Source organism: Pseudanabaena minima str. Chao 2107 (assembly GCF_051131155.1).
Taxonomy (GTDB): Bacteria; Cyanobacteriota; Cyanobacteriia; order Pseudanabaenales; family Pseudanabaenaceae; genus Pseudanabaena; species Pseudanabaena minima.
Window position 1 is genome coordinate 1,268,176 of the sequence record NZ_CP159508.1, and the last position, 57,671, is coordinate 1,325,846.

Below are 57,671 nucleotides of genomic sequence, written 5' to 3' on the forward strand. Positions count from 1 at the left end.
TCTGATAAATGATGGATATGATTAAACATCAAAAACACTTACATACAGTACGGATGGTGTAAAACGTGGGTTGGCGTGTACGTGGCGTTCGTGGTGCAACAACAGTTGAGGCAAATACATACGAAGCCCTAGAGAGGGCTGTGCTAGAGCTTATGGAGGAGATCGAGGCACAAAATGATATTGATCCGCGCGAAATAGTAAGTGCTACTTTTTCGGCAACAACAGATATTGATGTGGTCTTTCCTGCCAAAATCGCCCGATCGCGATCACAATGGGAAAATGTTCCACTTTTAGACGTGCAGCAAATGTATGTTGAGGGTAGTTTAGAGCGCTGTATCAGAGTATTAATTCACGTAAATACACCGCTTGAGCAACACCAAATTAAACATATTTATTTAAATGGCGCACGTGATTTGCGTCCCGATCTCGTTTACGCTCAAATTTGAGAAAATAGAGGGAGTGCCAAGCACTCCCTCTATTTTCTAGATACAATCAGTTCAAACGTAAGATAATAGCCCTATGGTCACAAGAATTTTTCTGTGTAACGAACAGACTGAACCAGAGATTCGCGATTTTATTCGTGAAGCGATCGCCGATATCTCTGAGGGGGAGCAGTATATCGTTACGTGGAACTGCGGCAACATTCAAACACTTAAGGTGGGCGATCGTGCTTACTTTAAGCGAATCGGTAGTGCCAATCAGGGCTATTTTGCTTCAGGAACTGTAGTTCCTGCGGATCGTGAATATCAACTCAAACTGCGATCGGCTCGTTATCGGGAACTGAGCGAAGCCTACGACATTGACTCACAAGCTAATAATTTTCGGGTATGGGTGGCTTGGGATGCCTGTGTTAGCTTTGACGAGCCTCTCAGGACAGATTATTTAAAGCAGTTGCCACATTTTCAGGGAATGCCTCTCGAACCACAGAGTGATGCAGGTGTATTTCGTGAGGAATATGTACGAATGCTCGATCGCGAGTGGGAACGTCAGACCCAAAAGGCTTTTCGGGCGGGCAAGGGCATTAGTCTGATTGATGTTTATTACCGTTGGGGATTAGAGGATATTCAGCAGGGTTTCCCTCAAGATGCGTTGGAGTCATTTCGGCAAGCGCTGAAACTCAACCCTAATTTTATCAAGGCATATTTGGGGCTAGGTGATGCCCATGTAAGTTTGCGGGAATATGCCAAAGCGGTGGGAGACTATGGCAAGGCTATTTCTATGCGTCCTGATAAGGCGAGGCTAGCCTATTACAAGCGGGGTGAAATTAATTTCTTGCTAGGACAGTTTCAGCAGGCGATGGCAGATTTTCAGGCGGCGATCGCCATTGATCCAAATTATGCCGATGCTCATTTTTCTTTAGGTAATACCTATTTCAAGCTTAAGAGCTACGAACAGGCGATCGCTGCCTATAGCAAAACCCTTGAGATTAGTCCTGAGCGAGATTTGGCAGTATTTCGACGAGGACGCTCTCATTATATTCTTAAGGAATTTCCTGAATCGATTCGGGACTTTAGCCATGCGATCGAGTTACAGCCTAGCAATGTTGATGCCTATTACTATCGTGGTTTAGCTTATTCTCAGCCTGACACTGCCGATGAAACCCTTGCTGGTGATGATTTCCGCAAAGCGATCGTCCTCTATCAAACTCAGGGTAAACCTGAAAAGGCAAAAAAAGCGAAAGAGTTGTTGGAAACCCTTGCAATTGACTCTTTGCCTAAGGCTAGACCAAGAAGCAGCTATGCGATCAGTGCTGCTGAACCTGACACCAATGCTGTTGTAGATACTCCGCCCGAAATTATTGCTGAAGTGCCACTAGCTATGTCTACGAGTACCGATAGTAATGACGATCATGATGAAGAGACTAGCAGACTCATTATGGCGACGGAACCAATCTCCAATGAAGTCGCTATCTCTAACGCTGAAACTGCCATATCTAATTTGACTGAAGCGATCGAAAAGATTGTGGAAGTTGAGAAGATTGTGGAAAAGGTTGTGGAAGTGGAAAAGATTGTTGAGGTTGAGAAGATTGTAGAAGTAGAAAAAATAGTTGAGGTGGAGAAATTAGTTGAAGTCGAGAAGGTCGTTGATCGCGTAGTTGAGAAATTTGTAGATCGTGTTGTTGAGAAAGTTGTCGAAAAGCCAATACCTTTCTCCATCGAAGATCCTAGCACTGCCGAAAAACTGGCGATGATTTCGGTGATGGCTCAGTATATGCGTGAAGGTTGGATGGTGCGATCGGTAGATAAGTCACAAGTCGGTTACGATCTGGAATGTACTAAAGATGATCTTTGCGAAGCAGTGGTGATTAAAAGCTTTACCAGCGATCGCGAGTCCTTTGCAATTTCGGCGATCGAGATTGAAAATGCTCGTAGCAACAAGGATTTTGTCTTGTGGGTAGTCAGTGGTGCTGCTGAAAATCCTGAATTACGCTGTCTACGAGGACGTGAGCTATTCGAGCAATTCGACCTCGATCCGCTCGCCTTCGCCGCCAAAGTCCGACAAGCCACAGTTCAACTAGAATTTACGCCAGTTGCCCTAGAAATACCACAATTTGAGCAATAAATAGTCTGTATTAAAATGCATACTCAATTTGTTTTGCTTGATTGAAATAAATTTTTTTGCTGTTGAGTAATTGTTGGTAAATCTCATCAACCGTGGGTGTTAATTCCTTCAAACACAGAATAGATTTAATATGATTTTTTAATTTAGCCTCAGATTTAGGTCTACTTTTTTTATCAATAGATGTAAGCTTCTGAAATACTATTTTTAAATGTTCTTCTGAAATACTATTTTTTGATTGAGTTGTGGGGGGCGTGGAGTTTGATTCCATAATCAAAGGTATATCCTCACTGCGCTTACAAAGTATTTTTTGGCTTTTGAGATAAGCAATTAGTGGATCGAATCCCGTATCTTTAGAAATAATATGAAAGAAAGCATCTGCATCTTTTTGAGTTAGTCTTCCCAAGACAAATGTGATATGAAAATCAAGAGCATTTTTGCCACTACCATTTATTTGAATCCATTCAACTTGACTTCCTAATTCTTGAGATTTTAGGACTAATTCAACAGGTATTTTAGTTTGGTTTGTACCAACAAATATTTTGATATAAAAGTTCTTGCCTTTAATAGAATTCAAATCAATATTTTGTACGTTTTCATAGTCAACTAAAATATAATTATTCTTCATAAAAAGGCATTTACTAATATCGTTTATAAAAATGAATTTCTTTGTTTTTAGTGAAGTTTGATATTAGGCGCATTCTTCCCCAACTAATTATTCGTATTTTATAGTTTACACACAGTTAAGTATTTATACTACTGAATTTTTAGTTGCTTTCAAGTCTATCTCTCCCAACTTTTTTGAGATTGCTATACTATGGTGAAATCAAGGCAAGTATTAGAGATCGAGTTTTATGACCCGCAAATCTTGGGATAGCTATTTAGAATTAGCCTCAGAATTAGGATTTTGGGATGGCGATAGTGACAAATCGAAAAAACATAAGTCTTTTCATCTACCAGGAGCAAAGCCACATTACAACCCCGATCGCCCAGGACAGGTGGAGCATATTGCCCTAGATTTGGTGCTTGATATTCCACAACAAGCGATCGCGGGTACTTGCAAGATTCGTCTGCGACCTGTACGCGATGGGATTACTGATTTGACTTTGGATGCAGTGAACTTGCGGATTGATCATGTCGCCATTACCGATCAAATAGAAGCAAAGCCCGATCCAGACAAGACTAAATGCAAATTTGACTATGATGGTGAATTCCTAAAAATTTATCTAAATCAGCCAACTAAGGCAAATGTGCCAATTGAAATTGCGATCGCCTATGCTGCCGAGCAACCTCAACGCGGGATTTACTTTGTCCAACCGACAGAACATCAACCCAATAAACCTACGCAAGTGTGGACACAGGGCGAAGATGAAGACTCGCGCTATTGGTTCCCTTGCTTTGATTACCCTGGACAACTAGCGACTTCCGAGATTCGGATTAAGGTCCCTAAGGACTTGATGGTGATTTCTAATGGAGAATTGATTGAAGTTAAGGATCTCAAAAAAGAGAAGATTTATCATTGGTCACAAAAAGAAGTTCATCCTAGCTATTTGATGACTCTTGCGATCGGTGATTTTATTGAAGTAAAGGATGAATGGAAAGGGAAGCCCGTCACTTACTATGTCGATAAGTCACGCACTGCTGAGGAAGCAATCCTGACGATGGGTAAAACCCCAAAGATGATCGAGTTCTTCAGTGAGAAGTATGGCTATGACTATGCGTTCCCTAAATATGCACAGGTCTGTGTTGCTGACTTCATTTTCGGTGGCATGGAAAACACTTCCACAACTTTACTAACCGATCGCTGTGTTTTGGATCAGAGGGCTGCGATCGACAATCGCTCTAGTGAAAGCTTAGTAGCTCATGAGCTTGCCCACCAATGGTTTGGCGATCTATTAGTGATTAAGCATTGGTCTCATGCATGGGTGAAGGAAGGCGCAGCAACCTACGCCGAAGTACTATGGACAGATCATGAATATGGAGCCGAAGAAGCTGCTTATTACTTGCTGGGTGAAGCACGTCGCTATATTTCTGAAGATAAAGAGCGCTATCGTCGTCCGATGGTAACCCATGTATATCGGGAAGCGATCGAACTATATGATCGCCATATCTACGAGAAGGGTGGCTGTGTTTACCACATGCTTCGCACCGAGTTAGGTGATGATTTGTTCTGGAAAGCAATCCATCATTTTGTGCGGACTAATGCCCATAAAACCGTGGAGACGATTGATTTGCTGAGAGCGATCGAAGAAGCGACAGGCAAAAACTGTATGTTCCTTTTCGATCAATATGTATTTCGTGGTGGGCATCCAGAATATAAGATTGGCTACAGTTGGGATGGGGATAATAACTTGGCGAAGGTCACAGTTACCCAAACTCAAGATGAATTGTTTGATTTGAAGATTCCCATTGGCTTTGGCTTTGAAGAAGTATCCGAGAATCAAGCTTTCACAGTGCGTCTATTTGAGAAGGATCAAGCTTTTTACTTCCCTTTAAAACAGAAGCCCAAATACATCAGTTTTGATCGTGGTAATAACTATCTCAAGCAAGTTAGCCTTGAATATGGGATTGCGGAACTAAAAGCTGGCTTGCAGTTCGATCCCGATCCGATCGCCAGAATTCAATGTGCCGAAGCCTTGGCAAAAAAAGGTGGCTTGGAAGCGGTAAAAGCGCTCGGACAAGCCCTTATCGATGAGAAATTCTGGGGTGTGCGGGTGGAGATTGCCGAAAATCTTGCGGCGATCAAACTCGATCAAGCTTTTGAGGCTTTGGCTAAGGGATTGGAAGATCCAGATGCCAAGGTGAGAATGGCGGTAATTAATGGTTTAGCCCAAAACAAGGTGCAGAAGAGTTTAGATCTGATCAAGCCCTTCATCAAAAAAGGCGATCCTAGCTACAACGTAGAAGCAACCGCCGCAAGGCTAACGGGTGACTTGGCAGCAGCTTTAAGTTCAGAGCGAGAACCTTCTAAGGTAGTGAAGCTCTTACAAACAGTTCTCAAAGAGAGGGCTGGATGGAATGAAGTGGTGAGATCGGGTGCGATCGCAGGTTTAGCTAAACTCAAAGATTCCGATGAGGCGCTGGAAACGGTTCTCAAATACACGGAACCTGATGTTCCACAACCATTGCGTTTAGCCTCAATCCGAGCTTTAGGTGCAATGGGTAAATCGCAATCGAAGCCAAAGACTGAGCAGATTCTCAATCGTTTAAAAGTAATTGCTCAAGAAACTTTCTTCTTAACACAGATGGCTGTTGTGGGCGCTCTTGGGCAAGTCGATAGTGCCGCAGCTATTGGCGTATTGCGATCGCTGTCTGATTCTACCCCCGATGGAAGGGTACGTCGTGTTGCCGACGAAGCAATTCAACGGGTTCAAAAGGCGATCGGTAAGGATGCAGGACTAAAGCAATTGCGAGAAGAACTGGATCAACTGCGTAAGGACAATCAAGATCTCAAGAGTCGTTTGGAAGCGATCGAGGCAAAAGCCAAACCATAAAAGAAGAAGCACCCAAAGGGTGCCTCTTCTCTTAGAACTGTGGTTTAGCGGGTGGTGGGGTGATGAAAATGGCGATCGCATTATGTACAGGAGCAATTTCTGTTATAGGACGATTGAGAATTTCACCACCTAAAAACAAGCTCGAAGAACTACCACCATCAAGATTAAGCGCATCAACCGCTCCCATTTTTTTGAGAACCTCCGCAGTTTGCAAGAGATTAGGAGCAACGCCTTCAGGTGCAGCTTGAACAGTAGCAAGGATTAGTTTACCTTTCTCTTTCGTAGTAGCGATCGCACTGCGATTAGCTGCTTGAGTATCAAATCCTGCTTGAAATTGTTCTACTTTACCATCTAAGGACAGACTTCCATTTTTCAGTAGTAAGGGACCCGCACCAATTAAGTTAGGGAAATTTGCAAACTTGTCAGGAATAAAAGCCTGACGACCACGGACAGTCATGCCAATAGGTAATTGTTTAGCCGCTTCAGGAGTTTGTCTTGCGACTAAAACATAGCCGTCATTAGGAATAGTGATTTGCCCCACACCCACTGCACCGCCTTGATATTGAGCCACGACGCGATCGCCACGAACTACAATTAACAGTTCATTTTCGGTAAGTGGTGAATATACACTGCCCCAATTAGGCGTATAACGAGCTATGCCTCTCTGGACATAGCCACTATTGAGATTAGTCAGCGCAATCGTAATTTGATTTGCAGTACTGATTTCTTCTTTGAAATTTAGGCGATCAATCAGTGTTTCCCCCTTCTCATTCCAAGCGATCGCTCCTCTTACTAGCGCCGTTCCTGCTAACCAACGATTGCCTTCACGAATCGCCCCAACAGGTAACTTCCTAATCCGATTAAAAAATCCGCCATTAATCGCCCCTACCGCTTGCGCCTGTTGCACCATTTGCGGCAGAGGCATTAAGCCTAAGATTCCGTTAGGAGAACTATCGGGATTACTCCAGATAGCACGTAATTTTAATTGTGGAGATTTCAAATCAACTTCTAGAGCCGTTACTGCAAACTTAATTGTTTTTGGTTCTTTATCCGTCTTCGGTTTGTTGGGAATTTCCACTACCCGTTCAATTCTTCGCAATCCATCCGCCCATTGCACAGTTAAACTTGGTGGTACATAATCACGCCGTAAATCGATCACAATCTTAGGTGTCGGACTACTCAGCATCTCGATCACAGGATTAATCGATTCATTCGTTTGAATTTGAATTTGGGTTAATTTACCCTGTGGCTGCACATTAACCGACTTAACGAAATTACCTGCGATCGTATTTGTCCCAATAGGCAAGTCAGCCGCCACCTCAGCCGATACAGCTACGGTAATCACATTGCCCTGCTGACTAACTCGCCAAGGAGTACGGCGATTCAGATCGATCACAAGGCGATCTCCCCAAGGTTGTTTGCTGCGACGCACAGCTTGCATGGTCGCATCGGGGGTGTAAATATTCAGGGCATTTCCTGCTATTTCTGTCCGCCATTGTTCAGCGAAAGGCGCAAGATCAAGATAGCGAAATCGACCTGTATTATCAAAGGCAACTCGCGAAAATGTAGGGCTCGAAAACCATCGCAATCTTTGGCGATCGGCTTTTTCCGAATCCAGCATCTGCACACCTAAACCACCCGTTAGCCAATCTTCCTGCACGTATAAGCTTTGTTGCCCTTGTTCCACCCTTCTGATCCAACGTCCTGACCAAGGCTGCCCATTTAATTGAATTACATTTCCACTATCGGGGATGGTTGCCGAAGGTGCGCTATCAGCTATCAGGATTTGGCAGCTAACAACAGCAAGAAAGGGAATTAGCGTTTTATGATATGTCATTTTCATGATGTGCTTAAGGCGCAGGATTGAAATAGCGAGCATGAATTTGGTCAATTTCAGTCAAAATCTCCGCACTTAACTGAATCTTAGCACTGTCGATATTTTCCTTGAGTTGTTCCATTGTGGTTGCGCCAATGATCGTGCTTGCCACAAACCAACGACTTCGTACAAATGCTAGCGCTAAATGGGTTGGTGATAAATCATATTTCTGAGCGATCGCCACATATTCTGCGGTTGCTGCCTTGACATTAACTTTGCTATATCGTTGCCCAAAGTTTGGGAATAGCGTGATACGAGTATTAGATGTTGCCTCTTGGACATACTTTCCAGATAAATGCCCAAAAGCAAGTGGACTATAGGCAAGCAAACTTACCTGTTCACGGTAGCAAGCTTCAGCAAGGTGACTATCAAAGGTACGGTTTAGCAAATTATAGGCATTTTGGACTGAGACAATCTTGGGTAAACTTAGCTGCTTTGCAATGTGACTAAATTCACAGATACCCCATGCAGTCTCATTGCTAACTCCCAAATGGCGAATCTTCCCAGATTGAATTAATTCGGCAAAGGTTTGTAGTTGTTCAGCAATACTAACCATTTCTCGCTCTTGCATAGGCTCAAAACTCACTTGCCCAAACATCGGTACATTGCGATCAGGCCAGTGAATTTGATAGAGATCGATATAGTCAGTTTGTAAGCGTTTGAGGCTATCATCAACGGCTTGCAAAATATTTTTGCGACTGAGAGCTGCGATCGAGTCATCCCGTAGCCAACTGTAGTTACGCCCTGTACCAATAATTTTAGTAGCAATAATTAGTTGATCGCGTTTTTGCTTAACCTGTGGTTTTGCCAACCATTCTCCAATATATTGCTCAGTTCTACCCTGTGTTGCTGCATTTGGCGGTACTGGATACATCTCAGCAGTATCAATAAAATTGATCCCCTGTGCGATCGCATAGTCTAGTTGCTCATGGGCTTCAGCGATCGTGTTTTGTTGCCCATAGGTCATTGTTCCTAGGCAAATTTCGGACACCAAGAGTTCACTTGTACCTAGTCTCTTATATTCCATGTTTAATGCACATATACCGCAAACATAACAATAACATCGCATTAATAAGAAAGGCTCGCTTAGCGAGCCTTTCTTATTGATTAAATTAAGCGTTCTTTTTCAGGATTTCTACTTTATCTAGACGTTCCCAAGGTAGGTCTAGATCATTGCGTCCCATGTGACCATAGGCTGCTACATCTTGATAAAAACGTCCCTTGCGATCGCTTGGTAAATTTTGCAAATCAAAATTCTTAATAATCGCCGCAGGGCGCAGATCAAAATGATCCTTAACTAAGCGGAGTAAAGTTTCCTCGTCAACTTTGCCAGTGCCGAAGGTATCAATGTGCATACTGGTAGGACGCGCCACACCGATCGCATAGCTGATTTGTAACTCGCACTTACTTGCAAGCCCTGCCGCCACAATATTTTTAGCAGCATGACGGGCTGCATAGGCGGCACTGCGATCAACTTTTGTAGGATCTTTGCCTGAGAAAGCACCGCCACCATGACGTGCATAGCCGCCGTAGGTATCAACGATAATTTTGCGTCCTGTTAGCCCAGAATCGCCTTGTGGTCCACCAATTACAAACTTACCAGTAGGGTTAACTAGGTAGCGAGTTTGGTCATTGGGCTTGATCGATGTATCAGCAAAACTAGGCAAAACTACATGTGTCCAGAGATCGGCTTTAATCCGTTCTTGTACTTTGGCTTCTTCGCTAATGCCATCGATCGCCGCATCATGCTGAGTCGAGATCAGGATCGTATCGATCTCCACAGGCTTATCACCTTCATAAACCACGGTGACTTGAGTTTTACCATCGGGGCGCAAATAAGCCAAAGTGCCATTTTTGCGAACCACTGATAACTGACGGGCTAAGCGGTGGGCGATCGCGATCGGCATGGGCATAAACTCAGGCGTTTCGTCGCAAGCAAAACCAAACATAATTCCTTGGTCACCAGCGCCAACTGCTTCGAGGGCAGCATCTTCTTCTTCACCAGTGCGGGCTTCAAGCGCTACATTCACCCCTTGAGCAATGTCGGGAGACTGTTCGTCAAGCGCGACCATTACCGCACAGCTATTTGCAGAAAAGCCATTATCAGCATCTATATAACCAATTTCCGCAATTTTTTTCCGAGCAATATCGACGTAGTTGACATGCGCTTTAGTTGTGATTTCCCCTGTGATCAAGACTAGACCCGTGTTAACTACAACCTCGGCAGCGACACGCGATCGCGGATCTTGAGCCAATAAGGTATCGAGAATCGTATCGGAAATTTGATCACAAATTTTATCAGGGTGACCTTCCGTAACTGATTCAGATGTAAATAAGAAGCGACTAGCCAACTATGTTTCCTCCTAAACGCAAGAAGTAATAAGGCAAATTTTTTGTATCTCTTAAGATTTATCCATCATAGTACAAGGCGTTATTTGGGCGTTATTTGTTTTGGCTGGTTTAATTGCCGCCAAGTGACCGCAAATTATTTCAAAATTATTTCAAAAATCCTATGACAATGTAGCTGTGTATAGGTATAGTCTGATTAATCTAATTACTACTTATTGATTGTCACAATCATAAAGTGTTCTCAAACCATGGAGGCTAATAACTTGAAATTTCAAACTACTGCTCAAGAAGCCTGTTATGAAAAAGTAGTAACATGGATGCAAGAGATATTTGGCAAATGTCCCTGTGCTCGCCAAGATATCCCAGGATTAGGCATATTTATGGGATCGGCGCTAGTGGAGGTGCTAGTCTTTCCTTGGGACGAAGATGATGCGGTGATTAATACTCGCTCTTATGTAGTAGTTGGAGCAGAGTTAAAGCCAGACTTAATGCGATACTTACTTGAAGAAAATGCCAAGATGATTTTTGGAGCCTTTGGGATATCGCCAGATAGTGAAATTCTCTTTGAGCATTCGATAGTCGGCTCTACCTGCGATATGAAAGAGCTAGAAGCCTCAGTTAAAGCTGTAATGGAAATCGCTGACGAATACGACGATAAAATTGTCGATCGCTGGGGTGGTAAACGTGCGTTAGATCGCATTCATGCTGGTACGTTATCCAATAATGGCTGGTCATTATAAAAAAACAAAATAAAAAACAAAGGGGACGTTTAGCGTCCCCTTTGTTTTTTATGAGAGCGCAAAGCGCTATATTCTAGGTAACTGCCATTTAGCAAAGTCCTATGCCTCAAACGATCGCCGATATTAATGCCAAAATCAAAGCTGGTAAGGCTAAAGTCCTCACGGCTACCGAACTGAAAGCCCTTGTCGCTGATGTCGGTGTCACCCAAGCTGCTAAACAAGTTGATGTGATCGTTACAGGCACATTTGAGCCGATGGAATCATCGGGAGCAATTCTAAACTTAGGACATACCGATCCACCAATTAAAATTCGGACTTGTTGGATTGATGGTGTGCCAGCCTATGCAGGATTTGGGGCTGTTGATATTTATTTAGGTGCGACCCAAGAGGCTGATCCTACGGATGAAGCACCGCAATATCGTGGGGGTGGGCATGTAATTGCAGATTTGATCGCAGGGAAGACGGTGAACTTTAAAGCGATCGGGCATCCTAATGATTGCTATCCTCGCGCCAACTTTGAAACAACGATTACGAAAGAATCTATTAATCAGTTCTATCTATTTAACCCACGCAATTTATATCAAAATTTTATTGTCGGTGTGAATGGTGGTGAAGAAACTCTCTATACTTATTTAGGTCCATTGCAACCCCGTTTAGGTAATGCTGTTTACTCCAATCCTGGGGCAATTTCACCATTATGGAATGATCCTGATTTGCAGTTAATTGGTATTGGTACGCGCATTTTTATGGGTGGAGGGATTGGCTATGTGGCTTGGGAAGGAACACAGCACTTTCCGTTGCAAAAGCGGTTGGAAAATCGCACACCGATTGGACCTGCGGCAACGCTTGCTCTAATTGGTGATGCGAAGCAAATGACTTCTGAATGGGTTCGTGGCTGCTATTTCCGCAATTATGGTGCATCTTTGATGATGGGAGTTGCAGTTCCACTTCCTGCGATTAACGAGGAAGTTGTCGCAAGAGCTGCTGTACTGGATGAAGAACTAGTTGCACCTGTGATAGACTTCTCAATCCCGCGCCGAGTACGTCCGATTTTTGGTTCTGTTTCCTATGCTCAACTCAAGTCTGGCAAAATCACGATCGCTGGTTCAACAGTGCGTACAGCACCTCTAGCAAGTCTTCATTTATCGGAAGAAGCTGCTAAATCTCTGAAGGATTGGATTGTAAAAGGAGAATTTACGCTGACAGAACCTGTGGCTATGTTGCCAAGCGATCGCGCGTTTTTACCGCAAGATGTGCGTGGGTTTTAGCTTTTAATTTTACGCGATCGCGGATCTGACTAGCATTGTTCTCACTGAACTGCAAGTCCCTGAGATTGACTCGGCGTTGATCAATAAGAGCGTGTTTGAGAAGTTTTCGGGGGTAAAAAAGGTATAAAAAAGCTCCCAAAGGTATAGCCTGTCAATATAGAAAAACAAAGACAGACCTATGGAAGCAACAAAGAAATCATACCCCACAGACTTAACTGATAGTCAGTGGGAAGTGGTAAAAGACTTGATACCCGCCGCAGGAACAGGAGGCAGAAAGAGAACCGTAGATATTAGAGCAGTACTCAATGGTATTTTCTACATTAACGCCGCAGGCTGTGCATGGCGAATGCTGCCCCATGACTTTCCCGTATGGCAAACTGTCTATCATTACTTTCGACATTGGCGAATTACCAACACATGGCAAGAGATAAATGCTAAATTGCAACAATGGTATCGAGTCAGTGAAGGAAGAGAAGCAACGCCCAGTGCGGGTTGTATTGACAGCCAATCAACCAAAATCGCTAGTCGATTAGCATCACCTGAAGCAGTTGGTATTGATGGTAACAAGCTGGTCAATGGGAGAAAACGACATATTTTGGTGGACACATTGGGTTTGCTATTGATGGTGGTAGTTAGTGCGGCGAATCTCGATGATCGCAAGGGGGCAGTTATGCTTTTAGAAAAAATCAACCATCGTGACCATTTTCCCCGTCTGTCAACGATTTGGGTGGATCGTGGCTATAGGGGGCAAGCTTTCATTATGGCTATTCTGCATACTTTTTACTGGTGTTTACAAGTGGTTGTTCCTGCTGTTGGGCAAAAGGGGTTTGTCGTCCAACAGAAGCGTTGGGTGGTTGAGCGTACTTTTGCTTGGTTTTCTCGGTTTCGACGCTTGAACAGAGAATACGAACTTTTACCTGAAACTTCTGAGGCTTTTTTCTATGTCGGCATGATTCATATCCTCCTTAAACGCCTCGCTTAACTTCTCAAACACGCTCTAACATGGGTAATTCAACGAGAATTGTTAGTAATAAGACTGACTATTCAGTGATCATTTTAACCTAAACAAGTCCAATCGTCTGCTTTGGTATTGCACACAAGTAGCGTTGGTGTTGGGTTTGATTCTTCTTCCCAACCTATGAAATCGAAGATCATGGCACTCTAGGGGCTGGAAATCTCATTATTCTCTGATTCAGAGCGCGTGGCATCTAGCAATGAATGAGGCACTGCAAGTTCAGGAGTAAATTCGTCTCTTAACTGGAGCACCATTGCAATATAGGTGGTTAAAGCTTTGTGATAGTTTGCTTGGTGAATAACATCAACACATCCTCGAATCACTTGATACAAGTCTTCGTAGATTGCTTCAGATCGCTCACTTTTATCGATAGCATTTACAATTCTGGGCGACTGCTCGTAATAAAATTCTACTAAATCTTGACCAGAGGGTAAGTTCAACATATATTGATCACGGAACTGCCGCAATGTTTGGAGTTCCTCACAGTCATCTGATAGACCACGGGCATTGATGCAAGCTGTTGTTATGTAACAACCTATCTTCTTTTTAGTGGTTGTTCCTTTATTCTTGCCAACCTCTTCTTTTGACGTTGGGACAACATCTTTCTTTAGAGTTTCTTCATCAATCGTCTGGGTAACTGCATCTTTATCATCAATATTGGAATCAACTAGCGATGGATCCAAACTGCGTACTAATTCTTTGAGTTTTTCATGCCCCTTTTGTTTGTTGATCCAGATCTTTTTCAAAGCTTCAAATTCTTTTGGAAAGAGGGATTTAATTGCAACTAACTTCTCGGTTGGTGAATTACCAGGAAGTATCTTAGAGCCAAGTCCTTGTTTTGCGCTCCTAGTATCTGCATCCTCTAAGACATTGGGATTACCCAAATGGAACTCTGTAATATCTTTTTTAAGCTCAATGTTTCCATAAACATGGACTTCAATGTCTTGAGCCTTATAATTTCCCTCGCAAATTAATTCAACCGACTTAGGTTCCTTGGACAATATATCATCCAAAACGAGAATAAAGCTTCTCCGTTCTGGGCAAGCAGTACCATAAGCAAATACTGAGCGATTTCGCACAGTAGGATTTAATACAAAGTGGGTATCCCCATAATAATTAGGACCTTTATTAAGCTGATAAGCATGATTTATGCAAGACATGGCTGGCAAATCTGTAAGGCTAAGAGGCGAATCAAATCCAACTTGTTGCTCATCTTTTTCTTTCCGCTCTTGACCATAATCTAAGCCACGACCCAATACATCCTCCACAATTTTGACTGTGGAATCAGTCTCAAGATTAGGCAAATAATTTTTAACACGTTTCTCTTGTTCAAAAACTGAGAAAAATGGTTTGTAAGAATCAACTACCTCACCACTACTTTTGAGCATATCTTGAGACTTAGTAGTCAAAGTGATTGGCCAATCATTTAAGTTAGATAAGCCTTTGTTCATTGTTTTTATTGCTTCTTCTTTACTCAGTTTTTTTGTTTCCGTAAAATAGGAAATTATTCTTTGCTTGGCTCCTGCTTCTTCCCCTCCTTCCTTTTCTTCCACATCACTCAGATATTCCATCTGAGAGTTATTGAGGCGCTCCCATCCTTTTTTCCCTTGCTCTTCTTTTGTAATGCTAAAAGCATCTTTGGGATCAATCGCTTTGCTTACAGAATCACGTAAACTATTAATGTCATTTGTTTTAAAAGAGCGAGCTTGATCTTTCCAAGTTCCTGGGGCTGTATTCGCTTTTAGTCCCGTATCTTTCCACTTTACTTTTCCGCCTTCATCCAAGTCCAGTAGATTTTTAAAAAAGTTTTCCGAAACTTCTCCATAAAGATCTTTGAGTGGAAAAGTATAGCCTTCAGGGGCTTTCATTTCTCCAGCTTTTACATCTTTAAGACTGAGGGAACCTATTTTACTCTCAAATTGATGGCGCAACAGTTCAAATACCTCAGATGGAGTTTTCTTTAGCCCAGAAGCCATTAATCTGATACTAGCATCAGCTTTTTTAAGAGAGGTTTTATCTTGAGCATACATACCAACTGGATCATCACCAGCCAAGACTTCAGCCATTTTCAATGCATCTTCCGCATCTTGCTGAGAAAGTGCATTAGATTCTTTAGACTCTGAAGTGTTAGTTTTCAATTCGGAGATCAATCTATCCTTCTGACTAGCCAATAGAGCTTTAGCAATTTTATGTCCTTCTTGCCCCATATGGAGCTTTCTGGCGATCACCATTCCAATCGTTTGGAAGGCAGCTAGAACTTTTTGGGCATTGTGGCTTACAGCCATTTTACTTTCATCTTTCTGGAACTGGGCTTCATAAGTACTAATAATATCCTCAATTCGTCCCTTCAATGTTTTATCACTAAACAATACCGTATCTAGCTTCAATTCACCGTTATCGGGTAGAAGTGAATTACCAGAGATGATTGCTGGAACGCCTTTTAGAATAGTGTCTGCATCTAGTGGTTTCCGTTGGAGAGTCAGTTGAGCTGTCCCAGCTGTCTTGCCACCATTCTGTTGCACCACATGAGTCAACTCATGGGCAATCAACTCCTGTCCCCCTCGACTTCCCGGCTCATAGGCTCCCTGCCGAAAGAACACATCTTGCCCGGTGGTAAAAGCTTTTGCTTGAATCGATTTATTTAATTGATCAGACTGTGAATCTGTATGTACTTTTACGCCACTAAAATCTGCCCCCATCGCTTGTCCCATCGACCGTTGCAGATTTGCATCTAGCGATTGCCCACTACCCCGTGCACTTTGAATTGCCGATTCTAAATCCGTTGAGGCTTCACCACCGCCAATATTTTCACGCCTTTGGACTATAGGCTTCATTTGCACTTCTTCATCTTCTTCCGTCCCTTGACGTTGCACTGGCTGACTTTGTGAAGTAGTTGATGCACTAGTTGATGAATTAATTTGTTGAACTACCCTAGCCGCATTAGCATCCGCTTCCTGTTCATACTTGTCATTTGGTTCACCGATCGCAAGTTTTGCTTGAATCGCCATCTTTTGTGCATTCTTTGCCCTCAATTGATTCTCAAACTTTCGCTGAACTGGCTGATCTTGCGAAGTCATTGGCGAATTAATTTGTTGAACTACCCTAGCCGCAGTAGCATCCGCTTCCTGTTCATACTTGTCATTTGGCTCACCGATCGCAAGTTTTGCTTGGATCTCCATTCTCTGAGCATTCTTTGCCCTCAATCGATTCTCAAACTTTCGCTGTACTGGTGGAGGCTCAGGATTCATTGTGAACTCTTTTGTATCTTCCTGTTCGCCTTCACTTTTCTCTTCTTCTACAGCTTCTTGTCTTTGAATTGATTGATTTTGTAAGGCTGCATTCGCTCTCTCAGCAGCGATCGCCTTCAGACGATTTCCAGATTTTCGTTGCACTGGTGTTGCTGATTCTAAACTTGGCGTATTAATTATTTTTTCAAGGAAATTTTCAGAATATCCTGACTTGCGTGCAACTGACTCTTCTTTCTCGTCAGACTTCAATGGAGCAAATAGTCTAGGTTGTAAATTTAGAGATGTAGGATTTACTAAGGATGAAGCTTTTGTGGATCTGTCATTAGTATGTCCCATATATAGTTAGCTCCTGCTATTTTCTATAATTCCTTGAAAGTTGTAAGCAAACGTTTAGTTAATGTTAAGTGTCGCATAATTATTTTTAAATACTAATAAATTTTGTATCCGCTCCGATGTGTATGTTTGAGAAATTCTATGAAGAGATCGCCATCAGCAAACCTTTAGTAGATAGATAATTGAGACGATCGCCTAGGAATCACGACTCACAGTAATAGCGATCGCCGAAGCATTGTTTGCAGAGTACATGTCATAAAATTACTAGCTACAGCCATACAAGTTTTTAATACGCCCAGCTACTTACTTTTTGGGATTAGCGTGGTCTTCCACTATATTCAGTGAAGATAATGACGTTTCCTTCACTATCGGTAGCAACTAGTTGAGCGTAACCCGCTTGTTTATCAATGCCACGATAATTGTTAATCGCTGAAATCACAGGGAAACTAGTTCCCTTTTCCTGAAGATAACTATAAATTTTTTCAACTGAGCGTACCCAAAAACTCATATAGCCATTAGTTTTACGCGGTTGTATTAGGGCACTAGCATCAGATTTCGCCTCGTATAAGCCAAATACAGCGTGATTACTCCAAAAACCATAATATTGTTCATCGGGATAGCCCTCACCAAGCCCTAATTGTTTGTCATAAAAGCGACGGGACTGGTCAGCATCTTGTACAGGATAGCCAGTGTAATCCAATTCCAAAACGGGAGTATTTGAGTGGTTGTTCTCAACAATTAAAGTATGTATCAATTTAAGATCGCTGCTAAATACCTGTGTAACCCAAGCTAAATCCTGAAACGGATGTAATCCTTGTCCTTTCAAATGTAAATCGTAGCTAACGATCTGATATGAACCCAAAGTCAAAGACTGGAATCGCTCCACTTTGAGATTGGCGGTGATGCCTTCTTTTCCTTGATCATAAACAGACCAATACTCAGAAGATAGAGACTTGGTGATATTAGAATCTCGCTCTTGACCACGATTTTTAAGGCGGGTATCATCAAACCAAGTGGACTGAGGAGCCAAACAGGAGTTAAGAGTTGAGGTATCCATCGAAAGCCAAGCCGTCATTACTTTTTCCGCTTGTTTGGCTAAATCAGTTTCATGCGGAAAACCACTCACCGTCGGGACAAAATCAGTGGAGTTGTAAAAATTTTTCCCCCATAGCATAAAGACATTCTCATCTTGATCCAAACCGAGACAGTAGGTATCACCCTTGATTGATTGTGGCTGACCTAATAGTTCGACATCAGCTTGCTCTAGTCTTTTGTATTGTGCTTGTACATCTTCAACTAAAAAAAGCGCGTAACCATTGGGTAAATTGGGCTTTACTTGGGCTACACCATCATAACGATTGACATCAAGAATAAAGCGTCCTCCCTTGATATTAAAAGATGCTCTTGTTGAAGTTACAGATTCTGGTTCGCCCAATAAAGGTGTGTAAAACTTGACCGCCCTATCTAAATCATTGACTGGGTAAGCAAAATCAAAGTCAAGGGTTCCTTTTGTACCAGGCTGTTGAGATTTTACGTCATAATCCAGTGACCAAGCATCAGTTTGATAGATCAGCTTCCATTCTGCTTTTTCTTTAATAAATCCCTGAAATACTAAACCTTGATCGCTATAATTCCAACGTACTCCTCCTTGTATATCAAGCCAATATGTAGCGATCGCATAGTCTTCGCCAATATCAAACTCAGCCCGTTTAACGATCATCTTTTCGGCAATCAGATTATTGGGTCGCTCAAAAGCAGACCACTCCGCAGCCATTCCTGACTCAATAGCGGCGACACCGACTTGACGCACTCCACTACGACTGCTAACACGAATTGCCTCAGATTTCCAATGACTTAGAAAACTTGGTGTATCCATTCGCAGATAATCCTGCCACAAAGCTACAATCTTTTCTCTCAATTCAGCCGTTCCTTCTCCTTTGCCAGACACAATAGGCTCTACCCCAAAAGTAAAAGAACCAGAGTTTTTTGACGTTCCTTTTAATGATTTCGCGGCTAGATTGCATCCACTTATTTTGCTGGTAATGATTATGGCAATAGTTGTTAGTAGTGTTCGTTTCAAAAAATGACGGCGTTTCATCTTTTTATTCAATTAAATAAGAGTGTTTTTGAGACATTTTTAGCAACAAAAGAAGTAAGCGATTTCTAAAGCCATAGCCCATGAATATAGAAAAATTAATAAGTAGCTGGGCTTAATTAAAATCTAAAACCAGAGGTTGTTCCACCCGCTACGCGGGCGGAACAACCTTTTTGGTTTTTAGTTTACTTATGCCTAGCTACTTACAGCTATAGAGATCTCTAATGGATAGCCTACAATATTTAGAAAAAATCAACCTTAGTTTTTTAAAGAGAACCCAGATATGATCAAGTGAATCTTTTGGAAAGATTAGCTCACGATCCCAGAAAATCAGTTGCGGGGCGTGCGAAGAAAATCAAGACAGCACTGATTTGAATCTAAACCAAGGATTTTGAATTAAGCTTCATGTTTAGAAGATAGATTGTTAATGCGATCGCCTAGAATTTAGCCTCACGGTAATAGCGATCGCCTTTAGAAGATAGACTGTTAATGCGATCGCTTTTGACTTACCACAGAATCTGCGGTAACTTATCCACATCAAATCAACTAAGACGCAATTGTATTACAACCCTAAGTCATCCGACTCGAATATGTATGGAAAGTCAGAAGATCAAAGCATTACAAAATATCTTCAGTTCTAGGCTCGACACATTGAGCCATCTCTTAACGTTAGCTGAGACTCATTTTGGAGATGATGTAGAGTCTATATTGCAGTGTCGTATAGCTCCCGATATGTTTCCCTTTGGTACACAAATCGTATTTGCCTGCAATCAGCCGCGCAACTTCGCATTGTGTTGCCTAGGACAGTCGGCGAACAATTTGCCTCCTGACGTAACATCGTTAAATCAAGCTCGTGGTCATATTTCATCCACTAAGGATCTGTTAGCCAGTATCAATGTCCCTGATGCTACACTTTCAGAGATCAAGCGAATTGAACTTGGGCAAGGTCTATACCTCGAACTATCAGGACTCTCATACGTGGATGATTTTCTGATGCCAAACTTTTACTTCCATATGACGACTGCGTATGACATCCTGCGTATGGAAGGAGTACCGATAGGTAAGCGTGATTTTATGATGCATTTAATTCCTTTCCTAAAACATCAAAGTGACACATAACATGGAGTAAAAAATGACACCTTCTGAATCATTTAATATTTGCCAGCTTTCCGTCGAAGACATAGCACTTATGGAAGAATTATTAGCTGTCTTTGGTGAAGCTTTTGATGAAGTTGATACCTATAGTTCATCTCGTCCAAGCGATACCTATCTCAAGCGCTTACTAAATAGCGATTACTTCATCGCGATCGCCGCGTTAAAAGATGGAACCGTAGTTGGAGGTCTTACCGCTTACGAACTCCAGAAGTTTGAACAAGAGCGCAGTGAAATTTATATTTACGATCTGGCTGTTGCAGCAGCGCATCGACGGGAAGGAATAGCTACTGCATTAATTCAGGAATTAAAGAAGATTGCTGTAGCAAGAGGAGCCTACGTTATTTTCGTACAGGCAGACATCGGCGATGATCCTGCGATCGAACTCTACACAAAGCTTGGTGTGCGTGAAGATGTACTGCATTTTGACATTGCTATTGACGATAACAGCGATCGCCATAATCAAAAAATTTAACCTGCCTGTTAATACAAAATTATCCAGAAAGCATAATTACACAGTTAAACTCATCCTTCATTTTTAGGGTAGAAAAACGCTATATTTATCATGTTTAATCATCCCGTGCGCGAAGCTCATGTCTGAACCTATCTGGTCCTATGTCACCCCTGGCATTCCTGACGAATTATTCGATCGCTTACCAGGAATACCAATGAGCAAATGTGAAACGAGACTGTTAATTGTTGGACAATTGCGGCTCAAGGCTGACTCGGTACTATGGGATATTGGCGCAGGCACTGGGACAATCCCCATTGAGACAGGTTTGCTATGTCCTAATGGGAAAATTGTGGCGATCGAGCGTGATGAAGATGTGGCGGGATTGATTGCTAAGAATTGCCAGAAATTTGCGGTGAATAATGTCGAAATTAAAATTGGTAGTGCGCCAGAATGCTTGACTAGTTTGACGACAAACCCTGATCGCATTTGCATCGAAGGTGGGCGATCGGTGGCGGAAATTCTGGAATATTGTTGGGATCGTTTGCAGATTGATGGTAGGGCGATCGCTACTACAAATAGTCTTGAGGGTTTATATGCAATTTCCGAAAGTTTCGCCAAACTCCAAGCGAGAAATGTGGAAGTAGTGCAATCTTCAGTAAACCGCTTAGAAACTCGCGGCAACCGTCAAGTCTTCGCCGCCGTTAGCCCCATGTTTATCATTAGTGGGGAAAAACTGTAACCCCCTTTAATTCCAACTTGCAAAGGAGGAAAACTAGAAATTTCGTGCCCTCCCCTTTGCAAGGGGAGGGTGAGGGAGGGGTTAAGAGATTTCGCGAATTTGAGGTTTTCCGTCCTTAAACTCACCAACTAATATCAGATCGGTAACGCCGACAAATAGACCATTCTCGACCACACCAGGAATATTATTCAAGGTTTTCTCAAGTTCAGCGGCATCTGCGATCGCATCAAAGGTGACATCTAAAACCATATTGCCTTGATCGGTAATCACAGGGCCATCTTTTTTAACACCCATCCGCAGATCAGGCTTACCACCCAATTTCTCGACTGCTCTAGTTACTGGGGCAACTGCCATCGGCAAAACTTCGATAGGTACTGCAAAAGTCGAGCCAAGCTTATCTACAAGTTTCGATTCATCGACTACGACGATAAATAATGCTGCAAGGGAATCGACAACTTTCTCACGGGTGTGAGCAGCACCACCGCCTTTAATCAAGGTTTTATTTGGGTCAACTTCATCCGCACCATCGATCGCTACATCCACGCGATCAACATCATCAAGACTACGGATGGGAATACCATATTTTTTGCCCAAGACTGAAGCTTGGAAAGAAGTGGGGATACCAACAATATCGGTTAGCTCGCCTGTAGAAATGCGTCGCCCTAACTCCTCGATCGCAAAAGCAGTCGTAGACCCAGTCCCTAAGCCAACTACCATACCCGACTTGACGCGCTGCGCCGCCGCAATGCCAACTTCTTGTTTTAACTTTTTAATATCTTCAGCAGAAATACTCATGGGAAATACTTATTTATAAACTTAAAAGTAGTAATTTTAATCCTATCGCAACCTGTGAGCAGCAACTGAGAATCCGCTTAAACAAAATGTACTGTATGATACATTTGTATGACATGCTGATCCAAAAACAGTTACGCTGTATGGCTGATTACACTGCTGTCATTATTTAAGTTACAAGTAAAGTGGGCGGGCTTAAAGATTAACTTTTTATCTAATTTCATAGAGATTGAATTCTTTTGTTATTTAAAATATCGCAATTTTATGAAAAGGCTAACCTATATCAGTAAGTTCGCGCGATCGCTAACTACCAAAGAAATTGAAAGTATTGGCAGTGTTTCCCAAACAAATAACTCTAGGGATGGTATTACGGGAGTCTTGCTATCTTGCAGTGGCATATTTTTTCAAATCTTAGAAGGTGAAGAAGATAGAATTGATAGCCTTTACACAAGAATCTTAGAAGATGATCGTCATAATCAGATTCTTTGTCTCAAATCAGAGCAAAATGTTTCGCAACGACGCTTTCCAGATTGGTCGATGGAAGTAATTGCTTTAGATGAAAACAACGATATTTTGCTACAGCCCATCAAGATTTTGCTGCAAACCTTGGGCGAATCACAAACAATTTTAGCGAGTTATACGCAATCAGGAGTTTTGGAAGCAATAGAGAAAGGAATTAATCCACTCACACTTACACCCCGTTACGCCGAAAAAATCATTTTTTTTGCCGATATCATTAGCTTTACCAGCATTACTGAAAAACTAGAAGTAACTGAAGTTGTGGATTTACTCAATCAATTTTTTACCATTTGTACTAAAGCGATCGCAGCTAGAGGTGGCGAAGTCACGAAATTTATTGGTGATTGTGTAATGGCGTATTTTGATGGCGATCGTGCCGATGAAGCGATCCAAGCGAGTTTAGAGGTACTAGCCGAACTAGAAATATTACGCAGTCAGGCATCTGCTCATAGTCCATTACGAGTTCTCTATATTGGCATTGGATTATCGAAAGGAACCGTATTAGAAGGAAATATTGGTTCTCAAACTAAAAAAGAATATACAGTTATTGGTGATGCGGTTAATGTTGCCTCAAGGATTGAAGCGCTGACCAGACAGTTAAATCGATTTTTGGTATTTTCGGCATCTGTACGTGAGGGACTAAGCGATCGCTGGCGACCTGTAAGACTAGGGGATTTTAAAGCAAAAGGGAAAGAGGCGATCGTCGAGGTGTATTCGATTGATGATGTCTTAACTTTCCAAAAGTCAGACTTTCAGAAGTTAAAACAAGAAATTAAGCAACATCTTGAATTAATTGGCAGTCAAACACCAGAGTTAGTGTAGTAAATGCAGGTGGCGCTTCGCGCCACCTGCATTTACATTTTTTGAAAGCGTTGCTTGACAACGCTTTCAAAAAATATATTGTGTTTTACTACAGCGCAAAGCGCTGTATGCTGTACGATCGCTAGTAGCGATGAATATAACCTCATGATGTCAAACCTTTTAGATAACCGCTATCGCGTCACTAGTGTCCTAGGCAGTGGCGGCTTTGGGGAAACCTATTTGGCTGAAGACACCAAAGTACCCTCCAACCGTCGATGCGTAATTAAGCAGCTTAAACCCGTTGCTGATAATCCCCAAATGTATGAATTACTGCAACAAAGGTTTCATCGTGAGGCAGCCGTCCTCGAAACGTTGGGAGAAGAAAGTCGCTATATTCCCAAACTCTATGCAAACTTTACAGAAAACGGGTTATTCTATTTAGTCCAAGAATGGATTGATGGACTGACTCTGACGGCAACCATTGAACGCAATGGTAAATGGAATGAGGAAGCAGTTAGGAAATTACTGGTTAGTATTCTGCAAACTCTAATCTATGTCCATGATCGCGGCATTATTCATCGAGATATCAAGCCCGATAATATTATTTTGCGTTCTGGAGAGCCTGTGCTAATTGACTTCGGCGCAGTTAAGGAAACTCTCAACGTCAGCACGATCCGCAGTTCCGCCCAACAGGTGCATTCAATTGTGATCGGGACACCAGGATTTATGGCTTCAGAACAAGCAGCAGGTAGACCCTTTTTTGCTAGTGATCTTTATAGCCTTGCTATGACAGCAATTTTTGCACTAACGGGGAAATATCCACAGGAACTCGGCACTGATCCACAAACAGGAGAAGTTATCTGGCAGACGCATTTACAGGGAATCAGTCCAGATTTAAGAGCCATATTTGCGAAGGTGTTGCAGTTTGATCCACGCGATCGCTATAGCTCGGCAAGAGAGATGCTAGAAGCATTGCGCCCAACCCAAATAATCAATCAATCTCCTCCTAAGCAAGTTCCCAAACCTCCAGCCCTATCAAATATGCAGACAGTAGCGGTAACGCCTAGAGGGTATACACCACCTACAGTTCCTGATCAATCTGTTTACGTTTATCAACCACAACAAAATCCCAAGAAAAAGATCTTCGGTCAGTTATTAGTAACTATGATCGTTGGTGGCACAGTTGGAGCAGCGATCGCTTTAGGTGTAGTTGTTTCCCAAAATGGCGGCATAGTTGCATTATGGAATAAAATCTTTCCTGCTAATCAGTCTGTTACCAAAACACCATTTTACTTTCTTGCCGATTCTGCTTTTGAGGATAAAGAAAAAGCTAATCTCAGAGTGGAAAAATTAAAGTCTTTAGGATATACAGGTGCAGGCTTGTTCTGGATACCTGACTATCCTAATTTAGGAAGCAATAAATTTCAGCAAGTCTATACAGGACGTTTTCAAGATCTTGAAAGCTGCAAGACCAAACTTAATGAACACCTCAAATTTGTAGATGATGCCTATTGTGCTTTTGCTAGCCCTAACGCCACAGATCCTGTCCAGAGAATTTCTAAAAGCGATTTACCGCAACCTACTGCTTCGCCTACACCTACGCCAACGGCAACTCCATCAAAAACGCCAACAGCAACTCCTACACCAACTAGACCCTCCCCAGAACAAGCAATCAGAGACTATTACAGTCTAATTAATGATCGCCAATTTCAAAGTGCATGGCAAAGTCTCACACCTAAGTTTCAACGCGATCGGGCTGGTGGCTTTAACACTTTTACTGACTGGTGGCGAACTGTTGATCAAGTCTCAGTTAATGGATCGCGTCTTGTTGAAATTAATGAGAAGTCAGCGATCATCGATATTGATCTCACCTACCGCAAAGACAAAGCTATTTTTCCTGAGACTCTTCGTATGTCTCTAGTTTGGAATGAGTCTGCTAAACAATGGCAAATCAGTGAAACGCAAAGACAGTAATCCGCGTATATAGCGCTTTTCAAGCAAGCGAGGTACATAGGTTTGTTTCCCCGCCTTTGGCGGGGAAACAAACCCGTACGTCACTAGACTGATAAACGCTATAACTATATAGAATAGAACTGTAGGGGCAAAGCATTCCCGTCACAATCTATAAATTTTTAGATAACCTTCCTTTGGGAATGCTCTGCCCAAAACCTCGCAACGCAGGGATAGATTGTCTGTAAAAGTACAGAGCGTTTAGCATTTGCGGATCGATATTTCTGGGATGAGTTTTAAAATTGTGGCGCAAATGACAAGTCCCTACTATATTCCATTTATATAAAAGCAGAGAATATGCAAAATCAACCACAAGTCAGCATCATTATGGGTAGTGATTCCGATCTACCAACCATGCAAGGCGCGATCGCTATTTGTCAGCAGTTCAATATTCCTCACGAAGTCGCGATTATTTCAGCTCATCGCACTCCTGAGAGAATGGTGGAATTTGCGAAGAATGCCCATATGCGAGGAATTAAAGTAATTATTGCAGGGGCGGGCGGGGCTGCTCACTTACCAGGAATGGTGGCGGCTCTTTCACCTTTGCCTGTAATTGGTGTGCCAATCTCTACTAGACAGCTTAGCGGTGTTGATTCTCTCTATTCTATTGTGCAAATGCCCAAGGGAATTCCAGTAGCAACTGTGGCGATCGGCAATGCTGATAATGCAGGACTTTTAGCAGTTCAGATTCTCGCCAGTCATGATTCTAACCTTCTCGAAAAAGTAATTGCTTATCGTCAATTGCTAAAAGATATGGTGATGGAGAAGCAAGATAAGCTAGATGAACTAGGAAGTGAAAAATATTTGCAGCAAATGTAGTGTGATGTAACTCACCTTTCGCAGATAGAATTCCTGCGATAGCAGAGGTTTGGGGCTGGCACGGGGGCGCAGCCCCTACGGAACAGGAATTATTCAGGTAGGGGCAATCCCCCCGTGGTTGCCCTGCTTTGCGAGCAGCAAGAGATTCATCGTCTACGTTCTGCGTAACATCAATGATGTAAGTCTTGACCAGTCATAGTGATTTCGCTTAGGATTGAGCAAAGGCGGCGCAATGCGTCGCTTTTACTTTTTGAAGCTTAGAGATATTACATTGACTACTGTTTCGCTATCACATCGCGCTATTCAAATTAAAGAATCCCAAATTCGCGAAGCCTCCCGTTACTGCGAAAAGTTTGGCGCAATTAATCTTGCTCAAGGTTTACCTGACTTTCCTGCGCCAGAAGCAATCAAAGAATCCGCAAGAGCCGCGATCGCCTCAGACTTTAACCAATATGCAGATAGTTGGGGTTGGGACAAGTTGCGCGTGGCGATCGCTGAAAAAATGCAGCGTGACAACCAAATTACTGTCGATCCTGATACGGAAGTAACAGTCTGCTGCGGCGCAACCGAGGGACTAAATATAGCCCTGATGACCTTAATCAATCAAGGAGATCGCGTCTTAATTTTTGAACCATTTTACGAGAATTACATTCCGAATCTAGCGACAGTGGGCGGGATTCCTGAATTTATTACCCTGCAACCACCACAATGGGAAATCACTCAAGAAATCCTTGAACCTGCTTTTAAAAAAGGAATTAAGGCGGTAATTATTAACAGTCCTGCTAATCCTACGGGCAAAGTCTGGACGCGCACAGAATTAGAATTAATCGCTAAACTCTGCCAGCAGTATGATGTCTATGCAATTACCGATGAAATTTACGAATATATTATTTATGAAGGCGAACATATTAGCCTGATGAGTATTGAAGGAATGCGCGATCGCACAATCGTCGTGAATGGTTTCTCAAAAACCTTTTGTATCACTGGCTGGCGGTTAGGATATACTGTGGCAAGCCCTGAACTAACAGCGGCAATGCGGCGGATTCATGACTTTATTACGATTTGCGCTCCTGCACCTTTGCAACATGCCGCATTAACTGCGATGCAGTTTGGGAGCGAATATTTTACTCAGTTAGCACTAGATTACAAACGTAAGCGCGATATGCTTTACCCTGCTTTGGTAGAGCTAGGGCTGTCACCTGTACTGCCTAGAGGCGCATATTACATCTGGACTGATAGCTCCGCGATCGCCTCAGATGCTGACAGTGCAGCCTTTCGCTTAGCCCAAGAAGCCTTAGTTGCTGCCGTCCCTGGTAGTTGCTTTAGTCATCCTGATCGTGACAAGGTAAATGGCTTAAGATTCTGTTTTGCTAAGAAAGATAGCACAATTGAAGCAGCGGTCAAAAATTTGCGTAAACTCAAATTATAGACTGTTAGGAATCATCGATATTTGGCTATATTTCTAGATTTGGCAAGAATGTCTCGGTCAGTTTTGCCAAGTTGTATTTAATCCCGATAGTCGGGAGCAAGGCTATGTTTGAAAATATAGAAGATAATGCGATCGCGAAGATACCTGAGCTACTTCATGAGTATCCAGAGTTTATGAATTTACAAACTCTGGATATTGATATGTTTCAAGAATTGCGAGAGACAATTGGCGACGATATAATTTTTTCAGATTTAATTACGATTTATCTTAATTCAGCCGAGAATTTAATGGTATCGATTCAGACTGCTTTTACAGATCAAGATGCGAGTAAATTTGCACTGGCTTCGCATTCTCTAAAATCTACCAGTGCTAGCATTGGCGCAACTAGACTATCTCAAATCTCTAAGTATTTAGAGAAAATTGGCAAATCGGGAGAAATTACGATTTCTTCTGAGTTTTTAAATTTCCTAAATAATGAATATAATGAGGTAATTAAGGCGATTCAAGTCAGTATTCTTGAGTTTATGTCACAATAATCACACATTCATGCTTATTGCTAATCTATGCAAGTTCCTGCGATCGCTACCACACCATTTTCTCAAAAACTAAAAGCTCCATTTCTAAAACGTCAGATCTCCGTATTGCAGGTTAACTTAGGTAAAATTTGCAATCTTGCTTGCACTCACTGCCATGTCGAAGCTAGTCCCACTCGTACTGAAGAATTAACACCAGAAATTTGCCAACAGTTAATCGAAGTTATCAATCGGTTCCCGCAAATTCAAACAATTGATCTGACGGGGGGTGCTCCAGAGATGTTGTATGGATTTCGTCCCTTAGTTAAAGCCGCAAGAGAACAGGATAAAGAAGTAATTGTTCGCTCTAACTTGACAATTTATTTTGAAAAGGGATACGACGATATCCCCGAATTTTTTGCTCAAAATCAAGTACGTGTAGTCGCCTCTATGCCCTGCTATCTTGAGGACAATGTGGATAAGATGCGTGGTAAAGGCGTATTTGATCTCTCAATTCAGGCTTTGCAATGGCTAAATCGTCTTGGCTACGGCTCTGATCCCCATCTGGTTCTGGATTTGGTCTACAATCCACCTCTTCCCATTTCTAATAAATTTTCCCTTGCGCCCAATCAACAAAGCTTGCAAGAAGCTTATAAAGCTCATCTGCAAGATCATTTTGGGATAGTTTTTAATAGCCTATTCACAATAACAAACCTTCCCATTGGTAGAAGCAAGTTCCATCTGCGCCATCGCAAGTTAGAAGAAGAATATTCACAATTTTTGGAATCGCATTTTAACTCTGATACTCTTGACTATGTGATGTGTCGTAACCAGCTCTCGGTGGATTATCAAGGCAATATCTATGATTGTGATTTTAATCAAATGGAGAATCTACCAGCGCGATCGCCTCATGGTGCTGCTTTGACTATCTCCAAAGTCATCGAACTAGGTGATTTAGATGTCATCCAAGAAATTCAAACCGATGACTATTGCTATGGTTGTACCGCAGGTAGTGGCTCAAGCTGCGGTGGTGCATTGTTATAAACGGTGCTTAGCGCCGTTTATAACACCAATTCCCAAAAGTGTGGTAACGCTTTTGGGAATTAAAAAACAAACCCAGTAAAGATTTTAAAAACACAAAATGGCGCAGCCATTTTGTGTTTTTAAAATCTTTACAATTTAAGGAACAGTTACAACGTCTAGTAAACGTTGAATGATTTTCTTCGGCGATCGCCTTCCTGCTGCCATAATCCGATGCCCTAAAACGAATGGGGCAAGGAATTTCACATCATCAGGTAAAACATAATCAGACTTACGATCGCGGTCGAGCATTTGTTGAATAAAGGCATAGCTCTGAACTGATCGCAATAGAGCCGTTGTCCCTCTGGGGCTAACACCAAGGGTAATTTCTTCATCATTACGAGTTGCGCGGACAATATTCACGATGTATTCGCTAGTCGCATCGCTAACAGGGACTTGAGTACAGAGTTGTCGAATCTCTAGTACCTCTTCAGGAGTAATACATGCCTCTAATTGCGCAGAACCAATTTTCCCAACTTGCATCCGTTTTAGCATTTCTAGCTCTTCTGCTTCGTTGGGATAGCCAATACTAAAGGACAGAGCAAAGCGATCGAGTTGAGCCTCTGGTAATGGGAAAGTACCTTGATATTCGATGGGGTTTTGAGTGGCGATCGCAAAAAATGGTGAAGGGACTTTCCGTGATATGCCATCAACGGTGACTTGGCTCTCTTCCATTACTTCAAGCAATGCTGACTGGGTACGTGGTGTCGCCCGATTGATCTCATCAGCAAGCAACACATTCGCAAATACTGGACCTGGCAAAAACTGAAATTCACCTTTTTGAGGATTCCAAATATTTGTACCTGTAATGTCGGTGGGTAGTAAATCTGGGGTACATTGTACACGCTGAAATTTACCAGAAATAGAGGCAGCTAGAGATTTGGCGAGTAGAGTCTTGCCCACCCCCGGCACATCTTCAAGTAAGGCGTGACCACCCGAAAATAGTGCTACTAAGACCAGTTGAATGGCTTCATCTTTGCCAACGATCGCCTTCGCCAGATTATCAACTAACTGTTGTACTTTAAGTTGCTTTTCCATTTTCCCCATCAAGCTTGTGAAGATCGAGTTTTGCAATACTTTTCATACTAACGTATTGCGGTTCGCTTACCCATGAAAGCAGCAGAGGCAAAATTTAGGTTTGTGATGCACCTTCGGCGCAGCACAAACCATGAAAGGCTGTAGAAGCAATTCATGAATTGCCTTTACTGCCTTTCATGGTTTGTGATCTGCTAAGATCAACAGCGTGAGGACTCAGGAGTTACATGGCTGGATATACGCTGATTTTAGCGATTTTGATCTTAGGAGGCATGATCGCGACGTTAGGCGATCGCATCGGCACTAAGGTTGGAAAGGCGCGGCTTAGCATATTCAAATTAAGACCGCGCGACACTGCTACAGTCGTGACGATCGCTACGGGAGGGATGATCTCTGCTTCTACATTAGGAATTTTGCTATTACTAAGTGGTCAGCTAAGAGATGGATTGTTTCGTCTTGAAAGTATTCGCTCAGAATTAGCTAGCAGCCAAGAGCAGAAGCAAAAAATCGAAACTGAGCTAAATGCTGCAAAAACTGAACAGGAAAAAGCACAACAACGTCTAGGGCAAATTAATCAATCCTTAGTCCAAGCTTTGCGAAAACAGTCAGAGACTCAAGCACTGTTACAGTCAGTTGAGAGCAAATTTGAACAAGCTAACGAAGAACTGCAAAAAGCCTCACAGCAGGAAGCCGATTTGCGCGATCGCATTCAAAGTTTGAGCGCAGAGCAAGAAAGTCTCCAAGCCGAAAGTAACCAACTGCGAGATGAAAAAGAACGAATTTCTACTGAGTTAGCAAGTATTTCCCGCGATCGGGAAACGCTCAAACAAAGGGTTGATGAATCAGAGCAACGCTTGGCAGAAATCGAAAAACAAAGAATAGCACTCGGCTCAGAAGTTGCTTCTCTCGAATCCGCCCGTGAGCAATTACTGATTAGCCTTGAGGCTCTACGCAAAGGCAACGTCGCAATTTTTGCAGATCAGATTTTATCAATTGGGGTTGTGCGCCCAAATCTGAGTCAATCTGAGTTACGTCAAGCCAGTACCCAACTATTGCAACAGGCTGAGCGTAACGCCCGTGAATTGTTAGATTTTCTTCCCGACCAAGCCCCCAAAGAACCCGTCATCAAAATTACGGAAGCACAGATTGAAGGCTTGCTAAATCGGATTAAAGATGGTCAAAGCTATGTGATCCGCATCCTGTCAGCAGGCAACTTCCTGAAACGCGAGACCAGAATAGCGATCGCCGCCGATGTCACCCTGAACCGCCAAATATTTGCCCCAGGTGCTGAAATCGCTTCCTTGCAATTTACCCCTGATCTACCACCACAGGCTCTTGCATCAAGAATTGAGCAACTATTTTTATTAGTCAGTTTTCGCGCTCGCCGTGAGGGCGTGCTAGCTAATCCACTTACAGGGAAAGTTGGTAATTTTCCTCCTGAGGCTTTGACTGAGCTTTTTAAAGTAGTGAGTGAGCTTAAAACTCCCTATGAAATTAAGGCTGTAGCCAAGGAAGCCATTTTTCCCGCGAGTTCTCTGATTTTAGAGCTAGTAATTCGTCAAAATGGCATTGAAATTGGTCGATTTAGTTAACTAGAAAGCTTGAAGCGGCGCAAGGTTCTACCTCAATCTTTCTGGGTTTAATAAGTGGTGGTGCTTCAAGCCCCTACTTATCGTTTGGGTTTTGATTTGCATTGTCTATCTCTTGCACTACTAGGCGAAAGCGATAAAATACATCTATGGCAAAAATATCTCTGTGCGATCGCTGTAATTTTTATTCTCACAGCCAGTTTTTGGTTTGTGCAGTACATCCTTACGGTCCAGAGTGGGGGATTTGCTCGGATTTTGCCTCGGCGGAATTATGGGAACCCGATGATCCTAAAAGCTATGATCCTGCTATGGAATCAGAATGTGGCTGGCATCCCATCTTTACAGGAAAATGCCCAGAATGCCGCACTTCTTTTTCGCGAATGCGGATACCACCTGAGCAATGGCGATGTAAATGCTGTGGCTGGGAAGATGATCTGTAATCAAAATTTGCAAAGCAAATTTTGATTATTCCTTGCGATCGCTCCAGACATCACGACCTTTAACATTGCTAATGGTATTCAACACCGCCGCCGCCGCCGCCATAATATCTCTCTCTTCACCACCGAGATATAGCCGCCCAAAGCTACCTACCGCAACAATTTCGAGAATATTAATTGAGGCAGCTTTTTCGGCTTCGTTAGCCGCAAGAGCCGCATACGCCGCAGGCTCCACTTCCATAATGTACAGAGTTTGCCCCGACAGCAACATTTGACCACGCCGAAAGCGATTAATTAGCTGGGTTTGATGTGCGTCTACATTACGAATAATTTGGCTGGATAACAATCTTGGTTTAATCCGATCTTCTTCAGTTACGCCCAACATCTCTAGAATGGCACGACCTGCGGCTTGGGTCTCGCCTTGACTTGCCGAATGAATTTCCAACAATCCGTACAAGCGCTCAACAATTTGCACACCTGGACGGACGGACGTTGATTTCAGAGCAACATCAGTAATGCGGTTAATTTCAATACCTGGGGAAATTTCGATCCAGAGGGAGGTGTCACCTGGTAATGGCAAAAATCCTTGTGCGATCGTTCCTAAGTAAGCAGCGTGTTGTTTTTGTAAATTGTCTAAGTAAACGTAGCTGCGTAAATCGATACCCAAAAATTTTTTCTCCCACGAGGCTTTGACTGGGTTTTACTAGCTGTTTAAATCAAGTAATTTTTAGCTACCCAACATGTAATTTTATAGCAATAGCACCAAAAAAGAGAGATGATGCTTCGCGTCATCTCTCTTTTTTGGTGCTATTGCAACAAGGGGCTTAAGCCACTTTTTTTAGAGAAAGCTACAAACCAGCTTGAGCCTTGGCTACCACTTGACCATCTTTAAACTCAATAATGGCATTACTCCCCTGAGGATTTTTCCAAGAATAAACCTGTCCAATGCTGTTGTTGGAATTATTCTCAGCAATAACTTGACCAGATTTACCAAAGACCTTTTCCACCTGCTCAATGGTCATCCCTTTTTGAATGCGATTAAATTTCTCCAAAGTCACAAAGTCTGATTCTTGCTGATTTGGAGTTTGGGCGATCGCCTCAACTGACGCAGAAGGCGTAGCTTTAGTAGATGGGGTATTGATGACAGATGGTTCACTAGTCTGATCAGGGGTAGGTTTGGTTGTAGATGCTGTATTTTTTACTAACTTATTTTCAGCAGGTGAATCTGAAGCTGTTGTAGAAGTACTTGAATCAACTACCACTCTAGATGTGATTGCCCTGACAGAAGCGCCAATTCCTAAACCTAACAAAACAATTGATAGACCAACCAATACTAACTGCCAATAATTACCAGTTGATTGTGATTTTTGCTGCTCAGATTTAGTAACTACAAGTGCATTATTTAATCTCTTAGGGTTAGAAGGCTCTAGCTCAGAATTTAATAAGCGATTTTTAGTTTGATTTGGATCATGTGTTGGAGCAATTTTGGAGATCGCTTGCTGTAAAACAGAATGTTTAGAAAGACTTGGTTCTGGTGCTCTAGTTTCTGGTGATCGCTTACTGTCCAGCTCTGGCTCTAAATCAGGGATTGTACTCGGTGATGATGTTGACAGATCTAGCATAAATTGCTCCGTCCATAGTAGGCGCTGCTCATTCATCTCTTGAGCATTGCGCCAACAATGAATTTTAAATTTGGCTACTGATTCTACATGTAAATTTTGAAGTTTGACATTGACTAATGTCAGCAATTTTTCCTTGTCAATGGCTGAATCTGTCCGAATTTGTAGCTCTAAACTACTATCGACAATTTCCACAGCGACATCAAGTTTCTGAATGTCAAGGGGCTGTAACTCCTGACAAATAATTTCGGCGATCGCCTTTGGATCTCGTTTATGGGCAAGTTCGGCAATCGAAAGCATACTTGACTAATCGTCCTAGGCTAAATAGTGAATAGCTATAACTACTCTTGGCTATCTTAATTTCAATACATTACACTTGCCAATTGAAAGCTGCGATCGGCTAAATTGCGTGATTGTATCAAATATTCATTATATAGATTATTCTTAAAAAGTCGAGTGGAGCGCTTTGCGCTCCACTCGACTTTTTAAGAATAATCCTCAGACCCCAAACACTCCATGTGTTTCTCGACACATACAACTTAATAAATTTCGGTCTTGTGCATCACAAATGAGATAAATCCTGATAGGGTTAATTTGGAAACTGTAACTCAAATTTTTTGTAACCCACAGAATTCATGAAAGTACTGGTAATTGGTGGCGACGGTTATTGCGGATGGGCGACAGCTTTACATCTTGCCAATAAGGGATATGAAGTTGGAGTATTAGATAGCCTAGTTCGCCGACATTGGGACAATGAGTTAGGTGTTGCAACTCTTACACCGATCGCCTCTATTCAAGAGCGGATATATAAGTGGCAAGCTATTTCAGGTCAGAAAATTGATTTGTTTGTAGGTGACATCACTAACTACGCATTTTTGCAGAGTACATTCCGTAGTTTTGAGCCTGATGCGCTGGTGCATTTTGGAGAACAGCGTTCAGCGCCATTCTCCATGATTGATCGCGAACATGCAGTCCTAACCCAAGTTAATAACGTGGTTGGCACGCTCAATTTACTGTATGCCATCAAAGAGCATAACCCTGACTGCCACCTAGTCAAACTGGGTACGATGGGCGAGTATGGCACTCCCAATATTGATATTGAAGAAGGCTATATCACCATCGAGCATAATGGGCGCAAAGACACCCTACCTTATCCCAAGCAGCCTGGAAGTTTCTACCATCTCAGCAAGGTTCACGATAGCCATAACATCCACTTTGCCTGTAAGACTTGGGGATTAAGAGCAACTGATCTGAACCAAGGCGTAGTCTATGGTGTGCTTACTGAAGAAACTGGCACTGATGAGTTACTAATTAATCGTCTTGATTATGATGGTGTATTTGGTACAGCCCTCAACCGTTTTTGTATCCAAGCAGCGATCGGACATCCTTTGACAGTTTATGGTAAGGGTGGACAAACTCGCAGTTTTCTGGATATTCGCGATACAGTGCGCTGTATTGAACTAGCGATCGCGACACCAGCAGAGTCAGGTAAAATGCGTGTATTTAACCAATTTACTGAGCTTTTCTCGATTCGCGATCTAGCTTTTATGGTTCAGAAGGCTGGACAAACTCTTGGAATCAAAGTTGAAGTACACAATATTGACAATCCACGAGTTGAATTAGAGGAGCATTATTTCAATGCGAAAAACACCAATCTTCTCGACCTTGGTTTGCAACCTCACTTTTTATCTGATGCGCTAATCGACTCGTTACTCAACTTTGCCATCAAATATCGCGATCGCATTGACCAAAAGCAAATTTTACCAAAAGTAAAATGGCGAGCCTAGTTGCCTAATGTAGCTGTCGTCAATTACCCAAAAGGAAAGTAGTGGTGGTACTTTCCTTTTGGGTTTAGTCCCTGCGGTAGAAGCCTTAAAGTAAGAAAAGAGGTATCTTTAATTACATAACAAAGTAATTGTCAAGACCTTCTTACCGAACCTACCATGACATCTTCTACAAAAACTTTGCGCGTTTTGGTGGTGGATGACCACGAACTAACACGATGTACTTTACAGCTAGCTCTCTCACTACAATCTTGTATTGACGTTGTTGAAGTCGCAACTAATGGCAAAGAAGCGATCGCCAAAGTACAAAACCATGAGCCTGATGTTGTGGTCATGGATCTACACATGCCTGTAATGGATGGTTGGGCAGCTTCCAATGCCATTAAAACTGAATATCCTCATATTAAAATTGTTGCTTACTCTGCTGCTGATGGTGGCAAAGCCCAAGCTATCTCTAATGGTGCAAATATCGATGCTTTTTGTGACAAAGGGGCTTGTACTCGTAGTTTGCTAGAAGCAATTAAAAGTGTTGCTTAATCGCCAATAAAAAATAGTCGGCGCTTTGCGCCGACTATTTTTTATTGGGCAGTTTTGCTTGGTGACAATAACTTTGCGGCAAGAATGCCACCAATAAATCCAAATAAATGTCCCTCCCATGAGATATATGCTCTTGTTGGTAGTACACCCCAGATCATTCCTCCATAACCAATAGCGATCGCGATCGAAATAGCGATCGCGACAAAGCTTCTTTCAAAATAGCCGCGAAATAGCAGATAGCCAAAATAACCAAAAATCACACCACTCACTCCAATATGCACAGAGCAAGGTCTACCAACTATCCAAGTACCTAAACCACCTACCAGCGCCGACATTACAGATACAAAATAAAAATCTTTAATGTTTCGCAGCATCACAAACCAACCTAAAACAACGAACGGGATGGTGTTTGCCAAAACGTGATAGAAGCCCCCATGCAAGAATGGAGCAAACAAGATTCCTCGCAAGCCAATAAAGCTATGTGGCACAATTCCTAGGGCATTAAGTCCCCGACGCAGGCCACAGCCAGTAGAAAGTAATAGGATATTCTCAAAAATTACTTCATTTAAGGTGACAATAATCCAAAAAGCCGCTACCAAAGCCGCCAAGATTTTAACTTGAGTTTTTAGCTCACCACCAATAGCTTGCAGATTTAGCTTCATGATTTTTACACCGAATCATAAGTTGATTGCATCTTTACACAGTCTAAATCATAGCAATCCTAGCCTAAGATGCTTTACGGCTGTACTCCAAAGCATTCCCCTAATGGCATATAGCAATCTAAGTTTTGCTTAGAACATAAAACCCAAAAGATGAGTGGCGGCGCGAAGCGCCGCCACTCATCTTTTGGGTAAGCAAAACTTAGATTGATATAAATCCATAAACTTAAGGCTTCTCAATAATTCGGATATTCACGTATTGATCATTTTTCATCTTTTCTTTGATCCGTTTTTCAACTTCCTGTTCTTGCTTCTTTTGGGCATCATTGAGTGCCTGACTAATCCACAAACAGTAACCAACGATTATAGCGCCAAAAAATTCCATGTAAATTCCATGTAAATTTATGGAAATGGATAGTACAGCAGGGGAATTTTATTAGTCAAGTAATTAGCTATAAAAACATTAGAAATTAACATTTAGTAATCAGAAACAACTTGAAGCTAGGGATATTACAAGGCAAAAGATTTAGCTGTATGGCTTTCAGGGCTCAAGCGACCTAGCGATCGTGATATATTTAGCTTTTGGAAGGGATCGAATTTTGATACTTTCATTACATTTTATTTTAACGACAAGCATTTTGTATGTTATGTTGTTACATGGCACAAGAGTGTCGTATCAATTTGATTAATCGCAGGTAGCACGTAATCAATAGCTCCAATTTAAGCTAACAAGTAGCAAACAAGTTTTTTAAACAAGTTTTTTGTAGCGGCTGCTCTAGTCACCTGCTGAAGATTTTATAGCGTAGAGGTTTTCTATTATCATGTCCATTCGCCTTTATGTTGGCAACTTGCCAGCAGAATTAGATCGCCAAGCTCTAGAAAAAATTTTCAATGAATCAGGTGATTCAGTATCTCTGAAAGTTATAACTGATCGCAAAACAGGCAAATGCCGTGGTTTTGGGTTTGTGACTGTCGGCTCTGATGAAGTTGCTGACATCGTCATTGAGAAATTTAATGGTTATGACTTCAATGGTGCTGTATTGAAGCTAGAAAAAGCTTTGCCTCGTACTAAAGGTAAAGCCGAAGATGGCTCTGATTTAGAAGAAGGTGCTGATGATTCATCTGAGTCAAAGAGCGAGTCTTCAGTAACAAGTACAGTTGATGCTCCAATTAAAGCAGCAGCGAAACGCAAAAAACGTAATAACAACAACAAGAAGACAACTAGCAGTACATCTAGCTCTAGTAGTTCTTCTGAAGCCCACCAACCTGATCCCCGTTGGGCTTCAGAGCTAGAGCGTTTGAAGCAGCAGCTTTTGGAAGCTCAAGGTGCAGCTAAGTAAATCTGATAAAAAGCTTCTTTTAATGAGGCTTTATCAAAAAAGAGAGTCGGCGCAAATCGCCGACTCTCTTTTTTATTGGGTTTTTATTAGGTTGGTTGCTTGGGATAGTAAGAGCGTTCATCTGTTAATGGTGGGCGCAACCAGAATCTAAGTGTGTAAAAGACTAATTCTTTGATTTCTGTCCATACTCTTTCAGACTCGACAAAAGCCTCAGCATTAAACAGAAAATATTGTGGTTTGAGCCGAAATTGCTTACCGATCGGCCAAGGACATTGCTCTCCAAGATTACTATGGCTATCGGAAGGATAACTAGCAGTTGTCAGAGAAGCATTAAGATCTTGGTTTCTAAAAGATAAAAAAGCACGTGTTGCTTCAATAGGAGAAGTAATCAGTAAAATCCTCCTACTATTACGGGTATCTTCGGCAATTAGCTTATTTGTTTCCATAGATTTGATCAGCTTACTAATTTCATCGCCACTACTTCGTACTGTCCGACCTGATGGCTCAATAATCACAAAAGGACGAATGAAAGAAATATTTGGGAAACTAGTCAATGTACTACACATTTGATCGGCTTCAGTAAGATCTACGTCAGGAATACCTTCGCTAGGACTAGCGGGATTTGTAAAGTAGCCTTCATAACGGGGGTCAAATCGTAATCCAATATTTGGTATACCTGCTCGACTGGCGATCTGATCTCTGACATTTTCCTTGGTGCGTGTTGGTGGAGATGGTGGAGATGTCATGCAAGGATACCCTTTAGTCGATGGATAAGATATGCGTCTACCGCCACTTAAGATGATGTATGGCTTTTTTTGCATGTCAGCTTCGTTCCATAATCTGATCGCTTCTTGGAGTCGAGGTTCATAGGGAGGATTTTCAGCAAGGACAACAATAAGGTCGTAGACTCCGCGTTTAAAATCCAGCAGTTCTTGTTCTGTCAAATTGCGAACTGGGCGACGGTAAGATTGCTCGATCGCATTGGCTCCTTGCTGTTCTAAATAACAGGTAAATAGTTCTGAGGTGGCGTTGTTTGTAGCGATCGCAAAGAGCAATAAAACTATTAATATCTCTTTACTAACGATAGCAAGTTTATCTGAAGCGCCCTTGTTATCTACCTTGTCACCACTTTTAATTTTTAGATCTTTGAGTCTTAACCAGAAGTTAAAGAATAGCAATAGTAGGATAATTCCAACTAGCGTAAATGGAAAAGTGAGGAAATCAACAACAATTCTAGGGATTGGTTCTTCAACAAATCTGAAGTTAGCAAAAATAATTGCAATTAGTGCCGTAAATATGACTAATCCAAAAAGACGAAACCAGTCCTTGGGAATAGCCCTAAACAGGATTACAAAAATTGGGATTGCAATAATCCAAATCAGAATATTGGTTAATAGATCAAACACTACCCCTCCAAAATTCTTTTACTATTGCTTGTGAAGTAAAAAACAAGAGAGAACAGGGCTATTTGCACCTTATTCTCCCTTGTTTTTTGCTTGTGTCCCATGCATCATGACGGCTATTAAAATGTGTCAGTGCAATATGCTAGTCAATAGGGTTGCATCTGTAAAGGGTTTTGTCAGGTTTTATCCGACTTTTTATGACAAGCCTATAAATTCAGTATTGGTGTAGCAATAATAAACCCAAGGAGAGAGTTACGACGCTTCGCGCTGTAACTCTCTCCTTGGGTTGGGCTACCGTTATACTTTGCTATGGCTCTAAATTTATAGGTTTTAATAAGAGAGCTATATATTTTTTATATAACGATATGTCCGCCAAAGAAGAGTTACGTTTACCCAGTTGGTTGCGCCCACAAATCGGCAAAGCTGATGAAATCTCTGAAGTTCAGCAAATTATTAAGCAGCGAGGGATTCATACCATTTGCGAGGAGGGACGCTGTCCAAATCGTGCGGAATGTTATTCCCAGAAGACAGCAACTTTTTTATTAATGGGACCTACTTGTACTCGTGCTTGTGGTTTTTGCCAAGTGGATAAGGGACATAAGCCCATGCGACTTGATCCCGATGAAGCGAGGAAAGTGGCGGAGGCAGTAAATTTGTTGGGATTGGACTATGTGGTCTTGACTTCGGTGGCGCGGGACGATTTGGCGGATCAGGGGGCTAGCTGTTTTGTGGATACGATGCAAGAGATTCGCCGATCGCGTCCAAATGTCAAAATCGAAGTGCTAACTCCTGATTTTCGGGGTGATCGCCATTGCGTTGAGACGGTTGCTTTGGCTGCGCCTGTATGCTATAACCACAATATTGAGACTGTAAGGCGTTTGCAGGGTAAAGTGCGACGTGGGGCGAAGTACGAGCGATCGCTATCGGTTTTAGCGATGGTAAAAGAGATCGATTCACGCATTATTACCAAATCAGGGCTAATGGTGGGGCATGGTGAAACGGTGGAAGAGCTAACGGAGACGATGCAAGACTTGTATGCGATCGGTTGCAGTTCGTTGACGATCGGACAATATCTACGTCCATCCCTTGATCACTTGCCTGTACAGAAATACTGGACTCCTGAGGAGTTTGATGAGCTAGGGGCGATCGCTAAACAGATTGGTTTTGCCCATGTGCGATCAGGAGCTTTGGTACGCAGTTCCTATCATGCCAGCCATCTTTCCCAAAAATAAAGCAGGGGCGTTTCGCACCCCTGCTTTATTTTTGGGTTTGTCTTTCAACTCACAAAAGTGTCGCGACACTTTTGTGAGTTGTTATCATAGTGCTCTGCACGAAAAAAAAGCGGGTCATGGCAACGTCAGTAAATCCACTTCCCGCTAACTCTTGTTCAATGAAACAATTGAGACGCATGTATAACTTCCCACGAAGCGAAAAGGGTTTTCATCAGCTAAAGCGCTTATTTGAAATGCTTTCTATATAAGCATTTTGGCTTGATTCAGAAATTTCTAATTGCTGTACCAAATGCTTTCGATGCGATCGCTAATATCTATAGCCATATCATGAGTCTCTGCCAAAATTGTAACGTGACCAAGTTTGCGTCCGACTGAGGAACTCTTTTTTTCATACCAATGGATATGAGTATTAGGGAAACTAGCGATCGCCTCGCGTTTTTCTAAATAATCAGCATCTATGCCAGAGGTCTTTTCAAAACCCAGCAAATTGACCATCACCGCTACAGGTGCAACCATCGAGACGTTACCTAATTTCCTCCCACTAACAACGCGCAATAATTGCTCAAATTGGGAAGTTTGACATCCTTCGATGGTGTAATGCCCTGAATTATGGGTACGCGGCGCAATTTCATTAACGCTGACTTCGCCTTCGACTGTTAAAAAGAATTCGATTCCAAATATCCCGATCGCCTCTAGGGTGGTCAAAATTTGTTTGGCTATGGTTTCCACTTTTTTACTAATAGTGGGGTCAATCCTTGCAGGGGCGATCGTGCGACGACAAACTTGATTGGTTTGTAGAGTTTCGACAACGGGATAAATGGCGATTTCACCTGATTCTGATCGCGCCGCAATCACAGCAAGCTCTTGCTCAAAGGGAATAAAGGCTTCAGCGATCGCAGGGGCTTGACGCATACTTTCCCAAGCCGATCGCAATTCAATTTCATTAGCAATTACCCAAGTACCTTTGCCGTCATAGCCATGTCTTCTGGCTTTGAGTACTAGGGGATAACTCAATTTTTCAGCCGCTGCTAACAGTTCTGATTCTGTCTCAACACTATAAAATTCGGGTGTGGGTATATGATGCTTGCGAAAATGTTGGCGTTGGTTTAGCTTATCGACGGAGATCGCCAAGGTTTCTAATTTTGGTAAAAACAATAAGCTGCGATCGCCTTTGCGATCAATCAGTTTTTGTAACGCAACCAAATCGACAAATTCATTCTCAAAGGTAATTGCTTGGCAATGCTCGGCGAGCTTAGCTGTAGCATTAGCATCATCAACCTTACCGTAAATCACGCGATCGGCAACAGTTACAGCTGAATCATCAGGGCTTGATGCTTGAACGGTTAGCTCAATTTCAAGATGCTTGGCAGCGATCGCCATCATCCACGCCAGTTGTCCGCCACCAATCACCCCGATTTTTTGTCGAGTACCCACTACAAAATCCCTAAATCAATATTCGTATGACAAATAGCTTCTCATTATAGCTTTACTGTTCACACTGAAATACTTTCGGCATGAACAGTTAAGTAATCCGTATTTCATCGTAGTGGCAATTCATGAATTGCCACTACGATGAAATACGGCTTTCAAGTCACTCCTGCTTAGGCAAATAAATGACATTGCTATACTAGATGTATGAAACCAATAGATCGAGGCGGTAACGCACTACTCACTCTGCCCCAATCTACACTTTCCCAAGCTTTCAGTATCTCTTGGCTTTGTCGTTGCCCAAATTTTACTAAGGGCTATGGAATAATCACGACAAATTGAGATTTTGACTTTAGAAAATATGCCAAAACCACCTTTAGAACAACTTTTTTACTCTAGCCTAGTTACTGAACATATTGTGCCTAAAGGTCGTGACTTCGCTTTTAAGAGATGGCATACACGCCTAGTGGACATTTCCAAACACTATGATGGCTTTCTGCGCTGCGATCTATGTCCACCACTCAGGTGTAAAGATCCAGTTGTGAAGTGGTATTACATTATCCATTTTGATTCGCCTGAACATCTTGATCAATGGATGGAGTCAAGCGATCGCAAGCAGTTATTAGAATTAGGACAAAAAATATTTTCAGCCTATCGATTCAAATCTTTTACTACAGGTTTAGAAGGCTGGTTCTCGATGCAGTCAGGTTCTTCGGAAAATCAAGGGTTAGGTCCGCCGCGATGGAAACAGATTTTGTCAGTAGTATTAGGGCTTTATCCTGTCGTTATGATTCAGGCTATTCTTTTTTCAGCGCTGAGAATTATGCAATCTTGGTCATTGGCTAGCTCAATGATCATCAATAACTTAATTACCTCAGTAATCTTAAGTTTATTTGTGATGCCTTTTGTATCTCAACGTTTAAGATTTTGGCTACAACCAGCCTATCTACCGATATCACGCAAGACTAATTTAATCGGCACAGTCATAGTATTCACAAGTTTAGGATTGATGGTACTTGTATTTACTGGAATTTTGGGATTAGTTAAGCAATAATCAAGCCCCGCTAAGCGAGGCTTTTCCACAAAGAAAAGGCGGTACGAAATACCGCCTTTTCTTTGTGGTAGACATAGGAGTTAGGACGTAAAACCAAAGAATTGAGGAGTGGCGCGAAGCGCCACTCCTCAATTTGTAGAGACATTAAGCAGGATTTTCTTGAGAGACAAGAACTTCTTCCTTAGATCTAGGTAGCAACCAACTTAGCAGAATTGCTGTTAAACCACCTGTTGAGATAGCAGATCCAAAGAGATTGCTAAAAATTGGAGGCTTATCAACAAAAATCTCAGGGGCAAATACCACTCCTAAGCCTAAACCTAGGGAAACAGCAACAATAATCATCGAACGACGATCCAGTCCTGCGGATACAACAATATTCAACCCAGCTACAGCGATCGAGCCAAACATAACGAGAGTTGCGCCGCCCAAAACGGGTTGAGGAAGTGCTTGAAAAACACCACCAATAACAGGTAACAATCCCAAAATGGCAAAGATTCCAGCAACAAAGAACCCAACATAACGGCTTCCTACACCTGTCATTTGGATAACGCCATTATTTTGACTAAAAGTTGTATTAGGAAATGTATTTAGCACTGCTGCAATCAATGAATTAACACCATCTCCTAACACACCACCTTTGATACGGCGAATGTATACACCGCCCTTAACAGGTTCTCCAGATACAGCCGAAGTAGCTGTTAAGTCGCCAACGGTCTCTATTGCAGTTAAAACATAGATCAAGATGAATGGGAGGAAAGCTCCAAAGTCGAAATTGATTCCATAGCGAAAAGGAATAGGAAGCCTGAAAAAAGGAAGTTGATTAAGAGAACTAAAGTCAATGATACCAATGAATAGAGAGATAATAAAACCAACTACTAGCCCGATCGCGATCGCGCCCATTCTCAAAAATCGATTACTCGAAAGAGTTAAAAAAAGCACAATCAATAAAACAGTTCCGCCAAGAGCTAGATTTTGCAAGCTGCCAAAAGAACCATCCTTTTTAGCTAAAGCCACAGCCCCACCAGCTAGGCTGATCATCCCAGTTTTAATTAGCCCTAATCCAATGATCATCACTACCGTTCCTGAAACAACTGGAGTGATAATTTTGTCAAAGAGATGTAAAAATTGGCTCAAAATAATTGCTACAAAAGAACCAAACAAACAAACTCCAAAAATTAATGCTAGAGCTTGTTCTGGTGAACTTCCCTTTTGTAAGGCAACGGTTCCTACTCCTAAAATGGGTCCAAGGAATGCAAAGCTAGTTCCTTGTAGGCTTAGTAAGCCTGAGCCTATTGGTCCAATTCTTTTACATTGAATATAGGTGCAAATTCCAGAAGCAAAAAGCGACATGCTAATCAAATAACTAGTATTCGCCGCATCTAATCCCAAACTAGTACAAATAATAATTGGAGGCGTAATGATCCCGACAAAAGCAGCAAGAACATGCTGAAAAGCTACAAAAATAGCTTCAACAACTGGAGGTTTATCATTTAGACCATAGATTAATCCTGATTTACTTACCACCGAAGGCTCAGCAATATCATTATCTAGTTGTTCTTTTGGGTTCATTTCTTTATCTGCATCCATAATTTCTTGCTTAAATTGTTTGAAATATATGCCTGTATACTGTATACATCCTCTAGAAACTATTCCGCTAGAATAATACCAAAACTCAAAATGGCGTAGCCATTTCGAGTTTTAAAAACCCTTACTGGGTTTGGTTTTTAATTCGCAAAAGTGTTGCCACACTTTCGTGAATTGGTATAACTACAAAATCAGAAAATTAGATAGGAATAAAAAAAGCCGCGCTCAGCGCGGCTTTTTTTATTCCTATTACTAATTCACAAAAGTGTTGTCATGCCTTTGTAGATCGAAAATCAAACCCAGTAAGGTCTCTAAAAATACAGAATGAACACTACATTTTGTGTTTTGGTAACATGCCTTAAAAGAAACTTGAGCTTAATCTCCGAACCAGATAAATTGACTCATACCAAAGATGTTGAGGGGTAACCCCAAAAGCAACTTTTGCAGCAATAAGCCCGATCGCAATAACTACAAATGGAACAAATAGCGATCGGGCAACTTTCTCTAGCGACGAAAATATAACCATTGAGGCAACTATTGCTGCCACCAAAAAAAGCCAATCGGTGAGCCGATGCGACATGAAGCTATCCATATCTATTCCTTTGCCTCAATAGCTTTCATTTTTGCCGTAACTTTTTCGACAATTGATTCAGAGGATGGAGCTAAGGGTGACTTATCCTTAGCCATTTGCATACCAGCAGTTATTTTTGCCCCAATTTCGGCGGAACTAGGAATAAATAGCTGTTTATTTTTCAAAAATAGTTGTTTCTTTTGAGCAGGGGTAAGGGTAGCGAAGATATCCTTTTTAGGAATAGCCTTAAATACAGTACTTAGCTTAGTTTTTTGGGCAGGGGTGAGAGTTATTGCCTTAAAAGCCTTACGAAAACTAGTTCCTGCGGCAATTTTAGCCGCAAAGTCTTCCTGTTGCTCTGGGGTCAAGACACTCTCAATTTGAGGCAAAATCTCAGTTTCTAATTGCTTAAGTAAGTTCGTTGATTCATCGACAGCTTTAGGCGCAGATACAGCCACAGGTTCAGATGCTTTAACTTCAGCCACAGGTTCAGATGCTTCAGACTCTGCGGGAGATTCAGAAACATCTGCTACAGCGATGAGAGTTGTTAAATGCGAAGAGAGCGGATCAGCTTGAACACTGTTACCAGCAAACAGTCCGAAAAGAACTACCAAACTGATACAAATTGCTAGGAGACGTTGTTTCATTATTTTTCCTGTGAAATTTTAAAGGCTGGGTCGATTAGTTTTGTCGTTAGAGTGAAATTTAAACAGCGGTTCGGCGGCTATGATCGACAAATGCAGCGATCGCTAAAACTGTGATGATAATCAAAGGCAGCGACAGGCTCCACCAAGACTCAGAGACTAAAACAAAGCAAGCGGCAAGCAATCCACCCAATGCAAAACCTGCGATCGTAGGAACAAATCGGCTAATTCTTTCCAAAGATTCCGATGCTTCTATTTCCGTTGCTTCTGTTTGGGACTTTGCCAACTTCGCGCTAAGAAACTGCACCACATCAATGGTTAGTTGAGTTGTATTTCCAGTCATAACTGTCGTTGGAATGTAGCTCTTAAATACTCCTTTAGCTTCTTTCATCAAGGCATTTTGAATCGCCATTGCGATTACACCAGAGATACCAATGGGCAAGATTAATTCTTCTTGTACATCAAGTAAAAGTGCAGGTGAAAGAGTCATGCCCAGAGAAAGAAAAACCGCTAAAGCGATCGCCTCCGCAGTCAACAAAACTCCGAATACGCACCATTGCTGACTGCGAGAATAACGAGCTAGTAGAGATGTTAAAGCCACAGTTACTACAAATGTCGGCAACATCAACAAACGAGTAATAGTTGTCTCAGTGTCAGCACTGACAAACGAAGACCCTGCTAAAGCAATATTGCCAGTTACATGGGCTGTGAACAATCCAAACAAAATGATAAATGCAGAAGTATCAACGAAACCAGCTACCCAGCTCAATAGAAATCCTGCTGGCCCGTCGCTGATTAAGTAAGCACTAAGGTTGAACTTGGATTGCGATCGCGGAATTGCCGAAGTCATTTTCTTGCCTTGAATTAGAATCTGGATAGATTATTTTTCAAGTGCTAGGGGCGGATTGTTAATTCCTTATATCCCTAGCACTTAAGCACTTAATTTATAATGCAAAGATCTATTGAAAGACTAGGGAGTAACAGTGGGTTCACTCTCTACAGGTGACTCTGTTGATGTCTCTGGAACCGTTTCTTCAGCAGTTTCTTTCAATTTCTCTTCCGCAGCTTCTTCAGTGGCTTCTTTCTCAGCTTCTTTAGCTTTTTTTGCTTCTAACTTAGCTGCTTCCTTAGCTTTTTTTGCTTCTAACTTAGCTGCTTTCTTTGCGGCTTTTTCCGCAGCTTTAGCTTCGGCTGCTTCTAGTTCGGCTGCTTCCTTCAACTTTTTTGCTTCAAGTTTAGCGGCAGCTTTTGCTTTTTTTGCTTCAAGTTTGGCAGCAGCCTTTGCTTCAGGAGTTTCGGCTGTTGCTTCAGGTTCTACAACTGCATCTGCCACTAAACCAGCAAAAATAGCACCATTTTCAGTCGATGATATAGACAAGACTGATACATCAAAATTAGATTTTGTTGTGGCTGCTTGTGCCTGAGTAGGATTTGCCAAGAAAACACTCAACATCAAGACTAAAGATAAGCACAGGCTATTGAATCTAGTAATTAGTTCAGGACTAGGTAATTTAAACATCTTAATGAATTTGTTCTTAGGCATACTTTTGCTCCACTGATTTTTTGAGTACCGAAACTAACTAATAAACTCAATCTAAAGGTAGCGATTACACCACTTACTCACTAACATTAACACTATTAAAAATGTCAGTGTGAAATAGATTGAAAAACAAATTAAATGACAAAAATAAAGTATTAAACTAATATACTTAATTTGCCGTTCATATTCTATTAGAACAGTATATTCATACAATAACGGTATTCTAAACTACTTTTTTGTTAAATTAATAAATTACATTGGTGTCTTAAAATTTATTTACAAGTAGAATTTTGAGAATAGTTATTGTTAATTAATATTTTTTATAATTTTATCTAAAACTAATTTTATGTCAACTAATTTTAGACAATTTGATTGCTAACTAATAATTTGTAATAGCATTAGTTAATATTTAGTGTTTTCGCGATAAATTTTGAAATAACTATATGTGTAAGTAAGTTATATCAATCATTTAATAAATGCAATCTTATAAATTATTTAAAGCTGTTATATATCAATTTTAAATAGTTAATGTTTTCCTAAATATTTTTGAAGTATTGCAGTCTTTAGTTACTCATATTTCACAAATACTTAGAATTATCATGTCAAGATACTTTTGCTATTTGAGCTAAAATTTGCTTCTCTTCCTTCCTACATTAATGGTGTTAAGCCAGCAGATATAGCTACTAAAGACATTAGCTCTAAACCTGCTCATAGCTGTGATCTGATCGCAAGTTTGACACTGCTGTTATTTGTGATAGCTATACCTCCGATCGCATCTCCAACCATTAACACTAAGAATATGGAGGCAATTTTGTAATGTTGCAGGGTAGCGTAAGGTCACTATTGTCTGGAAAGGTTGGGGAATGGCAATAATCATACAAAGTCGCAAACCTAGCTAATTAGCGTATTGATAAGGAACGTTGCTTCATGCCGATCACTATCAATTAGGTGTCAGTAATTTACTTGGGTCGTCTATGTATACTGTATACATAAAAAGTTGATATGGCAATATTTAGCTCAAAAAGAATAAAAGCGACGCTTTGCGTCGCTTTTATTCTTTTTGATGGGGCAATACCTATGGATTAACATTGAATTGTCGTAAAGTCTGATTCATCGCCAAAATCTCTGATATTGGAAACAGAATAATTCGGTATGGCAACTGTATGTTTGATATTATGCAAAATTTCTTGGGCTTCAGGTGAATTTATCTGTGCTAAGGCTCTCAAAATAGCACTACGGACTGAGCGATCGCGATCTTTTAGAGATTGAGAAAGATAGAATACAGCATCATGCGTGCCAATTTCCCCTAAGGCTAAAGCTGCGTCACAACGAACATAGGCATATTCATCATCCCTGAGGACTTGAGCAAGCAGTGGTACGACCTCTTCCATGCCAATCTGCCCTAAGGTACGAGCAGCGATACTGCGGGTATGACTAGAAGAATTGCTAAGCATTTTTGCAACAGGCGAAATTGCAGGAACTCCAATGTTCTTAAGTGCCTGTACGGCTTGTGATTGGACACTAATATCATTGTCAGTTAGCAAACTCGCTAAGGAATTGGCTGATAGAGGGGATTTAATCTGACCTAGCGCCCAAGCTGCTTCAAAACGAACTGATTTACTGCCATGCTCCAGTGCTTCGATTAAGGTTGTAACAGCAAGGGGTGAACTAATCTGACCAAGGGAGTGAGCAGCATGGACTTTTACCATATCGTCACTATGTTTTAAAGCCTCAACTAAGGGCGATACCGCAGGTAAACTGGCTCGGCTCAGAGCTTTGGCACTAGCAGCTTGGACTTGAATGGATGGATGACGCAATAACTGTACTAAAGCGCTGATTGCTTCCGCACTACCAATCCAGCTTAAAGCTGCTGCGGCTTGCCAGTGAATTTGACGGTGAGGATTTTTAGCAGCGGCAATCAAAGGGGCGATCGCTACAGGCGATCGCAAATAGCCCAAGGCGATCGCCGCTTTTTTTGATATAGCAACCTCGTCACTTTCGAGACGCTCTAGCAATGCAGGTAAAACATTGTCACGGCAACGAATCAGCTTTTGTAAGGCTAATGAAAATTGGTCAGAACGCACGGCTGCGTCGAACTCAGCTAAAATTGCTGACTCACCCCCCAAATCGGGTGCAGACATCACATAACGATCTTCAGGAAGTGCATATCCGGGAGACACAGGAATCCGATAATCTTCTAACTTAGGTGGAGTGATTTTAGAAGTCGTAGGGATTGCGGGTAGTTGAGGATCTGGTGCGGTCATAGTGGCTGTGTCCTATTAAGCATTGGTGCATGGTTTTAGTCCCGTTACCCATTGCAGCAAAATTGAGCTTTACTGCTTTAACATTACATTTTACGAGAAGAGTCCCAAAAATTTTTAAAACCTATAGTGCTTTATGATGATCGTGGACTTAGATGATCTATGAAAGTCAATCTTTACAAAGCTTTCATCACCAATCGATAGTTCTAGAAATTCTATAAAGCTTTAGATAAGCCTCTATAATTGTTAAGCTAAAAATTAAAATTAACAATCCAGCACAGGCTTTATACCAATAGCCTAACTATGAACCAACTTCTTAGCGCCTTTACTTTGTTTTTAAGCCTCCTTGTGGAAGCGATACCATTTTTGTTGATGGGGGTTTTGCTGTCGGGAGCTTTATTAATCTTTGTAGATGAGCGGAAACTGATCGCGATATTACCCAAAAATCCATTTCTAGGCGCATTAGCAGGAAGCTTGCTAGGATTTATGTTTCCTGTGTGCGAGTGTGGCAATGTGCCTGTGGCAAGGCGGCTCATCTCGCAAGGTGCACCAATCTCGGTGGCGATCAGCTTTTTAATGGCTGCGCCAACGATTAATCCTGTAGTGATTTGGGCAACTTGGACAGCCTTTCGCGATCAGCCTGAAATTGCAGTTTTACGAGTTGTGCTGTCATTTATGGTGGCTAACATTGTGGCGATGGTATTTAGCTCTCAAAAGGATTTACGCGCCATTTTGCAACCCAATATTGCGATCGCCTTACCAGCGCCCAAAGTCAAAGCAGGAGCCGTTCCTGTGGGGACATTTTTTTTAGGCGAAGATCGCAGTCAACCTTTAGATTTTGCGGGTTATCTGTCGTCAAACAATCAACAAATTATCACAAAGTCTTTGCCTGATCGCTTAAATCTCCTATTAGATAATACCCTCGCAGAAATGCGTGAGTTAGGTGCGATTTTGGTGATGGGTAGTGCGATCGCCGCCGTTATCCAAGTCTGGGTTCCCCGCGATATTATCCTGAGTTTAGGGCAAGGTCCTGTTAGTTCGATTTTAGCCATGATGATTTTGGCTGCGATCGTTTCGATCTGCTCGACGGTGGATGCATTTTTTGCTCTATCCTTTGCTGCAACCTTTACGGGCGGATCATTACTTGCATTTCTCGTTTTTGGCCCGATCATCGATCTCAAGGCGATCGGCTTGATTTTAACGATTTTTAAAAAACGAGCCGTGGTTTATATGTTTGTACTGACCGCCCAACTAACATTTTTAAGCTGTCTATTTATCAACTTTCAGATTCGTTAAAAACGCCAACCCTTTTAATTTCCCTTACAAAGGCTACCGTTTGCACACAAGTCTTCAAGTCAACAGTTAATAGCCCCCTAGCCACCAATTCTGGGGAAACAAGAAAATAAAAGTCTTTCAAAGTCCCCCAGAATTGGGGGATTTAGGGGGCTTAGATCCATCGAAACGTAGACAGTTAGACTTGTGTGTACATGGTAGCTTACGAAGGTAGGCAGCGATTCTCATTATAAAAATCGGGTTTTTGAAAGCCCACTGGCGGGCTTTCAAAAACCCGATTTGGTTGTTTCCAGCACCTTTGGCGCTGGAAACAACCAAATCGGGTTCATAATAAGAATTTCTGGAAGGCTGGGCTGGGGATATTTTTTAGATCGGGTAGTATTAACAAGGGCAAAATTGCCCTTATCCCCTAGTTATTAAATCAAAGGTTGTCTGTGTCCGTGAGCGAATCTGTACTCGAAACAATTTCCGTTGCATCTATTCCCAATGAAGCTTTAGCCAGTCTTGATCTAACAGATTTTTCGCTTAACTTGCCAGATCCTAATGATGAAGGTTTAGCTGAAGGTCAATTTTTGGCTGAAGTCGATCAGGCTTGGCAAGTATGCGATCGCTTTGATTTGCAGACCGATATTTGGCGCGGTAGAATCTTGCGGACTGTACGCGATCGCGAAAAAGCAAATGGAGAAGGGCGCGGTACGGGATTTTTAAAATGGTTGCAAGAGCGGGAAATCAGTAAGTCTCAGGCTTATTCATGGATTCAACTAGCTAATAGTGCCGACACCTTAATGGCGGATGGGCAGCTAGATGCTGATGATATCCGTCAATTTAGTAAGAGAGCTTTTTTGGAAACTGCCCAAGCTTCTACGGAAGTACAACAATTGATTGTTGATGCGGCGAGAAATGGCGAAAAGATTACCCGTCGTGAAGTTCGGCAACTTTCCGATGAATGGACATCCATGAGTTCTGATCACCTTCCCGATGAGCTAAAAGAAAAAATTGCCGCCCATACAATTCCCACTCGCTATGTTGCACCCTTAGTGCGCGAAATTGATAAACTGCCTGAAGCCTATCAAACTCCACTCAAACAGGCGATCGCTGATGGTTCTGATTTGGATAACATTAAACTTGTCACGGCTGATGCTCAAAGGCTAACTAAATATTTGACTAATACGAGTCAAGTCCAAGCGATCGCTAACCGCTCAGTTAATATCGATCTTGCCCTCGAAGAAGCCCTAAGATTGGGATGTCTCAAACTTGCCTCGGATTTAGTTAGCCAAGCCTCACAACTGGAACAGGCGATCGCAAAGCTATACAGCGCATGGAAGCGTGTCTCGACATCAGCCGATCAGTTATATGTGGAGGCGGGTGCAAGTACTCCCAATTTAATCGACTTGCTGAATTCTCTTGATTCCCTAGCCAATCAAAATGTCGCGGTACAGATTGGGAATGATCGCTCAGGGCGGACAATTCGTTTACAAATTACTGAAGAAGATCAATAGATGCAGAGATGGAGATTCCCGACTTTTTTGCGATCAAATCTTCAGGTAATTGTTTGAGCCTCTGCCTTCGGCTGAGGCTCACTTGAAAACCGCTATGTTAAAATCATCATCAATACAACCTAACTGAGTTAAACATGACTATTACGGTTAGTGCAAAGGCAAACGATCCAAAAAATAGCGTAGAAGTCAAACCAGAAATTGAGTCTGACGTTTGGTTAAAAGCATCTTGGGATAAATTTCTAGCTCTTACTGAAGAACCAAGCTTAGATAAAGCTCGATTTTACTACGACCAGAATTTAATGAGGATTGAAATGTCACCCGTTGGACCAATTCACGCTCATGAGAATGGAGTTGTTTATAAAGTAATTAGCATATTTGCATCGTTTGCAGATATTTGTATTTATGAGTATTTAAATTGTAGTTTCAGGAAAAATGGTGATGCTGAATTTCAGCCTGATATGGTTTTCTATCTTGGCAATGGCTTAAAAATCCCTCCTAGAAATAATGCCATAGTTGATGTGAATGAGTTTGATTTACCGACTCTAGTTGTAGAAATTTCCGCAACAACTATTCAAGATGATTTAGGTTACAAGAGATTGCTATACGAACGTTTAGGAATTCAGGAATACTGGGCAGTAAATGCTAGTACATCAGAGGTATTTGCTTTTGCGATCGCTGAAGGCCGTAGTGGTAGAATTACAGAATCACAAGTTCTCAAAGGTCTAGATATATCTAAAGTTGAGGAAGCATTACAGCTAAGTTATGTGCAAGATGATGGCGCAATTACAAAATGGATATTTCAGACTTTTGCCAAATCCTAATCTATGACAAATAGCGATTCTCTACAGCAAGCGCTGAAACAGTATTTTGGGTACGAATCCTTTCGGGCAGGGCAGCGCGAGATCATCGAAGCAAGTATGTCAGGGCGCGACACCTTGGCGATTATGCCTACGGGTGGCGGTAAATCGATTTGTTTTCAATTACCTGCTTTGCTCAAAACGGGTGTAACCATCGTCATTTCGCCATTAATTGCTTTAATGCAAGATCAAGTTACAGCGCTCAAAGAGAATGGAATTGGCGCGACTTTTCTGAATAGTACCCTATCAGGAAGAGAGACTAATCAGCGATCGCAAGCTATTTTGAATGGAGCAATTAAATTAGTTTACGTCGCTCCCGAACGTCTATTTGCGGAACAGTTTCTCGAATTTCTAAATATTGTTAAAAACAAAATTGGGATTGCAGGATTTGCGATCGATGAAGCGCATTGCGTTTCGGAATGGGGACATGATTTTCGTCCTGAATATCGTCAACTAAGTCGAATTCGGCAAATATTTCCTGATGTACCGATGATTGGCTTGACGGCTACAGCAACCGAAAGAGTCCGTGAAGATATTAGCCAGCAGTTAGAACTAAAAAATCCCTATATTCATGTCGCTAGTTTCAATCGTTCTAATCTCTATTATGAAGTTGTTCCGAAGCAGGGTAATGAGCAAACCTATGTCAATCTCTTACGTCAGATCAAACGCCTACAGGGCTCAGGCATAGTTTATTGCCTCAGTCGCAAGCGCGTCGATGAAATAGCTAGCCGTCTCCAAGAAGATGGCATCGAAGCAATTCCCTATCATGCAGGACTGGGAAATAAAGAACGGGAAGAAAATCAAACAAGATGGATTCGTGACGATGTACAGGTAATGGTCGCAACTGTTGCCTTTGGGATGGGAATTAATAAACCTGATGTAAGGTTTGTGATTCATTACGATTTACCACGCAATATTGAAGGCTATTATCAAGAGTCTGGACGGGCAGGACGTGATGGTGAGGATTCGCACTGTACTTTGTTTTTGGGATATGGAGATCTAGAAACAATCAAGTATCTCATTGCTCAAAAAGTTGATCCGCACACTAATGAGCCATTGGAAGCAGAACAGAGAATTGCTCAACAGCAACTCCGTCAAGTTGTAGACTATGCCGAAGGTGTTGCCTGTCGCCGCACAATTCTCCTTCGCTATTTTGGTGAACATTTTCAAGGTGATTGTGCTAATTGTGATAATTGTCTCACACCTAAGCCCATGGAAGATTGGACAGTAGAATCCCAAAAGTTTTTATCCTGTGTGGCAAGAACTAAAGAGCGATTTGGCGCAGGACATATTATTGATGTATTACGAGGTTCACGCAAAGAGAAAGTATTGCAGCATGGACATGAGAATCTCTCAACCTATGGTATTGGGAAAGATCGCAGTCTTGATGAATGGCGACAACTTTCGCGATCGCTAATTCATCAAGGGCTATTAACCCAAACAACTGATGGTTATGGCATTCTCAAGCTCAATGATCGTAGTTGGGAAGTCATGCGAAACCAGCGAAATGTATTGTTACCAATAGAACGCGATACTGAGCCTGCCTCTGTTGCTGATCGTGAAAGCATAAAAGAAAGAGCCGTTGATGTGGATATTCTCTTTGAGAGATTGCGATTACTACGTAAAGATCTTGCCGATGAGCAGGAAGTACCGCCCTATGTGATTTTTAGTAATGCGACTCTTAATCAAATGGCTGAGCAACAACCCACTAATCGCAAAGATTTCGCTAAATTGTCGGGGGTTGGTGCAAAGAAGCTAGAGCAATATGCTGATGATTTCATTGCGATTATTCTCGAACATCATCTTAAATATCCGCCTGCGGAACCTACTGAATCAACTGCATCTAGAGTTAAACAGGAATCAACACCAAAATCAAAACTATCAAAAGCGAGTACGCAGCGCGAAACCCTAGCTATGTATGAGAATGGCTTAGATGTTGATGAAATCGCTCGCGATCGCGGACTTAAACCTGCAACAGTCTGGACACATCTAGTCCAATTACTTGAAGCTGGTTATGCAATTAACTGCGATCGCCTTGTGCCACCAGAACGTCAAACTGTAATTTATGAAGCCCTAGATGCGATCGGTGGAGATTCCTTACGCAATCTCTTCGATCACCTGCGTGAGGAATATACCTATGATGAAATTAAGATCATTCGCGCCATTTGGCAAAACGAAAAAGAACCTTTATAGACCCCATATGGCAACTTAAGAAGCTTTATCAATGCGTCTATGTTTGTTTGGGTAATAGAAATTTGATCATTTCGCATTCTTAATTGTTTAGACTACTTGTATAAAGGTTTTTCACTTTTGAGTCCTCTTCCTAAAATAATAAATTAGTTCTATAAGTGAGACGATAGAATCTTTAGGCATAAATTTTCTGCAATACCTATAGGTAGAGTATGTTCAGGTACATTTTCTCCATGAGCAATATCATTACGAACTTTTTTCAATAATTTAAAGTTTGTAATGTCATTATCATCAATATTTTCCCAAATCAATATTGCACACCAATGAAAGCGCTGTAAAAGTGTGACACTTTCTTTTTGTTGTTCTAAGAAAAACTTTTCACCTGATATTTTAATTCTATCAGGAATGTTATTGATATCATTTACATAGTTCTGAAAGTCAATTTTTTTAAATACTTGATGTGTATATATTTCTAATACAAAGAAAAAATATAAGAATTGCTTAAGTCTATCTTCTTCTTCCATTGCTAAATGAAGAAATGAACTAACTTTTGAGTCTAAGTCACTATATAGCCTCATTGAATTATTTATTACAGCTTTTATATTGGCTGGGGTTACATTTGTAGAAGAGAATCCTCTAATTGAAACCTCTAGCTGCAAATCATAGATGTTTTCTCCTAACTTTGTTTTTCCATATATTTCAGTAGACCTCTTGCAGAACCAAAAATATGTTAGATTTATAAGCTTTTTATCAGATCTCAAATTAAGCGATGAAATACGAAGCCAGTCAAAATCTATCAGCGACAGAATTTAAACGGTTATTTGGGGTAAGAAGAGAAACATTTGCGCAAATGACGGAACTAATGCAACAAGCAGCCCAAAGCAAAGGACAAGGCGGTGTAGAACCAAAGCTAAGTCTAGAAGACCAAATATTGGTTACTTTGCAGTATTGGCGTGAATATAGCACCTATTTTCATATTGCTAGCGACTGGGAAGTGTCAGAATCGACGATTTGCCGCATCGTCAAAAAAGTAGAAAATGTCTTAATTAAATCGAAAAAGTTTCGGTTAGCAGGAAAAAAGTCATTGTGGCAGGAGAAGGCTCCAGCCATAATTGCCATTGATGTAACTGAGACAAAGGTTGAGCGCCCTAAATATCACCAGAAACATTTTTATAGCGGTAAGAAAAAGCATCATGCCCTCAAAGCCCAATTGGTGGTCGATCTGACTAATTTCAAGATAGTTTGTACCGCTTACGGTAAGGGCAAGCAGCATGATTTCTCATTATTCAAGGCAAGTGGAGTTCATTTTCACGCACAGACACAAGGTTTGGCAGACAAGGGTTATCAAGGCTTACAAAAGTTGCATCCTAACTCGCAAATTCCTATCAAAAAGCCTCACAATGGCTCATTATCCAAGGAGGATAAGCGTTGTAATCGCCAACTTGCACGTCAACGTATTGCGATTGAGCATGTTAATCGTCGCTTGAAGATTTTTAAGATTCTCTCTTTACCTTATCGTAATCGTCGTCGTCGTTTTGGTTTGCGTTGTAATTTGATTGCTGCCATTTATAACTTTGAAGTCGCTCTTGTTGCTTCTAAAACTTTCTCTGCTCTGGATTAATTTTCAGTTCTGCAAGAGGTCTATTATTTTCCATCTTCCAAAACAAACCAATCAACCTTACGATCAATTTTTCAATCTCCAAGTACCTATACAACAGCATAGCCTGTATGTTTCCTTACATCAGGCGGATAAAAACCTAAAACAATCTTGTCTTTTGGTACACCTGCTGCTACTAACTCCTCAGTTATACTATCTTCAATTCCATCATAA

The 57,671-nt window shown here is 41.7% G+C and carries 49 protein-coding genes (1 of these 49 running past the window's edge); 27 read left to right on the plus strand and 22 right to left on the minus strand.

What is annotated here, in order from left to right; genetic code table 11:
* Positions 1-65 precede the first annotated feature (65 nt).
* Positions 66-446, plus strand: a complete 381-nt coding sequence (gene aroH / locus ABM313_RS05485; protein ID WP_094533703.1) for a chorismate mutase — start codon at positions 66-68, stop codon at positions 444-446.
* A gap of 73 nt (positions 447-519) precedes the next feature.
* Positions 520-2,562 carry a tetratricopeptide repeat protein gene (locus tag ABM313_RS05490; RefSeq protein ID WP_434686679.1) on the plus strand — a complete coding sequence of 681 codons (2,043 nt, stop codon included), beginning with the start codon at positions 520-522 and terminating at the stop codon, positions 2,560-2,562.
* Between the two features lie 10 nt (positions 2,563-2,572).
* On the opposite strand, the gene ABM313_RS05495 is transcribed toward ABM313_RS05490, so the two are convergent.
* Entirely contained in the window at positions 2,573-3,187 is a 615-nt protein-coding gene (locus ABM313_RS05495) for a PIN domain-containing protein (RefSeq protein WP_434686680.1), read from the minus strand.
* A 226-nt stretch (positions 3,188-3,413) separates the two neighbouring features.
* On the opposite strand from ABM313_RS05495, the gene ABM313_RS05500 reads away from it, so the two are divergent.
* The gene (locus tag ABM313_RS05500; RefSeq protein ID WP_434686681.1) at positions 3,414-6,053 is read left to right on the plus strand and encodes a M1 family aminopeptidase; all 2,640 of its coding nucleotides are present in this window, start codon (positions 3,414-3,416) and stop codon (positions 6,051-6,053) included.
* A gap of 31 nt (positions 6,054-6,084) precedes the next feature.
* Here ABM313_RS05500 and ABM313_RS05505 read toward each other — a convergent pair whose 3' ends face one another.
* The 3 genes from ABM313_RS05505 to metK form a co-directional block, all read right to left on the minus strand.
* On the minus strand, positions 6,085-7,896 hold the full coding sequence (locus tag ABM313_RS05505) for a phosphodiester glycosidase family protein (RefSeq protein WP_434686682.1): 1,812 nt from the start codon (positions 7,894-7,896) through the stop codon (positions 6,085-6,087).
* 7 nt (positions 7,897-7,903) lie between these two features.
* Entirely contained in the window at positions 7,904-8,956 is a 1,053-nt protein-coding gene (locus ABM313_RS05510; protein WP_434686683.1) for an NADP(H)-dependent aldo-keto reductase, read from the minus strand.
* Between the two features lie 85 nt (positions 8,957-9,041).
* A complete protein-coding gene (gene metK, locus ABM313_RS05515) occupies positions 9,042-10,280 on the minus strand; it encodes a methionine adenosyltransferase (RefSeq protein WP_434686685.1) in 1,239 nt (412 codons plus the stop codon).
* Between the two features lie 261 nt (positions 10,281-10,541).
* Between metK and ABM313_RS05520 the strand changes: the two genes are divergently transcribed.
* The 3 genes from ABM313_RS05520 (at position 10,542) to ABM313_RS05530 (ending at position 13,268) form a co-directional block, all read left to right on the plus strand.
* Entirely contained in the window at positions 10,542-11,018 is a 477-nt protein-coding gene (locus ABM313_RS05520; RefSeq protein WP_434686687.1) for a T3SS (YopN, CesT) and YbjN peptide-binding chaperone 1, read from the plus strand.
* A 101-nt stretch (positions 11,019-11,119) separates the two neighbouring features.
* Complete coding sequence (locus tag ABM313_RS05525; RefSeq protein ID WP_434686689.1) at positions 11,120-12,286, plus strand: homocysteine biosynthesis protein; 1,167 nt, start codon at positions 11,120-11,122, stop codon at positions 12,284-12,286.
* 178 nt (positions 12,287-12,464) lie between these two features.
* Complete coding sequence (locus tag ABM313_RS05530; protein WP_434686690.1) at positions 12,465-13,268, plus strand: IS5 family transposase; 804 nt, start codon at positions 12,465-12,467, stop codon at positions 13,266-13,268.
* 179 nt (positions 13,269-13,447) lie between these two features.
* Here the strand turns inward: ABM313_RS05530 and ABM313_RS05535 are convergent, their stop codons facing one another.
* Both ABM313_RS05535 and ABM313_RS05540 read right to left on the minus strand, forming a co-directional pair.
* Entirely contained in the window at positions 13,448-16,885 is a 3,438-nt protein-coding gene (locus ABM313_RS05535) for an eCIS core domain-containing protein (RefSeq protein WP_434686691.1), read from the minus strand.
* 313 nt (positions 16,886-17,198) lie between these two features.
* On the minus strand, positions 17,199-18,830 hold the full coding sequence (locus ABM313_RS05540; protein WP_434686692.1) for a VOC family protein: 1,632 nt from the start codon (positions 18,828-18,830) through the stop codon (positions 17,199-17,201).
* 741 nt (positions 18,831-19,571) lie between these two features.
* Here ABM313_RS05540 and ABM313_RS05545 point away from each other — a divergent pair.
* From ABM313_RS05545 to cbiT, 3 genes are all read left to right on the plus strand, one after another.
* Positions 19,572-20,096: a DUF1993 domain-containing protein gene (locus ABM313_RS05545; protein ID WP_434686693.1), complete on the plus strand. Its 525-nt coding sequence runs from the start codon at positions 19,572-19,574 to the stop codon at positions 20,094-20,096.
* A 13-nt stretch (positions 20,097-20,109) separates the two neighbouring features.
* Complete coding sequence (locus ABM313_RS05550; protein WP_434686694.1) at positions 20,110-20,604, plus strand: AAC(3)-I family aminoglycoside N-acetyltransferase; 495 nt, start codon at positions 20,110-20,112, stop codon at positions 20,602-20,604.
* A 118-nt stretch (positions 20,605-20,722) separates the two neighbouring features.
* Entirely contained in the window at positions 20,723-21,322 is a 600-nt protein-coding gene (gene cbiT / locus ABM313_RS05555) for a precorrin-6Y C5,15-methyltransferase subunit CbiT (protein ID WP_434686695.1), read from the plus strand.
* An 81-nt stretch (positions 21,323-21,403) separates the two neighbouring features.
* Here the strand turns inward: cbiT and rpiA are convergent, their stop codons facing one another.
* On the minus strand, positions 21,404-22,117 hold the full coding sequence (gene rpiA, locus ABM313_RS05560; protein ID WP_176453198.1) for a ribose-5-phosphate isomerase RpiA: 714 nt from the start codon (positions 22,115-22,117) through the stop codon (positions 21,404-21,406).
* Positions 22,118-22,378: 261 nt separating this feature from the next.
* Here rpiA and ABM313_RS05565 point away from each other — a divergent pair, with 261 nt between their 5' ends.
* From ABM313_RS05565 to arsS, 6 genes are all read left to right on the plus strand, one after another.
* The gene (locus ABM313_RS05565) at positions 22,379-23,455 is read left to right on the plus strand and encodes a BLUF domain-containing protein (RefSeq protein WP_434686696.1); all 1,077 of its coding nucleotides are present in this window, start codon (positions 22,379-22,381) and stop codon (positions 23,453-23,455) included.
* 144 nt (positions 23,456-23,599) lie between these two features.
* Entirely contained in the window at positions 23,600-25,408 is a 1,809-nt protein-coding gene (locus ABM313_RS05570) for a serine/threonine protein kinase (protein WP_434686697.1), read from the plus strand.
* A gap of 333 nt (positions 25,409-25,741) precedes the next feature.
* Positions 25,742-26,263, plus strand: a complete 522-nt coding sequence (gene purE, locus ABM313_RS05575; protein ID WP_434686698.1) for a 5-(carboxyamino)imidazole ribonucleotide mutase — start codon at positions 25,742-25,744, stop codon at positions 26,261-26,263.
* Positions 26,264-26,534: 271 nt separating this feature from the next.
* Entirely contained in the window at positions 26,535-27,692 is a 1,158-nt protein-coding gene (locus ABM313_RS05580; protein WP_434686699.1) for a pyridoxal phosphate-dependent aminotransferase, read from the plus strand.
* Between the two features lie 104 nt (positions 27,693-27,796).
* Positions 27,797-28,228, plus strand: coding sequence for an Hpt domain-containing protein (locus ABM313_RS05585; protein WP_434686700.1), 432 nt, complete (start codon positions 27,797-27,799; stop codon positions 28,226-28,228).
* A gap of 27 nt (positions 28,229-28,255) precedes the next feature.
* Positions 28,256-29,248, plus strand: coding sequence for an arsenosugar biosynthesis radical SAM (seleno)protein ArsS (gene arsS, locus ABM313_RS05590; protein ID WP_434686701.1), 993 nt, complete (start codon positions 28,256-28,258; stop codon positions 29,246-29,248).
* A 135-nt stretch (positions 29,249-29,383) separates the two neighbouring features.
* Here arsS and ABM313_RS05595 read toward each other — a convergent pair whose 3' ends face one another.
* Complete coding sequence (locus ABM313_RS05595) at positions 29,384-30,322, minus strand: AAA family ATPase (protein WP_434686702.1); 939 nt, start codon at positions 30,320-30,322, stop codon at positions 29,384-29,386.
* 224 nt (positions 30,323-30,546) lie between these two features.
* Here ABM313_RS05595 and ABM313_RS05600 point away from each other — a divergent pair, with 224 nt between their 5' ends.
* Both ABM313_RS05600 and ABM313_RS05605 read left to right on the plus strand, forming a co-directional pair.
* Entirely contained in the window at positions 30,547-31,911 is a 1,365-nt protein-coding gene (locus tag ABM313_RS05600) for a DUF3084 domain-containing protein (RefSeq protein ID WP_434686703.1), read from the plus strand.
* 146 nt (positions 31,912-32,057) lie between these two features.
* Positions 32,058-32,348, plus strand: a complete 291-nt coding sequence (locus ABM313_RS05605) for a hypothetical protein (RefSeq protein ID WP_434686704.1) — start codon at positions 32,058-32,060, stop codon at positions 32,346-32,348.
* A gap of 25 nt (positions 32,349-32,373) precedes the next feature.
* Here ABM313_RS05605 and ABM313_RS05610 read toward each other — a convergent pair whose 3' ends face one another.
* Positions 32,374-33,012: a hypothetical protein gene (locus ABM313_RS05610; protein ID WP_434686705.1), complete on the minus strand. Its 639-nt coding sequence runs from the start codon at positions 33,010-33,012 to the stop codon at positions 32,374-32,376.
* 181 nt (positions 33,013-33,193) lie between these two features.
* Complete coding sequence (locus ABM313_RS05615) at positions 33,194-34,264, minus strand: hypothetical protein (protein ID WP_434686706.1); 1,071 nt, start codon at positions 34,262-34,264, stop codon at positions 33,194-33,196.
* A gap of 335 nt (positions 34,265-34,599) precedes the next feature.
* Between ABM313_RS05615 and ABM313_RS05620 the strand changes: the two genes are divergently transcribed.
* Both ABM313_RS05620 and ABM313_RS05625 read left to right on the plus strand, forming a co-directional pair.
* Positions 34,600-35,751: a UDP-sulfoquinovose synthase gene (locus tag ABM313_RS05620; RefSeq protein WP_434686707.1), complete on the plus strand. Its 1,152-nt coding sequence runs from the start codon at positions 34,600-34,602 to the stop codon at positions 35,749-35,751.
* Between the two features lie 156 nt (positions 35,752-35,907).
* Positions 35,908-36,285 (plus strand): response regulator, encoded by a 378-nt coding sequence (locus ABM313_RS05625; protein ID WP_434686708.1) that lies wholly within the window; start codon positions 35,908-35,910, stop codon positions 36,283-36,285.
* A 41-nt stretch (positions 36,286-36,326) separates the two neighbouring features.
* On the opposite strand, the gene ABM313_RS05630 is transcribed toward ABM313_RS05625, so the two are convergent.
* On the minus strand, positions 36,327-36,947 hold the full coding sequence (locus ABM313_RS05630; RefSeq protein WP_434686709.1) for a rhomboid family intramembrane serine protease: 621 nt from the start codon (positions 36,945-36,947) through the stop codon (positions 36,327-36,329).
* Between the two features lie 223 nt (positions 36,948-37,170).
* Positions 37,171-37,329: a hypothetical protein gene (locus tag ABM313_RS05635; RefSeq protein WP_434686710.1), complete on the minus strand. Its 159-nt coding sequence runs from the start codon at positions 37,327-37,329 to the stop codon at positions 37,171-37,173.
* A gap of 436 nt (positions 37,330-37,765) precedes the next feature.
* Between ABM313_RS05635 and ABM313_RS05640 the strand changes: the two genes are divergently transcribed.
* Complete coding sequence (locus tag ABM313_RS05640; protein WP_434686711.1) at positions 37,766-38,284, plus strand: RNA recognition motif domain-containing protein; 519 nt, start codon at positions 37,766-37,768, stop codon at positions 38,282-38,284.
* An 86-nt stretch (positions 38,285-38,370) separates the two neighbouring features.
* Here ABM313_RS05640 and ABM313_RS05645 read toward each other — a convergent pair whose 3' ends face one another.
* Positions 38,371-39,690 (minus strand): hypothetical protein, encoded by a 1,320-nt coding sequence (locus ABM313_RS05645; RefSeq protein WP_434686712.1) that lies wholly within the window; start codon positions 39,688-39,690, stop codon positions 38,371-38,373.
* A gap of 362 nt (positions 39,691-40,052) precedes the next feature.
* On the opposite strand from ABM313_RS05645, the gene lipA reads away from it, so the two are divergent.
* Positions 40,053-40,919, plus strand: coding sequence for a lipoyl synthase (lipA, locus tag ABM313_RS05650; RefSeq protein ID WP_434686713.1), 867 nt, complete (start codon positions 40,053-40,055; stop codon positions 40,917-40,919).
* Between the two features lie 273 nt (positions 40,920-41,192).
* Here lipA and ABM313_RS05655 read toward each other — a convergent pair whose 3' ends face one another.
* Positions 41,193-42,353, minus strand: a complete 1,161-nt coding sequence (locus ABM313_RS05655; protein WP_434686714.1) for a 5-(carboxyamino)imidazole ribonucleotide synthase — start codon at positions 42,351-42,353, stop codon at positions 41,193-41,195.
* Between the two features lie 355 nt (positions 42,354-42,708).
* Here ABM313_RS05655 and ABM313_RS05660 point away from each other — a divergent pair, with 355 nt between their 5' ends.
* Positions 42,709-43,401 carry a hypothetical protein gene (locus tag ABM313_RS05660; RefSeq protein ID WP_434686715.1) on the plus strand — a complete coding sequence of 231 codons (693 nt, stop codon included), beginning with the start codon at positions 42,709-42,711 and terminating at the stop codon, positions 43,399-43,401.
* 144 nt (positions 43,402-43,545) lie between these two features.
* On the opposite strand, the gene ABM313_RS05665 is transcribed toward ABM313_RS05660, so the two are convergent.
* The 6 genes from ABM313_RS05665 to ABM313_RS05690 form a co-directional block, all read right to left on the minus strand.
* On the minus strand, positions 43,546-44,970 hold the full coding sequence (locus ABM313_RS05665; protein ID WP_434688374.1) for a uracil-xanthine permease family protein: 1,425 nt from the start codon (positions 44,968-44,970) through the stop codon (positions 43,546-43,548).
* A 373-nt stretch (positions 44,971-45,343) separates the two neighbouring features.
* Entirely contained in the window at positions 45,344-45,577 is a 234-nt protein-coding gene (locus tag ABM313_RS05670) for a hypothetical protein (protein ID WP_434686716.1), read from the minus strand.
* Positions 45,578-45,579: 2 nt separating this feature from the next.
* The gene (locus ABM313_RS05675; protein WP_434686717.1) at positions 45,580-46,203 is read right to left on the minus strand and encodes a hypothetical protein; all 624 of its coding nucleotides are present in this window, start codon (positions 46,201-46,203) and stop codon (positions 45,580-45,582) included.
* A 58-nt stretch (positions 46,204-46,261) separates the two neighbouring features.
* The gene (locus tag ABM313_RS05680) at positions 46,262-47,050 is read right to left on the minus strand and encodes a YoaK family protein (protein ID WP_434686718.1); all 789 of its coding nucleotides are present in this window, start codon (positions 47,048-47,050) and stop codon (positions 46,262-46,264) included.
* 120 nt (positions 47,051-47,170) lie between these two features.
* A complete protein-coding gene (locus tag ABM313_RS05685; protein ID WP_434686719.1) occupies positions 47,171-47,743 on the minus strand; it encodes a hypothetical protein in 573 nt (190 codons plus the stop codon).
* A gap of 1,079 nt (positions 47,744-48,822) precedes the next feature.
* The gene (locus tag ABM313_RS05690; protein WP_434686720.1) at positions 48,823-50,004 is read right to left on the minus strand and encodes a HEAT repeat domain-containing protein; all 1,182 of its coding nucleotides are present in this window, start codon (positions 50,002-50,004) and stop codon (positions 48,823-48,825) included.
* A gap of 300 nt (positions 50,005-50,304) precedes the next feature.
* On the opposite strand from ABM313_RS05690, the gene ABM313_RS05695 reads away from it, so the two are divergent.
* From ABM313_RS05695 to recQ, 4 genes are all read left to right on the plus strand, one after another.
* Complete coding sequence (locus ABM313_RS05695) at positions 50,305-51,297, plus strand: permease (RefSeq protein WP_434686721.1); 993 nt, start codon at positions 50,305-50,307, stop codon at positions 51,295-51,297.
* Positions 51,298-51,728: 431 nt separating this feature from the next.
* On the plus strand, positions 51,729-52,793 hold the full coding sequence (locus ABM313_RS05700) for a hypothetical protein (protein WP_434686722.1): 1,065 nt from the start codon (positions 51,729-51,731) through the stop codon (positions 52,791-52,793).
* Between the two features lie 134 nt (positions 52,794-52,927).
* The gene (locus tag ABM313_RS05705; RefSeq protein ID WP_434686723.1) at positions 52,928-53,614 is read left to right on the plus strand and encodes a Uma2 family endonuclease; all 687 of its coding nucleotides are present in this window, start codon (positions 52,928-52,930) and stop codon (positions 53,612-53,614) included.
* Between the two features lie 3 nt (positions 53,615-53,617).
* Complete coding sequence (gene recQ / locus ABM313_RS05710; RefSeq protein WP_434686724.1) at positions 53,618-55,843, plus strand: DNA helicase RecQ; 2,226 nt, start codon at positions 53,618-53,620, stop codon at positions 55,841-55,843.
* A gap of 149 nt (positions 55,844-55,992) precedes the next feature.
* Here the strand turns inward: recQ and ABM313_RS05715 are convergent, their stop codons facing one another.
* The gene (locus ABM313_RS05715; protein ID WP_434686725.1) at positions 55,993-56,601 is read right to left on the minus strand and encodes a hypothetical protein; all 609 of its coding nucleotides are present in this window, start codon (positions 56,599-56,601) and stop codon (positions 55,993-55,995) included.
* Positions 56,602-56,609: 8 nt separating this feature from the next.
* Here ABM313_RS05715 and ABM313_RS05720 point away from each other — a divergent pair, with 8 nt between their 5' ends.
* The gene (locus ABM313_RS05720; RefSeq protein ID WP_434686726.1) at positions 56,610-57,461 is read left to right on the plus strand and encodes an IS5 family transposase; all 852 of its coding nucleotides are present in this window, start codon (positions 56,610-56,612) and stop codon (positions 57,459-57,461) included.
* Between the two features lie 86 nt (positions 57,462-57,547).
* Here ABM313_RS05720 and ABM313_RS05725 read toward each other — a convergent pair whose 3' ends face one another.
* On the minus strand, positions 57,548-57,671 hold the end of the coding sequence (locus tag ABM313_RS05725) for a XisI protein (protein WP_434686727.1). 212 nt of this gene lie beyond the right edge of the window; 124 of the gene's 336 nt are visible here — the last part of the coding sequence; its start codon lies beyond the right edge, outside the window; it ends in the stop codon at positions 57,548-57,550.

What these genes read in the sequence shown, in the direction of transcription:
- ABM313_RS05490 (WP_434686679.1), top strand. Translation starts at nt 520, where the DNA reads ATGGTCACAAGAATTTTTCTGTGTAACGAACAGACTGAACCAGAGATT.
- ABM313_RS05495 (WP_434686680.1), bottom strand. Translation starts at nt 3,187, where the DNA reads ATGAAGAATAATTATATTTTAGTTGACTATGAAAACGTACAAAATATT.
- ABM313_RS05500 (WP_434686681.1), top strand. Translation starts at nt 3,414, where the DNA reads ATGACCCGCAAATCTTGGGATAGCTATTTAGAATTAGCCTCAGAATTA.
- ABM313_RS05505 (WP_434686682.1), bottom strand. Translation starts at nt 7,896, where the DNA reads ATGAAAATGACATATCATAAAACGCTAATTCCCTTTCTTGCTGTTGTT.
- ABM313_RS05510 (WP_434686683.1), bottom strand. Translation starts at nt 8,956, where the DNA reads ATGGAATATAAGAGACTAGGTACAAGTGAACTCTTGGTGTCCGAAATT.
- ABM313_RS05525 (WP_434686689.1), top strand. Translation starts at nt 11,120, where the DNA reads ATGCCTCAAACGATCGCCGATATTAATGCCAAAATCAAAGCTGGTAAG.
- ABM313_RS05530 (WP_434686690.1), top strand. Translation starts at nt 12,465, where the DNA reads ATGGAAGCAACAAAGAAATCATACCCCACAGACTTAACTGATAGTCAG.
- ABM313_RS05535 (WP_434686691.1), bottom strand. Translation starts at nt 16,885, where the DNA reads ATGGGACATACTAATGACAGATCCACAAAAGCTTCATCCTTAGTAAAT.
- ABM313_RS05545 (WP_434686693.1), top strand. Translation starts at nt 19,572, where the DNA reads ATGGAAAGTCAGAAGATCAAAGCATTACAAAATATCTTCAGTTCTAGG.
- ABM313_RS05550 (WP_434686694.1), top strand. Translation starts at nt 20,110, where the DNA reads ATGACACCTTCTGAATCATTTAATATTTGCCAGCTTTCCGTCGAAGAC.
- cbiT (WP_434686695.1), top strand. Translation starts at nt 20,723, where the DNA reads ATGTCTGAACCTATCTGGTCCTATGTCACCCCTGGCATTCCTGACGAA.
- rpiA (WP_176453198.1), bottom strand. Translation starts at nt 22,117, where the DNA reads ATGAGTATTTCTGCTGAAGATATTAAAAAGTTAAAACAAGAAGTTGGC.
- ABM313_RS05565 (WP_434686696.1), top strand. Translation starts at nt 22,379, where the DNA reads ATGAAAAGGCTAACCTATATCAGTAAGTTCGCGCGATCGCTAACTACC.
- ABM313_RS05570 (WP_434686697.1), top strand. Translation starts at nt 23,600, where the DNA reads ATGATGTCAAACCTTTTAGATAACCGCTATCGCGTCACTAGTGTCCTA.
- purE (WP_434686698.1), top strand. Translation starts at nt 25,742, where the DNA reads ATGCAAAATCAACCACAAGTCAGCATCATTATGGGTAGTGATTCCGAT.
- ABM313_RS05585 (WP_434686700.1), top strand. Translation starts at nt 27,797, where the DNA reads ATGTTTGAAAATATAGAAGATAATGCGATCGCGAAGATACCTGAGCTA.
- arsS (WP_434686701.1), top strand. Translation starts at nt 28,256, where the DNA reads ATGCAAGTTCCTGCGATCGCTACCACACCATTTTCTCAAAAACTAAAA.
- ABM313_RS05595 (WP_434686702.1), bottom strand. Translation starts at nt 30,322, where the DNA reads ATGGAAAAGCAACTTAAAGTACAACAGTTAGTTGATAATCTGGCGAAG.
- ABM313_RS05600 (WP_434686703.1), top strand. Translation starts at nt 30,547, where the DNA reads ATGGCTGGATATACGCTGATTTTAGCGATTTTGATCTTAGGAGGCATG.
- ABM313_RS05605 (WP_434686704.1), top strand. Translation starts at nt 32,058, where the DNA reads ATGGCAAAAATATCTCTGTGCGATCGCTGTAATTTTTATTCTCACAGC.
- ABM313_RS05615 (WP_434686706.1), bottom strand. Translation starts at nt 34,264, where the DNA reads ATGCTTTCGATTGCCGAACTTGCCCATAAACGAGATCCAAAGGCGATC.
- ABM313_RS05620 (WP_434686707.1), top strand. Translation starts at nt 34,600, where the DNA reads ATGAAAGTACTGGTAATTGGTGGCGACGGTTATTGCGGATGGGCGACA.
- ABM313_RS05625 (WP_434686708.1), top strand. Translation starts at nt 35,908, where the DNA reads ATGACATCTTCTACAAAAACTTTGCGCGTTTTGGTGGTGGATGACCAC.
- ABM313_RS05630 (WP_434686709.1), bottom strand. Translation starts at nt 36,947, where the DNA reads ATGAAGCTAAATCTGCAAGCTATTGGTGGTGAGCTAAAAACTCAAGTT.
- ABM313_RS05635 (WP_434686710.1), bottom strand. Translation starts at nt 37,329, where the DNA reads ATGGAATTTTTTGGCGCTATAATCGTTGGTTACTGTTTGTGGATTAGT.
- ABM313_RS05640 (WP_434686711.1), top strand. Translation starts at nt 37,766, where the DNA reads ATGTCCATTCGCCTTTATGTTGGCAACTTGCCAGCAGAATTAGATCGC.
- lipA (WP_434686713.1), top strand. Translation starts at nt 40,053, where the DNA reads ATGTCCGCCAAAGAAGAGTTACGTTTACCCAGTTGGTTGCGCCCACAA.
- ABM313_RS05660 (WP_434686715.1), top strand. Translation starts at nt 42,709, where the DNA reads ATGCCAAAACCACCTTTAGAACAACTTTTTTACTCTAGCCTAGTTACT.
- ABM313_RS05665 (WP_434688374.1), bottom strand. Translation starts at nt 44,970, where the DNA reads ATGAACCCAAAAGAACAACTAGATAATGATATTGCTGAGCCTTCGGTG.
- ABM313_RS05670 (WP_434686716.1), bottom strand. Translation starts at nt 45,577, where the DNA reads ATGGATAGCTTCATGTCGCATCGGCTCACCGATTGGCTTTTTTTGGTG.
- ABM313_RS05675 (WP_434686717.1), bottom strand. Translation starts at nt 46,203, where the DNA reads ATGAAACAACGTCTCCTAGCAATTTGTATCAGTTTGGTAGTTCTTTTC.
- ABM313_RS05680 (WP_434686718.1), bottom strand. Translation starts at nt 47,050, where the DNA reads ATGACTTCGGCAATTCCGCGATCGCAATCCAAGTTCAACCTTAGTGCT.
- ABM313_RS05685 (WP_434686719.1), bottom strand. Translation starts at nt 47,743, where the DNA reads ATGCCTAAGAACAAATTCATTAAGATGTTTAAATTACCTAGTCCTGAA.
- ABM313_RS05690 (WP_434686720.1), bottom strand. Translation starts at nt 50,004, where the DNA reads ATGACCGCACCAGATCCTCAACTACCCGCAATCCCTACGACTTCTAAA.
- ABM313_RS05695 (WP_434686721.1), top strand. Translation starts at nt 50,305, where the DNA reads ATGAACCAACTTCTTAGCGCCTTTACTTTGTTTTTAAGCCTCCTTGTG.
- ABM313_RS05705 (WP_434686723.1), top strand. Translation starts at nt 52,928, where the DNA reads ATGACTATTACGGTTAGTGCAAAGGCAAACGATCCAAAAAATAGCGTA.
- recQ (WP_434686724.1), top strand. Translation starts at nt 53,618, where the DNA reads ATGACAAATAGCGATTCTCTACAGCAAGCGCTGAAACAGTATTTTGGG.
- ABM313_RS05720 (WP_434686726.1), top strand. Translation starts at nt 56,610, where the DNA reads ATGAAATACGAAGCCAGTCAAAATCTATCAGCGACAGAATTTAAACGG.